Origin of the sequence: Bradyrhizobium sp. ARR65, from assembly GCF_000472385.1 — a bacterium.
Taxonomy (GTDB): Bacteria; Pseudomonadota; Alphaproteobacteria; order Rhizobiales; family Xanthobacteraceae; genus Bradyrhizobium.
This window is the reverse complement of the sequence record NZ_AWZU01000022.1, coordinates 57,672-114,003: the sequence shown is the minus strand read 5'-3', so window position 1 is coordinate 114,003 and position 56,332 is coordinate 57,672. Positions and strand designations below refer to the sequence as shown.

Genomic DNA, 56,332 nt, shown 5'->3' with positions numbered 1-56,332 from the left:
GACCTGGTTGAAGCGGCGTAAGACCGCCTCCGTCTGCCTGCTCTCAGCGTCGTTGAAGCTACCCCGTGCCATCACTATCTCCGTAGCCACACAGTCTTGCGACCGGCATATCGCGTTTTCCTGATTAATATGCGATTTGGTACAAAAACTTAGTCACATGCTCGTGTGCTGGAATTATCCGCCGCGGTGATATCGCGGCAGATCGGCGGTTGGCGTCGCCGCACATGAAGGTCAGACACCGTTGGCTGGCTTCAGCTCCATGCCGCAACACTGCTCCGACCCGCCAGGCGAGGGTAGCGCTCACGAAACTGCGATTTCGTGGCTGGCTTGCATGGACACGCGCAGCTTTATGGAGGCAAAATGCCAAGCCTGAGGCTGAGCTGACGCAGCATTGAGGACATCGAATAGCGGGGACATCCATGTGATTTGAGCGACCGATGAATGATCCCACACCAGGACAGGATCGAATTCGCGCGGCTGCTTCAGGCGACAATCCAGCCGATGAAGCGGCGCGTGCTGGTCGCCTCAACTTACTCACGGCTGGTCTCACCTTGCTCGCCGCCGGCGTCTGCCTGTTTCTGGCGTGGAAAGCGGTTTCCAGCCTGCTCGTCATTTTCGCGGGTGTGCTGTTCGCATCGTTCCTGGATGCCTGCGCCCTCGCGCTTGCTCCCGTCCTACCGGTCAATCGTCCCTGGCGGCTGACGCTGGTTGTCCTGCTGTTGACGGCGCTTCTTGCCTTCGCCCTCGTATGGGGTGCGGGCAAGCTGCCAGAGCAGACCCGTCTCCTCCTGAAAGTCATGGATACGCAGCTCGACGTGCTGCAGGCGCATCTGCTGTCGTTCGGCGTGGACCTGTTCGGCCCCGAGGGCGGCCGCGACTTCACGCGCTGGTTCTTTTCCGATCAGGGCAGGTTCTTCAGTCACGCACAAATGGTGATCGGGACCGCATCGAATTTTCTGACGGATGCTCTCGTCATCCTCTTCCTCGGCATCCTCTTCGCCTTCGATCCCGCAAGCTACCGCGAAAGCCTGGTCCTGCTCATACGGCGGCCCTACCGCGCCCGGGTGCGGGGCGTGATGAACGAGATGGGAAACGTCCTGCGCCTGTGGCTTGTCGGACAGGTGATCCGCATCGTCCTCATGACCCTGTGCGTGTGGCCGATCCTCTATCTGATCGGGCTGCCGGGTCCCTTCGTGCTCGGGCTGCAAGCGGGCCTTTCGAATTTCGTTCCCTATCTGGGGCCAATCGTCGCCGCGGTCCCGATTGGCCTTGTGGCGATGCCTCTCGGTCTTTCAGTGACGGTCTGGGCGGTCGGCATCTATACGGCGGTGCAGTCGCTCGAAGGCTATGTGATCGGCCCGCTGATCCAGCGCCAGGCGGTCGAGCTTCCTCCGGCCTGGACGCTGGTGGCCATCGTGCTGCTGGGTGCATTGTTCGGCGTCATGGGAATTGCGCTTGCCATGCCGCTGGTCGCGATCGGCCGCGTCGCCGTTCTTCGCTTCTATGTCGAGGACTGCCTCGGGGACAGGCTGAGCGCGCCCGTGGAGGACATGCGGGTGAAGTCAGGCGGTCTCGCATGGACCCTTTGGCCGCGCCGCCACCAGAGATAAGCGTCCGGGACGTGGAGCCTCTCAGCGTGGCGAAAGCGTCCGGTTTGAGATGTGATTGGGTGGCCCATGAGCGACCTTGATGCGCATCAGAATGAGAGCGCGTCCTCGACCCATTCGGGATTGATGAGCCTGCTGTGGCGGCAGCTTCCCTTCGTCGTCGCGCTGGTGCTTGCGATCGCGGGCGTCGCCTACACGAATATCTCGCACCAGCCGCTCGTCGGCTATTGGGAGTTTCTGGCGCTTGCCATCGGCGTGGTCTGCGTCGTGACCAAATGGCCGGAGCTCCACAGTAGAGACGCGCGCTTGCGCCTGATCTGGACCCAGGCCGTTCATTGGGTTGCGGTCCTCATCGCCATGAACATCGTGCTGGTGTCGCGCGTTCAGCAATTGCTGCCGACCCCCGCAACCAGCCTGGTGCTTCTGACCCTGCTTGCGCTCGGCACGTTCCTGGCGGGGGTCAGCCTGCTGTCGCTTCGAATCTGCTTTCTCGGCATTGCCATGGCGGTCACGGTACCGGCCATTTCGTGGCTGCAGCAGTCCGTCATCTTCTTCGTGCTGGCGGCGGTCTTGCTGATCGGCCTTGGCCTTGCCTTTTGGCTGCGCCAGGGCGACGACCGCGCTTCGGCGCCGCCGAACTGATGGCAACGGATCATCTCAGAACGACCCAAAGACTGAGCCGAGAACCATCACCGCGACAAGGCCGATGATCGGTCCGACAATGCCGACGATGACAATATCGCGGTAAGCCTCGCGATGGGTCGATCCGCAGACGGCAAGCAATGTGATCACCGCGCCATTGTGCGGGAGGCTGTCGAGCGTTCCGGCGCCGATCACGGCCACGCGGTGCAACAGCGCAGGCGACATGCCGATGTCCGCCGCGCGCTCGAGATAGGTTCGCGCCAGCGCATCGAGCGCGATGGTCAGCCCGCCGGACGCCGAGCCGGTCAGTGCTGCCAGCACGTTGGTCGCGATCGCGAGCGACACCAGGGGGCCACCTTCGATCCCCAGCACCGCGTCGCGCACGACCCCAAAGGCCGGCACCGCCGCCACAACGGCGCCGAACCCGACCAGGCTCGCCACGCTCATGGCGGGAAGCACTGATGCATTCGCGCCTGCGTCGATCGACTCGCGGATCGTGGGCAGGCGGCGATAGTTGATCACGAGCACCGCCAGAATCGCACACGCCAGCGCCGTCACCACCGACCAGACGCCCCCGACGGCCGCAACCGACGTCTCGCCCCAGCGGGCCTCGGCAAGAAAGGACGTATCGAGCCACGGGAGCACCAGTGTCGACATCAGGAGATTGACCGACACCACCACGACGATCGGCAATGCCGCGGGGAGAATGCTCAGCGATGCCTCACTCGGCTTGCCGCGCGTGATCTCCGGCGGGTCAAATTCGCGCGCTGTCGTGGCGCGCTCGCGGAGCTGCAGGTCGGTCGCCAGCCGTTCGCCTGAAGGCGGTTCGCCATCCCCGAATCCCTCGCCTCCGTGAGCGCGCGTTTCTTCCCGACCAAGCCACCAGACTCCAAAGCCGAGCATGATCAGCGAGGCAATAACGCCGAGCCCGGGCGCCGCGAACGGCGTGGTCCCGAAGAACGGCATCGGGATCGCGTTCTGGATCGACGGCGTTCCCGGAAGCGCGGACATGGTGAAGGTGGATGTGCCCAGTACGATGGCTGCGGGCATCAGGCGCCTCGGAATGCCGGCGGAACGAAACAGCTCTTGCGCCATCGGGGCGAGCACGAAGAAGGCGACGAACAGGCTGACGCCGCCGTAGGTCACGAATGCGCCGGCAAGCACCACCGCAAGCACGGTGCGCCGCGTACCGAGCCGTTCCGTGACATACCGCCCGATCACCGCGACCGAGCCGCTGTCCTCCATCAGCTTGCCAAACAGCGCGCCGAGCAGGAACAGCGGAAAGAACTGGGCGACGAAGCCGGCGGCGCTGGCCATGAAGGTCTGCGTCAGGTGCGCGAGCAGCGGCTCTCCGGAGAACAGCGCGGCGATCATGGCCGCCAGCGGCGCCAGGATCAGCACACTCCAGCCGCGATAGGAGAGCCAGATCAGAAGGCCGAGACCGATCAGGATGCCAATCAGGCCAAGGGCGATCATGGGTTCAGCACTCTTGCAGGAGAATATCGAGATCGGCGGTCGATCGCGTTCCGATGTCCGCGGCGTGACGCTTGAGGAATTGATCGGCGCTGCGGCGTCCGACGTCCTTGAGCATGGAAACAAAGGCCCATTCCGCATTCAGCTTCGAGGACGAACCGAACACGGCGAGCTTGTCGGTCCAGATCCGATGGATGCGCATCTCTGCCCAGCGTGCGCCTTCGCCGTGACCGGGATCGGAGACCTGCCGAAGCAGCGCGATCATCCGCAGTTCCTTCATGAGCGGCGAATTGAACGAGATCTCGTTGAGCCGATTGAGCACGTCGTGCGCGGTGCGCGGGACGTCGGTCCGCTCGCGCGGATTGATCTGCACCAGGATGGTGTCAGGAGCCTCGCTTTCGCGCACGAGCGGCGTGATGGTCGGATTGCCGGCATAGCCGCCATCCCAATAACACTCGCCGTCGATCTCGACGGCCTGGAACATGGTCGGCAAGCACGCCGACGCCAGAAGTACGTCGGCGGAGATCTCGGCGTTGCGGAAAACGCGTCCGCGGCCCGTTCGCACGCTGGTGGCGGTGACGAAGAGTTTTATCGGCGAGCGGACCAGGCGATCAAAATCGATGCTCTCCGCGAGAATGCCGCGCAGCGGGTTGAGATCGAGCGGATTGAGATGATAGGGCGAGAACAGCCGCGTCATCAAATCGAACGCGAGATAGGCCGGAGAGTTTTCGAGCGACCATCGGCCGAACAGCCGATCCAGCGGCGAACGCTGCAACGGGCTGAATGCCGCCGCGCGCGAGACCCTGCGCCAATATGCGTCAAGCGCTGCCCTTGCGCCCGCCGCGCCGCCAGCAGTCCAGCCATCGGCGAGCACGGCGGCATTCATCGCGCCGGCCGATGTCCCCGAAATGGCTTCGATGCGAAGCCAGGGCTCCTCGAGCAGGCGGTCGAGCACGCCCCAGGTGAAGGCGCCGTGTGAGCCGCCGCCCTGCAGCGCAAGATCGATCAGAGCCGGAGGCCGTGTCGTGGCATGGCCACTCTCCTGCGACATCGCAATTCTCCGCGGGGCCCTTGTCGGCCATCTTTGCGCGCCCGGCTTGTTCCTTTTGCGCGGGCCGTCCGCCATCGATCGGAAGTCGTAAGTGTAACCGGATTTGCCAGGGCGGCGAGATGCGCAGCGGCAGTTCCTCCTGATCCCGGTGGCGAGCTTGCCGGCGTATCGTTCGCCATCGCATGCGGCGCGCGGATGATGTCGGCGCTGGTGAGCGACATCATAGGACAGCATTACTCACTGATTGAATCGAATAAGTGTACTCATCTCCTAATTGTGAATGTGCGCGGCGGCAATTCGCGAAGTCGCTGCCGTGGCCCGTGCTAACTTGGCCGGGCGAAGGGCACGGAGGTTGTTGTTCGGGGGCAGCAAATCAGGGGAAGCAAATCGAAATCGTCACGGGAGCGTAGACATGTCAGACCTTGTTGCGATTGTGTACCCGTCCGAAGCCAAGGCCGAAGAAGTTCGGCAGAAATTACTCAAGCTGCAGCGCGAATATCTGATCTCGATCGGTGACGCCGTCATCGCAGTGAAGACGGATGCAGATTCCGTCAAGCTCAATCAGATGGTCAACACGACCGCCATGGGCGCCGCCACGGGAAGCTTCTGGGGCCTGTTGGTCGGATTGTTGTTCATGAATCCGCTCATTGGCGTTGCTCTTGGCGCTGCGGGTGGCGCAATCGGCGGCGCGCTCACCGATTTCGGCATCCAGGATCAATTTATGAAAGAACTTGCATCCAGCGTGAAGCCGGGGGATGCGGTTCTGTTCGTGCTGATCAAGCAAATGACCGCGGACAAGGTGTTGAACGAAATCAAGGGTGACGGGGGCGTGGTGCTGAAGACGTCGCTCGACGAAAAGAAAGAGCAGATGCTCCGCGACACGCTTGCGAAAGCGGCTGAAGCCGGCGCTTCCGCCTCGGCGGCGGCCTGACGACGGCATTCGCGACGTTTTTCGCTTTGCGCCGCCCGGCGAGCTTGAGCCTTGGGCTCAAGCTCGTGGCTCGGCACGGGGCAGCCGTCGTGCGGCCGCCCCGTGACGCGCGGGCGGCCGCACGTGTCCTGGCTCACGCGCTCTGCGGCACCTGATCCAAAAAGCCGGTGATGCTGTGGATGCGACCGTCCTTCAGCACGGCGAAATCCGTCCCCTTGATCGGGCTATCGACGCCGTCGGGTCCGAGCCCCCAACAAAAGCGCAAGCGGTCGCCATAGCCGTTCGGCTCGCCGATCAGCTTGAACCTGAAATCCGGAAAGCGCTGTTGCACGCCCGCGATCAGCGCGTCGACGCCCTCATGCCCTTCGCCGCTCATCAAGGGATCGACGTAAGTGGCGTCAGCCGTCCAACTGGTCGCCAGCATTTCCCGCCTGCGGCTCGGCGTCCGCTCGTTCCAAAGCTCGATATAGCTGCGCGCGATGTTGTTGATGTCGGTCATTTGGTCCTCCTTCTGACATAGCCGATGCAACGGCGAGACCGACTATCGAAGCTTGAGCCCGGCAAATCGATTACCCCGGAGGTCATGCGCTTGGATCGAATGGCTTGGCCTCTCATGAGCCTGGTTCCATGCCCTGCCAGCGGCTGTCTCTGCAACGGATCACGGAACTGGCGTCCGGCGCCTCGAATTATCGCGCGGGCAGTTACTGGAGGATCAGAAATGAGATTGGCAGTTGCATTGGCCGCGACCGCCTGCATCGCGCTTGCAGTCCCAGCGGCAAAGTCAGACGACGCGCAGGTCGGCATCGGCGTGGCACCCCCGGATCCCGGCGTGACGGTCGGGGAGTCGCATGATCGCGACCGCACCACCGTAATTAAACGGGAAGACGAGCCGGGCGAGCGGACGACCATCATCAAGAAGGAGCATGAGGAGCCCGACCGGAAGGTGATCATTCACGAGCACGATCACGATTAAGGCGCAGGCAAGCGGCCGCACCGTTTGTTTCTTCGACTCAAAGAAAAAGCCTTGGAGCGAGACTCCGGGGCTTTTTTTTGCCGTGTTGTTCTGCACAACCTCCCGCTGTCCTGGAAATGGTCGCACCGGAATGTTCCGGCGAACGTGGTTGCGATCCCTGCGCTGGCGCAGCGCCTTGGGGAACCGTTAACTCGTTCCTTTTTTCGGGACGTTGAGTGGCTGAGTGCAGCGCGCGTGCAACACCCAATTTGAATTTCCTTTGGCGAGATGTGCCCGCCTAGACAAAGCCGCGAACTCGCATGACGCTAGCCTCAATTTTGCATCACTGAAGACGAAAAGATTCGGCTTCAACTCAAAACTGGAACCGGGGCAGGGACATGAAAATTGTGAAGGGGTTGCTTGCGGCCGTTCTCTTGCTGGCGGCCATGGGGGCAAGCCACGCGGCGGTGCGCATCGCTGATGACCGCGGGGGTCGCATTGGAACTTACGTCGACAGGTATCAGGACCTGAGGTCCTCGGGCGAGACCGTGGTCATTGACGGTCTCTGCGCCTCCGCTTGCACCATCGTGCTGGGCGCCATTCCCCACGACAGGATCTGCGTCACGTCCCACGCGACGCTGGGCTTCCACGCAGCCTGGGATTTCGGTTCCGGCGGCCGGGCGATCACCAACCCCGAAGCCACCCAGATGCTCTACTCCATGTATCCGACGCAGATCCGGCGCTGGATTGCCCGCCGAGGCGGGCTGACGCCGCGGATGATTTTCCTGCGCGGTCGCGAACTGCAGACCATGTACCGGCCCTGCTACATGGATGCGCAGGCAGCGTCGAGCAGGGCGGTACCCGCGCCGGCACCGGCGATGCCTGCAGCGCTGCGCTCGAACTCCCTGTCTCGCTACTAACCCCTGCTCGCGACCAGATCATGATCCGATCGGACGAAATCGGATCATGATCTCATCCCCTTGCTTGAGGATGATCTCCGCGCAAACGCTTCGCGTTCGTTAGCCAACAGAAACCGTTTCCACGCTACGTTGACGCGGCCCTCCGGGTCCGGAGCATGCCCTGAAGTGATCGGCGTCGCTTCAGGCAGCGCTTGCCGGATCGCTGGGCGAGGCCTATGTCCTCGCCATGGCCCTGCCACTTTCCAGCCCCGATGAGCTCCCCGCCGCCCTGTCCGCCCGCCGAACCGGGCGCCTTGTGGTGGTTGCGGGCGGCGCGATTGCCGTCCTCGTTCTCGTTGCCGCGCTGGCGCTGTGGTTCCGCTATGGGACCGCGGTGTTCTTCGAGACAATCGCGGCCGGTGTCGCCGGCTGTTTCTGAGCGGGGTTCAGGGGAAAATTCAAGATGGATCGGACAAAGCGCCCGCTGGTGATTGCCTCCGCTTTCGGCGGAAGCCTCGTGATCGGACTTCTTTTGATGTTCTGGGCCCTTGGCGGCGTACGCGGCGTGGCCACGCCGGTTGCGATCGGCGGCCCGTTCCAGTTAACCGACCAGAGCGGCGCGACCGTGACCGAAAAGAGTCTGCAGGGCCGCCCCTCCCTGATCTTCTTCGGTTTCACCCATTGCCCCGACGTCTGCCCGACCTCGCTGTTCGAGATTTCCGAGGTGCTGCGCGCCATGGGCAAGGACGCCGATCGGGTTAACGCCTTGTTCATCTCGGTCGATCCCGAGCGCGACAACGTCCAGGCCATGAAGGACTACCTGTCGAGCTTCGATCCGCACCTCAAGGGCCTGACCGGTGAGCCGCAGGCCGTGGCGAAGGTCACCTCCGAATACCGCGTCTACGCCAAAAAGGTCCCGCTGAAGGACGGCGACTACACCATGGATCACACCGCGCTGGTCTATCTGATGGACCGCGACGGCAAGTTCGTCGGCCCCTTCAACCTGAAGCGGACGCCGGAAGAGGCGGCTGCCGACCTGAAGCGCTATCTTTAGCAATCTTTTCGCGACTTGCCCGGGCGCAGACGGCGCTCGAATTAGCCGCAAGGCAGGTCTATAAGGCCACCCCAATTGCAATGTTCTTGGCCGATCCTGGTGCAGACCGCTCCTTTATCCCCTCGAGGATTAGCTGCCAGCCGGCTCAGCCGGTGGGCGGCACTGACCGTATTGGCGCTGTTCCTGTCGGGCGTGGCCAATGCCGCCCAGCCGGCGCCGGCCACGACAGCGCCCAAGCCTGGAACCGCGGCCGCGCCGCAGGCCGTGCCCGGCTTCTGGGACCCGCGGCGTCGCCCGGAGCGGCCCGACCTGTCCCGCATCTCGGTGATCCGCTTTCTGACCGAAACCGACTATCCGCCGTTCAACTTCACCGGGGCTGACGGCAACCCCGCCGGCTTCAATGTCGATCTCGCCCGCTCGCTGTGCGAGGAGATCAAGGTCACCTGCACCATCCAGATGCGGCGGTTCGACACCCTGCTTGACGCGCTCGCCAGCAACCGGGGTGACGCCATTATCGCCTCCATGGCAGTCACGCCGGAAACCCGCGCCCGGGTCGACTTCACCGATCCCTATTACCGCGCGCCGGCGCGCTTCGTCTCGCGCAAGGATCAGGTGCTGTCGGAAATCCGCCCCGAATATCTCGAGGGGCGGAAGGTTGGCGTCGTCGCCGGCACGGCGCACGAAGCCTATCTGAAGGCCATGTTCACTGACGCCGAACTGCACACCTATCCGAACGACGAGGCGCTGCGCGCAAGCTTGCGGCGCGGCGAGGTCGATTTCATCTTCGGCGACGCCATCTCGCTCGCCTTCTGGATCAACGGCACCGATTCCGCCGATTGCTGCGCGTTTTCGGGCGGTCCCTTCGTCGAAAGCCGCTATTTCGGCGAGGGCATCGGCATCGCCGTGCGCAAGGGCAACGATCTGCTCAGGCAGGCGTTGAACTGGGCGCTGTTCCGGGTCTGGGAGAAAGGCCGCTACACCGACCTGTGGCTGCGCTATTTTTCGATCAGCCCGTTTTAGATGTTTCTCTGTCATTCCGGGACGCGTCGAAGACGCGAACCCGGAATCTCGATATTCCGGGTTCGCAGCCGCCATTTTGCATTTTGGCGCGGAACGGCTAATTTCCGCGGCCTTTGGAGAACCGTACTCAAAATGTCCACGATCGATCTTGCCGCCCCAATCAGCGCGAGTGACCTGCGCGCGGTTGCCGAACAATCCACCGCCTGGCCGTTCGAACAGGCGAAAGCGATTGTCGCGCGGCTGAAAAAGACGCCGAAGGACGAGGTGCTGTTCGAGACTGGCTATGGTCCCTCCGGCCTGCCGCATATCGGGACGTTCGGCGAGGTTGCGCGCACCACCATGGTTCGCCACGCCTTCCGCGTGCTCACCGAGGACAAGATCAAGACGCGCCTGCTCGCGTTCTCCGATGACATGGACGGCCTGCGCAAGGTGCCGGACAATGTGCCGAACAAGGAGATGCTGGAGAAGAACCTTGGCAAGCCCTTGACGCGCGTGCCCGATCCGTTCGGCACCCATGGCAGCTTCGGCGCGCACAACAATGCGCGGCTGCGCGCATTCCTCGATCAGTTCGGCTTCGACTACGAGTTCGCGAGCTCGACCGATTATTACACCACGGGCCGCTTCGACGCGGCGCTGCTGCGCATGCTGGAACGGATCGAGAAGGTGATGGCGATCATGCTGCCGTCATTGCGCGAGGAGCGCGCGGCGAGCTATTCGCCGTTCCTGCCGATCTGCCCGCGCACCGGCACCGTGCTCTACGTGCCCATCATCGCGCATGATGCCAGGGCAGGCACTATCTCCTACGACGATCCGGAGACCAAGGAGCGCGTTACGCTGCCGGTGACCGGCGGGCATTGCAAGCTGCAATGGAAGCCGGATTGGGCGATGCGCTGGTACGCGCTCGGTGTCGATTATGAAATGGCCGGCAAGGACCTGATCGACTCGGTCAAGCTGTCGGGCAAGATCTGCGGCGCGCTCGGCGGCACGCCGCCGGAGGGGTTCAACTACGAGCTATTCCTGGACGAGAAGGGCCAGAAGATCTCGAAGTCCAAGGGCAATGGCCTGACGATCGAGGAATGGCTGCGCTACGCGCCGCCGGAATCCTTGTCGCTGTTCATGTATCGCGAGCCGAAGGCGGCGAAGCGGCTCTATTTCGACGTCATCCCGCGCAATGTCGATGAGTATTACCAGTTCCTGGAGGCCTTTCCCAAGCAGGAGGTGAAGCAACAGCTCGGCAATCCGGTCTGGCACATCCATGCCGGTCATCCGCCCAAGGCGGATATGCCCGTCACCTTCCAGCTCCTGCTGACGCTGGTGTCGTCCTCTAATGCGGAGAATGCGGAAACGCTGTGGGGCTTCATCGGCCGTTATCGCCCGGGCGTGACGCCGCAGACGCATCCAAGGCTCGATGCCATGGTGGGCTATGCCATCAACTACTATCGGGACTTCGTCGCACCCGCGAAGAAGTTCCGCGAGCCGACCGAGAGCGAGCGCGCGGCATTGCAAGACCTGCGCGACGCGCTCTCGAACCTGCCGGCCGACTCCTCCGCGGAAGACATCCAGAACGTCGTCTACGAAATCGGCCGCCGCGAGCCATTCCTCGACCCCGTGAAAAAGGGCAAGGACGGCCGGCCCGGCGTGTCGCTCGACTGGTTCAACATGCTCTACCAGGTGCTACTCGGCCAGGAGAAGGGCCCGCGCTTCGGCTCCTTCGTCGCGGTCTACGGGATTCAGAACGCCGTCAACATGATCGACGGGGCGCTGGCAAGATCGGCGTAATGACATCAGTCCAGACGGACGCAAGGCACGCATCTCTAACCGTCATCCTAAGGCGCGAGCGCAGCGAGCCTCGAAGGATGAACGGCCCGTGTGCCGACAGCGGGGCCGTCGCCCTTCGAGGCTCGCGCAGCCTGTCATCGGGCCGCGCTTCGCGCGCCCGTTCCCTCGCTCGCCGCGCGCGTCAGCGTGAGCAGCATGCGCAATAGCGGCGTCGGCACGCCGTGCCGCTCGCCGAGCGCGACAACGGCGCCCGTGAGCGCTTCCACCTCCAGCGGTCGTCCCGCGACGCGATCGAAATACATCGAGGAGCCGGCGTCGGGCGGAATGGCGAGCAAGCGCGCGATCGATTGCGCCGGCTCGTCGGCGGCGAGTTGCGCGCCATCGGCCCGTCCGACGGCGGCGGCCTCTTCAAGCAGCGCCAGGCACAGCGATTGCACGTCCTCGCGCCGAAACACCGCATTGCGCTGCAGGGCGAGCGCGGAGACGGGGTTGGCCACCGCGTTCACCAGGAGCTTCCGCCAGGCCAGCGTTTTGAAGTCGCCGCTGCAGAGCACTCGCATCGACGTACCGTCCAGGAGCGCTGCGAAGGATTGGCCGGCGGCATCGTCGCTGACCGCGAAATCGTAATCGCCGCCCCGCCGGTAGCGGACACGGTCAGGCGCGAGCCGCTCGCCATTGTAATGGACGATGGTCGGAACGACGGTCGCATCGCCGACAAAGGGCGCGAGACGCTCGGCATGGTCAATGCCGTTCTGCAACGCCGCAACCCGTGTCCTCTCGCCGCAGAGCCGCGTCAGCCACGCGCCGCTCGCTGCCGTGTCCTGCGTCTTGGTGCACAAGAGAACCCAGTCCACCGGTCTCGCCAGGGCCGGATCGGTCAGGGTGGAGATGGGTACCTCGATGCCGCCCTCTGGTCGCTCGACAGTCAAGCGCTCGATCGGATGCCTGACGCAGGCGATGATGTCATAGCGACCGACCACGCTGAGCACGCCGGCGATGACACCACCGATGCTGCCGAGGCCCACGATGGCGATGCTCTTACGCTCGATATTGGCAACGTTTGGCGGCATGAAACCATCCTCGCTGGAACATTAATCGAACTCGCGCCGCAGACTGAAACTGCAAAGCGAGATGGGCGATCTGCGGCAATTTCAACGGCCCGCTGTTCGGACTGAGCTACAATATCGCGACAGGGATAGTCGTCCACGGGCTCATTTGAGCCGGCAAAGGACGCGACAGCCATATCAACAGGAGAGGACGCCATGCAGTTCAGGGTTTCGCCGCAGACGCTTGCCGATTGCAGCGCCGAGGAGTGGCAGGCGCGGGTCGATCTGGCGGCGGCGCATCGGCTCGCCTTCGTCCACGGCTTCAGTGAGGGGATCTTCAATCATCTCACACTGGTCGTGCCCGGCCGCAGCGACCGCTATTATCAGATCCCGTTCGGCATGCACTGGTCGGAGGTCACGGCGTCCTCCTTTATGGAGGTCGGCATCGGGGACGGCCAGGTCAAGCGCGGCGAGGGCGATGTCGAGCGCTCCTGCTATTGCATTCATGCGCCGATCCACAAGGCCCTGCCGCAGGCCAAGGCCGTGTTCCACACCCACATGCCCTTTGCGAGCGCGCTGACGCGGCTGGAGGACCCGCGCATCAAGGAGATCGGGCAGACCGAAGTCGGGATGATGGGTCAGATCGCGTATGACGACGCCTATACCGGCCCCGCCTTCGAGCCCGAAGAAGGCGAGCGTCTGGCGAAAGTGATCGGCGACAAGACCGTGCTGTTCATGGCCAATCACGGCATCACCACCGTCGGCGAGACGGTCGCCGAAGCCTATGACCGGCTCTATTACATCGAGCGCGCGGCGCAGGTTCAGATCTACGCGATGTGGACGGGCGAGAAGCTGAAAAAGCTTCCTGAGCAGGTGATCGAGAAGACCAGGCGGACTTTTGCGGGCGAGAGGCGATACAATCCAGGACCGGCGCAGCGGCATTTCGACGCCTTAAAGCGCATGCTGGACCGCAAGGAGCCGGACTATGCGTCTTGAATACCGGCGGCGCCATCAGGGCTCGCAATAGACGTTTTGCCTCTCAAGCTGGGCTCGTGTCTTAGTGGGCTCGTGTTTTGATGTGTGGACCCGCTCGCTTGGCGCGCCGGTCCACAACCCTCCAGGTCCCCATCCATCGAGATTAAACTCGCCAGATTGACTTGCGCGTGCGGCCGCCGCGCGCAAGCGGGGCCGACGAGACCCGTCACTCCCTCCACAGACACCGCCATTCCGGTTTCGCGGGAGCGTCGCGAACGCCGCCCCTTGAGTTGTGCCGAGGCCGTCGATACGGTCGAAAATCACCAACAGATTCAGGCAAGAGGCTCCGGCAGAGCTCGTGGTCAAGATTTATAAGATTTGTTCCGTTTCGGCCTGGCGCGAGGCCGAGGCAAGCGGCGTGTACCGGGGAAGCGCCGACGATGCGCGTGACGGCTTCATTCATTTCTCCACCGCCGCCCAGGTCGCCGAGACCGCGCGAAAACACTTTGCCGGGCAGAAGGACCTATTGCTGGTCGAAGTCGATGGCGATGCTCTGGGTGCTGCGCTGCGCTGGGAGCGTTCGCGCAATGACGAGCTGTTTCCGCATCTCTATGGCGAGCTCCGGCTCGGCGCGGTCAGGGGTGTCCATGAGATGCCCGCGCGGCCGGACGGCTCTCACGCAATACCGGGGCTCGAGCCGTGATCCGCGCCTTCGACGCCCTCTCACTGCCGCTGCTGCGCTGGTTCGATCCGGAAGATGCCCATCGCCTGGCGATCCAGGGCTTGAAACTGCTGCCGCCGACGCGGCCGCGCACTGATGATCCGAAGCTCGCCGTGCGCGCTTTCGGCCTCAATTTCCCCAATCCGATCGGGATGGCCGCGGGCTTCGACAAGAACGCCGAGGCGCCGGATGCGCTGTTGCGTCTTGGTTTCGGTTTCGTCGAGGTCGGCACGGTGACGCCGAAGCCGCAGGACGGCAACCCGCGGCCGCGGCTGTTTCGGCTCGATCGCGACGAAGCGGTGATCAACCGCATGGGCTTCAACAATGACGGCGCGCCAGCGGTGCTGCGCCGGCTTGCTTCGCGCGCCCATCACGGAGGCATTGTCGGGGTCAACGTCGGGGCCAACAAGGATTCACCCGATCGTGTCGCCGATTATGTGCGGCTGATCGAGACCTTCGCGCCGGTCGCAAGCTATTTCACCGTCAACGTCTCTTCGCCCAACACGCCGGGCCTGCGCAATCTGCAGCAGGCGGCGATCCTTGACGACCTGCTCGCCCGGGTGATCGACGCGCGCGAGCGCGTGCGGCAGAAGGCAGGCGACACCCCGGTGCTCTTGAAGATCGCGCCGGATTTGAGCCTCGCCCAGCTTGACGAGGTGGTTCAGGTCGCGCGCTCGCGCCGCGTCGACGGCATGATCGTGGCCAACACCACGGTGGCGCGGCCGAAGAGCCTGCGCGACAAGGCGCGCGGGGAGGAGATCGGCGGCTTGTCCGGCCGGCCGCTGTTCCGCCTTTCGACGCGCATGGTCGCGGAAACCTATGTGCGGGCGGAAGGCGCGTTTCCGCTGATCGGGGTGGGCGGCATCGATTCCGGCGGCGCCGCGCTGACCAAGATCCGCGCCGGCGCCAGCCTCATCCAGCTTTATTCCTCACTCATCTACAAGGGCCTCGGCCTGATCGACGACATCAAGAACGATCTCGCCGCGACGCTGCTGCGCACCGGGCGCGACTCGCTCGCCGAAATCGTCGGCGCCGACGCCGCGACCATCACGGCCGAGGACTGGCCGGTGTAGCTTTCTCCCTCTCTCCGCATCCGCCTTCGCCAAGGCTTCGGCGGACAAGAGCGGAGCGAGGTGAAGCGGCGAGCCCTTCTTGCGCAGCGAAACCCATCAACAACGCGCGCGGAATGCTTGGTGGGCTTCGCTTGCGCTCAGCCCACCCTACGACGTCTTGAACGACGTTTTCAGCAGCGCCGGATAGCGCAGCGCTTCCAGGCCGCCGCGTGCGGCGTAAAACGCGAGCAGCGCGCACCATAGGCCGGCATTGCCGTAACCGCGCAGTGCGAGCCACGTGCCAAGGAAGATCACCAGCGAGGCCAGCATCAAATTGCGCATGTCGCGTGCCCAGGTCGCGCCGATATAGACTCCGTCAAATGCGAAGGCGAGAACGGCGAGCAGCGGCGAGGCGATGACGAAGACGAGATAGTCGCGCGCCATGCTGCGGACATCCGGGCTCGCGCTCATCATGTCGATCAGCGCCGGGCCGAACAGCAGGAATACGACCATCACGACCAGCGCAAACGCAAATCCCCACGACACCACCAGCCGGGTTGCGGTGGAGAAGGCCCCCTTGTCGCGCGCGCCAAACGCCTGTCCGCAGAGTTGTTCGGCGGCATTGGCAAGGCCGTCGAGGAAGAAGGCGCTCATCAAGAGAAAATTGTTCAACACCGAATTGGCCGCGAGCGTGACGTCGCCGGCACGGGCGCCTTGGGCGGTGAAGAACAGGAAGGCGGTGATCAGCGACGCAGTGCGCAGCATGATGTCGCGGTTGACGGCGAGCATACGCATCAGCTTGTCGCGATCGAACAGCATCTTGCGCGGCACGGTGAGCCGCCCACGCATCAGGCGCCGCGCAACCAGAATCCCGAGCAGCAGGCCGGAGCCTTCCGCGATCACCGCGGCCAGCGCAGCGCCCGCGATGCCGAAATTGAATCCGAGAACCAAGATCGCCGTCGCCGCCATGTTGACCAGGTTGATCACGATCTGCACCACCAGCGCCAGCCTGGCGCGGGCCTGTCCGACCAGCCAGCCGAGCACGACGTAATTGCCGAGCGCCAGCGGCGAGGACCAGATGCGAACGCTGAAATAGGTTCTTGCGGCATCCGTCACGTCGGGGCTGCCGCCCATGGCATCCAGCAGCAGGGCCGCGAGCGGGACCTGCAGCGCGATCAATGCCGACCCGATCAAACCCGCCAGAACAAGACCGCGCGCGAACAGCGCCGGCAATTCCTCGATTTCGCCCGACCCCAGCGACTGCGCTGTGAAGGCGACGGTAGACAGGCGCAGGAATGCGAATAGCCAGAACATGCAGTCGAAGATGACCGAGGCCATCGCCACCCCGCCGAGCAGTGCGGGCTCGCCAAGCCTGCCGATCGCGGTGGTCGAGACGATGCCGATCAGCGGCGTCGTCAAATTGGCCAGCATCGAGGGTCCCGCGATGGCAAAGACCCGCGCGGTGGTGACCTTGGTCGACAGATGTAGCTGACGCAGTTCCACCGTCCCGCGCGCCTCTACAGCTCGACGGTCAAGCCGTCATGGGCGGCCGCGTGAGTGAGCGCATCGAGACGGGTGAGCGTGTCGTCGCCCATGTGTGTGAGGATCAGCCGCTTCGGCCTGATCTCTTGGAGATGCGCCTCCAGGGCCTTGAGGCTGAGATGGTTCTTGACGGCCTTCTCGTAAGTATAGGCTTCCGCGATGAACAGGTCGGCATCGCGCGCCAGCGGGATCAGCGTGTCAGTCCATTCGGTGTCCGCGCTATAGGCGATCACACGTCCCTCCGCCTCGATCCTGTAGCCGAGAAACGGCCCGCCGGATTCGCCGTGTACCACGGGAAATGGCGTCACGGTGACCCCGCCGAAGGCACGCGTTTGTCCGGGCTCAAGGCGACAATTGAAAGCTCGAACTTCTGCTTTGTCTTCGAGGAGTTTTCGAACAGCGCTTCCATCACCTGTATCAGGCGCATATCGAGGCCTTGCGGACCCGCGATCACAAGTGGACGCGTCCGCCGCGAGAACTGCGCATCGAGCAGGAAGAACGGCAGCCCGGCAAAATGATCGCCGTGAAAATGGGTGATCAGGATCAGATCGATGGCCTGGCGCGCGACGCCCGCGCGCTTTAGGGCCGGCAGCGACGAGGCGCCGCAATCGATCAGGAAGTTGACTTCCTCGCCCGTGACATGAAAGCAGGTGTTGTTGCGGCCGCCCGAGCCAAATGCGTCGCCGGAGCCGATGAATTGCAGTTGCACGGGCTTGTCCGCCTAGTAGCGACGGCGCGGCGGTGAGGAGAAGATGCGCGACAGCAGCCAGATCGGGACCACGACCACGGCGCCGAGCAGGAAATAGCGCCACAGCCAATTGACGGCATCAAAGCCGAGGTCCCACAGGCGCCGGAACAGGAGGCGAATGCTCTCGATGATGTTCCAGGGATCGAAGCCGACCGCGGCCAGGACCACGCCGACCAGGATCGACAACAGGATCAACCGGAACGCGACGTTGAGCGGCGAGCCGCCGAGAAAACGGCTCAGGCCGTCAGGGGCTGCCGGCAATTCCCTGCTGTCGTGTGACATCTTCATCTCCCGCGGATTCGCACCGCGCATTTTACTATGGCGACAGGCAGATGGGGAACCCTTAAAGCCTCGTCAACTGTTTTCGGATGTTACCAAAACTTTATTTGTCTCGTCGGCTTTGAGCATGCGCTCCAGCGTTTCCAGCCGATCGGCCTCGCGCGGCGGCTTGTCCCAGCGCAGGCGGTTGATGCGGGGAAACCGCATGGCAACACCCGATTTGTGCCGCGAGGACCGCTGCAGACCCTCGAAGGCGACTTCCAGCACCAGGCCTTGGTCGGGTTCATGAACGACGTGGCGCACGGGGCCGAATTTTTCTTTGGTGTTGCGGCGGACAAAGCGGTCGATCTGCAAGAGCTCCTCGTCAGTGAAGCCGAAATAGGCCTTGCCGACCGGCACCAGCTCGTCGCCGCTTTCGCCTGCGGTCCAGACACCAAAGGTGTAGTCCGAATAATAGGAGGAGCGCTTGCCGTGGCCGCGCTGGGCATACATCAGCACGGCGTCGATGATGTGCGGGTCGCGCTTCCATTTCCACCATTGCCCCCTGGGGCGACCGGGCAAATAGGGTGCATCGCGCCGCTTGAGCATCACGCCTTCGACGGCGCCCGCGTCCTCGCCCGCGCCGGCCGACATGGGATGGGCGCGCGCGAGGCGAAGCGCGTACCAGCTATCGAAGGCGATGGTCGGCGACAAATCGACGCGAGCATCGTTCAGCCGCCGGACGAAACTCTCCAGCCGCTCGCGCCGTTCGGCGAACGGCAATTCGCGCAAATCGTTCTCGTCATCGCCGAGCAGATCGTAGGCCCGCAGATGGATCGGATAATCCTTGGTCAGTTTGGGCGAGACCACTTTGCGGTTGAGCCGCTGCTGCAGCACATTGAAGCTCTGCACGCGGCCATCGCGCATCACCAGGAGCTCACCGTCGATGGCACCCGGCAGATGCAGCGAGGGCAACAGATCGGGAAAGCTCTTGGTGATGTCTTCGCCGGTGCGTGAATAGAGCCGCGCCACGCAGTGGCCGTGCGTGTCGCGGCCGGTGACCGCCTGCACGCGGATGCCATCCCATTTCCATTCCGCGATGTAGTCGGCGGGATCGAGGCCGGCGAAATCCTCATCCTCGATCGCATGCGCCAGCATTACCGGGCGGAACGGCGCGGGATCGCGGTTGACCGGCTTTTCGCCGCGATCCTCCAGCCAGGCGAACAGGTCGAGATAGGGCGGCGACAGCCCCGGCCAGATCAGCTCGATCTCATGCGGATCCTTGTGGCCAAGATTGGCGGCCGCGGTCTTGGCAAGCCGCGCCGAGATGCCGATGCGCATCGCGCCGGTGACGAGTTTCAACAGGGCCCAGCGGCCGGTCTCGTCCAGCTCGTCGAGCCAGCGCGCGAGCTGCGCCGGTAGCTCCAGCTTGCCAAGCGTACGCAAGGTGGTGACGACGTCGGTGAGCGTTGGCGGCGGCGGATTGTTGTGGCCGGCGTTCGCGGACAAGAGCGCCGATTTCGGCCACATCAGCGCCACCGTCTCGGAGAGGTCGCCGACGTAATCGTAAGATAGGCCGAACAGCGCGGGATCGGTGCGCGCGGCGATCAGGTCGCGGATCAGGCCGGGCTTGGCATGCTTGAACGACAGGGCGCCCGTCAGCGCCGCCAGCGCATAGCCGCGATCGGGATCGCCGACCTCGCGGAAATAGGCGGTGATGAGCCGCAGCTTGTTGTTGCGCCCGGGCTCATAGGCGAGGCGGTCGAGCAGTTCGGCGAAGCGATTCATGCCTCGACATCCTGGGCTTCGGTCAACGTCTCGCTCTCTTCCTCATCGCCATAGCCGACGAGATCGAGCGGTCGAGCCGCGAGTCCCTTCGTCCTGCACCAATGCACCAGCGCGTCTTCCTGGCCGTGGGTGACCCAGACCTCGCCGGCGCCGGTCGCGGCAATGGTCGCGGTCAGTCCGTCCCAATCGGCGTGATCGGAAATCACCAGCGGCAGCTCGACGCCGCGCTGGCGTGCGCGGGCGCGCACCCGCATCCAGCCGGAGGCAAAGGCGGTGACCGGATCGGGAAAGCGCCGCGTCCAGATGTCGGAGGTCGCGGTCGGCGGCGCCAGCGTGATGGTGCCGGCAAGCTCGGCCTTCTTCGTGCCGCGCACCGGGCGCAGCTCGCCGAGGCGCACGCCCCGGCTTTCATAGTAGCGCGTGATCTTGTCCATCGCGCCATGCAGATAGATCGGCGCGTCGTAACCGGCCTCGCGCAACAGTGCGATCACGCGCTGCGCCTTGCCGAGCGAATAGGCGCCGACCAGATGGGCGCGCTCGGGAAACAGCGCGACCGAAGCCAGGAGCTTCTTCACCTCTTCCGCCGCATCGCCATGACGAAACACCGGCAGGCCGAAGGTTGCTTCGGTGATGAAGACGTCGCAAGGCACCAGCTCGAACGGCGCGCAGGTCGGATCGCGGGCGTCCTTGTAATCGCCGGATGCGACGATGCAGAGCTCCCCACAGGAGACGGCGATCTGCGCCGAGCCCAGCACATGGCCGGCGGGATGGAATTTGATCCTTACATCGCCGAGGGTGATCTCTTCGCCATAGGCTATGGCCTGTGTCGAACGAGCAAAATTATCGCCATAGCGCAGCCGCATCATGTCGAGCGTTTCCCGCGTCGCCAGCACCGCGCCATGGCCGGCGCGGGCGTGGTCTGAATGGCCGTGGGTGACCACGGCCCGCTCCACGGGACGCACGGGATCGATGTAAAAGCCTCCGGGCCTGCAGCAAAGGCCGGCGGGAGTTGGCAGCAGGATGTCATGCGGACGCATGCTCTCCATATGGGCCCGGGTGCGACCTATTATCAGGTGTCACGCGCGGGCTTGACCCGCGCATCCATCTTTCTAGAAAAGTCTCTTTTGATCGATGGATTTGCCGGATTAAGCCCGGCAATGACGAGCTTGGTTCCCGAGATATGCCCCTGCGCCTGTTCCTGTCCTCCGGCGATCTGATTGCCGACCGCCGCTTCGAATTCGCGCGCGACCTGCAATTGAAGGGCGATCTGCTGGCCGCTGCCGATCTGCTCGAACAGGCAATCGAGCTCGCGCCGAACTTCGCCACTGCCTGGTTCACGCTGGGCGAAATCCGCCAGCAGCTTGGCGAGCATGACAAAGCGATTACGGCGTTCCGCAAAGTGCGCGAGTCCGATCCGGACGACCGTCACGGTGCCTCCGTCCGGCTGATGCGGCTGGGCGCGGAAGAACTATCGACGATGCCGCGCGGCTACGTGCAGGCGCTGTTCGATCAATATGCAGCGCGCTTCGAGGCGGCGCTGCTCGGCGATCTCAACTACCGCGCCCCGCAGCTCCTGTTCAAGGCGGTGGTCGCGGTGCGCGCGGCCGCGCGCAAACCCGCCTTCTTCAAGTACGCCATCGATCTCGGCTGCGGCACCGGCCTTGCTGCGGAGGCCTTTGCCGAGCAGGTCGACCATTTCATCGGCATCGATCTGTCGCCCGGCATGATCGAGCAGGCCCGCGCCACTGCCCTCTACGAACAGCTCGAGGTCGAGGACATGGTCGCGGGCCTGCGCAGCAAGGCGGACGCCAGCGCCGATCTCGTGCTGGCTGCGGACGCTTTTGTTTATGTGGCGGATCTCGCGCCGGTGCTGAGCGAGATTCAGCGCGTCCTGGCCTCGGGCGGTCTGCTTGCCTTCACCGTCGAGACCCATGGCGGCGAGGGCGTCGTGATTGGCGAGGGCCTGCGTTATGCCCATGCCGCGGATTATGTGCGGACCGCGATCGTGGCCGCGGGCCTCGAAGTTGCCCATCTCGAAGAAGCGAGTCCGCGCACCGAGAAAAATAAGCCGGTGCGTGGCTTGGCCGTGGTTGCGGCGAAGATGTGAACCCATCTCGATCTTCAACGGCAAGGAGGGGTATATCTCTCGGGCAAGTCGGCGACGGAGTGAGGCCTCCCTCTCGCCGCAAGTGCGCCATCACCCTCGACGAAACGGCGCGGACTGCATACGTTCTCCCTCGTGCCGCCCCGCGTCCAACCAGCCGTCGTTGACCCAGCGGCCGCGCTATTGCCCGACCGTTTCCAAGAATGGTTTGCGGCGCGCGGCTGGTCGCCGCGCGCGCATCAGCTCGCGCTGTTGGAAAAGGCGCGCGAGAACCGCTCGGCCCTCTTGATCGCGCCGACCGGTGCCGGCAAGACGCTGGCCGGATTTTTGCCGACATTGGTGGAATTGAGCGCACACGTGCCGCCTGCTCGATCACCTCTCCCCCTGCGGGAGAGGTCGACGCCTGGAGGGCAGCGGGTGCGGGGTGAGCCCCAAGCACCGGAGCCTGTGGCTCATCCCTCTCCTCAGCCCTTCCTCGCAAGCGGGGAGGGAGCTACGGAGCGTGCGGCCCCAACCCTCGTCTCCACCGGCCGCGGCGTGAAGCGCACGGGCGGTCTCCACACCCTCTACATCTCGCCGCTGAAAGCGCTCGCGGTCGACATCGCGCGCAACCTGGAAACACCGATCGCCGAGATGAGCCTGCCGGTGAAAGTGGAAACCCGCACCGGCGATACCCCGGTGTCGCGGCGCCAGCGTCAGCGTCGCTATCCGCCGGACATTCTGCTTACCACGCCCGAGCAGGTGGCGCTGCTGCTGGCCTCCGACGATGCGCCCTATCTCTTTGGCTCGCTCAAGCGCATCGTGCTTGACGAATTGCACGCGCTCGTCACCTCCAAGCGCGGCGATCTGTTGTCGCTCGGCCTGTCGCGGCTGTGGCAGCTTGCGCCTGATGTGCGCGCGATTGGCCTGTCGGCGACGGTCGCAGAGCCTGAGGAGCTCGCGCGCTTTCTGGTGCCGCAGCCCGACGGCACAAGCGCAGCGGCGGATATCGTTGTCGCTGGTGGCGCGGCACCCCCGGTCGTCGAGATGCTCGATACAAACGAACGCCTGCCCTGGGCCGGCCACAGCGCACGCCACGCGCTCGGCGAAGTCTACGAACTGGTCAAGGCCAACACCACGACGCTTATTTTCGTCAACACGCGCAGCCAGGCCGAGATGCTGTTCCAGGAGCTGTGGCGCATGAACGATGATGGGCTCGCGATCGCGCTGCATCACGGCTCGCTCGATGTCGCACAGCGCCGCAAGGTCGAGGATGCGATGTCGGCGGGGAAATTGCGCGCCGTGGTCTGCACCTCCTCGCTCGATCTCGGCGTCGACTGGGGCGATGTCGATCTCGTCATCAATATCGGCGCGCCCAAGGGGGCTTCCCGGCTGATGCAGCGGATCGGCCGCGCCAATCACCGTCTCGATGAGCCCTCCCGCGCGGTGCTGGTGCCGGCCAACCGGTTCGAGGTGTTGGAATGCAGCGTGGCGATCGATGCGATCGCGGAGAATGCGCAGGATACGCCGCCCTTGCGAACCGGCGCGCTGGACGTGCTGGCACAGCATGTGTTGGGCCGCGCCTGCGGCGAGCCGTTCTTCTCCGATGAGCTCTATGACGAGGTGCGCATGGCGGCGCCTTACACAGGCCTCTCGCGCGCCGATTTCGACGACGTCGTCGACTTCGTCGCCACCGGCGGTTACGCCCTCAAGACCTATGAGCGCTTTGCCCGCATCAAGCAGGACAAGCAAGGGCGCTTTCGCGTCGCCAATCCGGCGGTACGGCAAGCCTATCGTCTCAACGTCGGCACCATCGTCCAGGACCCCATGCTGAAGGTGCGCCTGGTGCGCTCGCGCGGCACGGGCTCGGGATTGACCGGCGCGATCGCGCGCGGCGGGCGCATGCTCGGCGAAATCGAGGAAGATTTTATCGACGGTCTAGTCGTCGGCGACACCTTCGTGTTCGCGGGTGAAGTGGTGCGCTACGAGGCTTTGACCGAGGACCAGGTCTATGTGTCGCGCGCCCATGACAAGGACGCCAAGGTGCCTTCCTACATGGGAGGCAAATTCCCACTCTCGACCTATCTTGCCGAACGCGTGCGCAAGTTGCTGGATAACGGGCGCGCCTGGAGCGCCTTACCCGAGCAGGTGCGTGACTGGCTCGTCCTGCAGCGGGAATTTTCGCGCGTGCCCGCGTTGCGAGAGCTCCTGGTCGAAACATTCCCGCGTGCGAACAAGCACTATCTCGTCTGCTATCCCTTCGAAGGCCGGCTCGCGCACCAGACGCTCGGCATGCTCTTGACGCGCCGGCTCGAGCGCGCCCGCGCCCGCCCGCTCGGCTTCGTCGCCAATGAATATGCGGTCGCGATCTGGGGCCTCGGCGATCTCTCCTTCATGGTGCGTCAGGGCATGCTCGATCTCGACGCTCTGTTCGATCCGGACATGCTGGGCGATGACCTTGAGGCGTGGCTTGCCGAGTCAGCGTTGATGAAGCGCACATTTCGCAATTGCGCCATCATTTCCGGCCTGATCGCGCGCCGGCATACCGGCGAAGAGAAGAAGAAACGGCAGGTCCTGTTCTCCACCGACCTCGTCTATGACGTGCTGCGCAAGCACCAGCCCGACCACGTGCTGCTGCGCGCCGCCCGCGCCGATGCCGCGACCGGCCTGCTCGACCTGCGCCGTCTGTCCGACATGCTCGCGCGCATCCATGGGCGCATCACCCACCGGGAACTCGATCATGTCTCGCCGCTCGCGGTGCCCGTGCTGCTGGAAATCGGCCGCGAGTCAGTTTATGGCGAGGCATCGGATGAGCTGTTGGCGGAAGCCGCCGACGATCTCATCAGGGAAGCGATGTCTCACTGACATCTGTTGCCAATTTGGATCAAGGAACTTGTCGGACTCCGTCCTCTCCATATCATCATGCCCGGGCTCGTCCCGCTCGCGGGGCCAAAGCCCCTCCGGCGAGGCGAAGGCCCGGGCATCCACGCCCCTCTTTCCCTGGCCAAGACGTGGATGGCCGGGACGAGCCCGGCCATGACGGAGCGCTTGGTTCTCACCGTCAATTTGGAACGAGCGTTAAAAGTCGCCGGAACTACGCTCCACGCCGATCTCTCCGGCGCGCTGTTCTGGGAGGAGCAGCGGCTGCTCGTCGTCTCCGACCTGCATCTGGAAAAAGGCTCGAGCTTCGCCGCTCGCGGCACACTGTTGCCGCCTTACGACACCCCGGCGACGCTCAGCCGGCTGTCGTCGGTGATCGCGCGGCACAATCCGCGGATGGTGATCGCGCTCGGCGACAGCTTTCATGATCGCAACGCCCATCAGCGCCTTGCCGGCAGCGACCGTGACTCGATCGGCGCGCTCCAGGCGGGACGCGACTGGATCTGGATTTCCGGCAACCACGATCCGGCCATCCCGTCCGAACTCGGCGGCGAGGTCGCGAGCGAAATCGCAATCGGGCCGATCACGTTCCGCCATGAGCCGACCGGCGCTTTCGGTGAAATCGCCGGTCATCTGCATCCCAAGGCCCGCGTTTCAACCCGCGGCCGCTCGATGGAGCGGCGCTGCTTCGCCTCGGATGGCGAGCGTGCGGTCATGCCGGCCTTCGGCGCCTATGCCGGCGGCTTGAGCATCCGCGATCAGGCTTTTGCAAAAATATTTGTGTCGAGCTTCACGGCGCACCTGCTCGGCGACCGTCGCGTCCACAGCATCGCCGCCACGCGATGCTGCTGAGAGAGGAAGGTCAGTGCCGCAATCTCCGCCTCGCCCCGCTTGCGGCGAGAGGGAGAAGAGAACGCTACGCCGCTTTCGCCTGCACCTCGTCGCAGAATTCGGCCAGCCGGTCCGCAAGCCGCAGCGTGGCGGGGCTGGCGTTGGGCGAGGCCATCAGCGCGACCTCGGTCTTCTCGATCGGCTTGAAGCCTTCCCTTCCCGTGAGCACACGGTGATCGGTCTGGATCGCCATCTCCGACATGATGCTCAGCCCCATGCCGGCGGCAACGGCGGCTTGAATGCCGGCAAGACTTGAGGACGTATAAGCCATGTGCCAGGAGCGCCCGGCGCTTTCCAGCGCATGGATCGCGCGGGCCCGGTAAAGGCAACCGGCGGGAAAGCCGATCAGCGGCACCGAGCCTGAGCCAATATCGCAGGGATGGTGCTTGCTCGTCACCCAGTGCACGCGCTCCGGCCACACGGCGATGCCGCCCTTTTCGCCGGCGACGCGCTTGAACAGTGCGAGGTCAAGCTCGCCACGGTCGAGATCGCGCTTCAAACAGATACTCTGGTCGGCACGGACGTCGAGCCGCAGCGTCGGGTGGCTGCGTGCAAACGCCGCCAGCAATTTCGCCAGCCGATAGGCAGCAAAATCCTCGGGGATGCCGAGTCTGATCGCGCCTTCCTCGGCTGGCCGCGCCACGACATCGCGTGCCTCTTCGGCGAGCGACAGCAGCCGCCGCGCATAGGAGAGCAGCTTCTCGCCGGCTTCCGTCGGCGTAACGTCCTTGCCGTTGCGGTGAAGCAGCGGCTGACCAATGTCCTCCTCCAGCCGCTTGATCTGCTGGCTGACCGTGGACTGGGTGCGGTGAACGCGCTCGCCGGCCCGGGTGAAGCCGCCGGCTTCGACCACCGACACGAAACTGCGCAGCAATTCGAGATCGAGCATTTCGGACCCCATTAAGAAATCCACTTAACGCCAGTTAATGATTTAATTTCCAAATGGCAAGGGACGCCCTAGATGAATGGCGCGAAAGGAGAGTTTCCATGCTCGCGCCGTCCGTTCCCGCCCAGACCACCGCCACCCGAAGCCGCCTCAACACGCTTCCGCTAGCTATTGGCCTGTTCTGCCTGCTGTGGAGCTTCGCCTTCGTCGCCGGCAAGATCGGCGTCACCGATTGCCCGCCGCTGATCCTCTTGACCGCGCGCTTCTCGCTCGCGGGCATCCTGATCCTCGGCTTTTTTGCCCTGCGCGGCGAGGCGTGGCAGCTTGGCTGGCGCGAGGCCGCCATGTTTGCCGTGCTCGGCATTGCCAACAACGCGCTTTATCTCGGCCTCGGCTATACCGGGCTGAAATATATCTCGGCCGGGCTCGGGGGCCTGATCGTCTCGGCCAATCCGGTATTCACGGCGGCGCTCGCGGCGCTGTTCCTGGGCGAAGCGCTGACATGGCGCAAGATCGCCGGCCTCCTGCTTGGTATCGCCGGCGTCGCGCTGATCGTCTGGCATCGCATGTCGATCGGCACCGACAGCCCGCACGGCATCCTGTTCACGTTGGCATCGCTCGCGTCCATCGTTGCCGGCACCATCCTGTTCAAGGTGTTCGCGCCGAAGGGAAGCCTTTGGATCGGCAATGGCATCCAGAACCTCGCTGCCGGCATCGTGCTCGCCCCGTTTGCGCTCGCTTTCGCCGACGTCCATGAGATCGTGCCGAGCGCGCGGCTTGTCGGCGCCTTTGCCTTCCTGGTGCTGGGCGGGTCGATCCTGGCCTATGTGCTGTGGTTTCACCTTTTGAAGGTTTGCGGCGCCACCGCCGCGAGTGCCTATCACTTCCTGATGCCGCCGCTCGGCATGCTGTTCGCGTGGATCGTACTCGGCGAGCACGTCGCGTTCCAGGACCTGCTCGGCATTGTCCCGGTCGCACTCGGTATCTATCTCGTGACCCGTCCGGCTGCGGCGGCTAGCGTTCAAGCAAAGAGGAGCTGATCATGAGCTTGTCCATTACCCTGGTCGGCGGTCCGACCGCGCTGCTCGACATCGACGGGTTCCGGATCGTGACGGATCCCACCTTCGATGGCCCCGGGGCCTATCAATTGCCGCATGTGAAGCTGGAGAAGCTGTCAGGCCCTGCGCTGAGTGCCGAATCCATCGGCGAGGTCGATGCCGTGCTGCTCAGTCACGATCAGCATTCGGACAATCTCGATCATTCCGGCAGGGATTTTCTGGCCAAGGCGCGTCGCGTGCTGACCACCGAAGCCGGAGCAAAACGGCTCGGCAATCACGCCGAGGGGCTGGCGCCGTGGGCGAACACCGAACTGACCGCCAAGAACGGCGTGTCGCTGACGGTGACCGCGACGCCGGCGCGTCACGGCCCCGCGGGGATCGAGCCGCTGTCCGGCGACGTGATCGGCTTCGTCGTCAGCCGCCGGGGCGGCCGCCCGATCTATATCAGCGGCGATACCGTCTGGTTCGACGGCGTGGCCGAAGTGGCGCGGCGCTTCAATGCTTCGGTGGTGCTGCCGTTTGCGGGCGCGGCGCAAACCCGCGGTCCGTTCCATCTTACCATGGACACCAACGATACGATCGAGACCGCCCGCGCTTTTCCCGACGCGCTGATCGTGCCTGTGCATACCGACGGCTGGGCCCACTTCCGACAAAGCGCCGCGGATTTGCGCGCGACGTTTGATGCACTGGGTTTTGGGAAGCGGTTGAAGCTGCTGGAGCCGGGGGTGAGGACGGTGATTGAGGAGTAGTCTTCGCTCTCAACCCGTCATCCCCGCGCAAACGGCTTCGCCGTTTGTCGCTGGAGGCGCGAGCCACCGGGTCCGCGCCAACCGCGGCCCGATGACAGGCTCCACGAGCCATCAAGGATGAACGGCCACCGCTGCTGCATCGGGGTCGTCGCCCTTCGAGACGGCCGCGTTGCGGCCTCCTCAGGGCGACGGCGATTGCTTGGTTTTTGCGGCTCTCACTCCTTCGCGAACACGAGCGAGGCGATCCACCCCGTCATCAGCGCCATTGCCGCGGTGACCAGGCCGTAGATGAAACCGTTCTGCCGCGCGCTGGTGGCGACGAACTGTTCGAAGCCGACCTTGACGATCTCGAACGCCGTCTCGGTATGCGTCACCAGCGCGCCGTCGGAGAACAGTTTTATTTCGACGTCGTAGGTCCCGATCGGCACCTGCGCAGGCAGCGGAATGCCGGTGCGGAACAAGGTCGGTGTAATGAAGGTGACCGCGGATGTATCCTCGCGATAAAGCCCGCGCTGGCGCTGCAGCCGCACGAAGGCGCGGCGGAACGGATCGTTCGGCACCACGTCGGCAAAGTCGGGGCCGATGCGTTGGGTCAGCAGCACGTTGGTGAGCCCGAGCTGCTGGCGCCGCTGCACGTCCGTTGAGGCGATGTCGTCGAACGGGCGGTTGGCGAACAGCGCGAGATAGGCCGGCACTTTGACGAATTGACGATAGTCGGTGTTCATCCAGATGCCGAAGCGCCGCTCCTTGCGGCGCGTCATCATGTCGGCGCGCGGACCGCTGACGGTCACCACCAGGTCGTAATTGATAGGGCCTGCGGGTGTCGCGGCATCCTTTTCCACCGCGCCGAACAGCACGAGCTCTTCGCCGGAATAGTTCGGCGTCACGGTGACGCGATGGTTGGAGACCGAGACAATCAGCCGCTCGGCGCGCGCCTGCGCCGGGGCGAACATCGCCGTGCAAATCGCGCCAACTGCAATGAGACGGCGCGCGCTCATTCCGTCACCCCGATTTCCCTGATGGTGTAGAGCTCGCCGGGCCGGATCACGAGCTCCACCGCAAAGCGGATGCCGACCGCGAGGATCAGCAGTCCGAGCAAGAGGCGCAGTTGCTCGCTGCGGATTTTCTGCCCCGCGCGCGCGCCGAATTGCGCGCCGGTGACGCCGCCGACCATGAGGATCAGCGCCAGCACCGCATCGACCAGATGATTGGTCATCGCGTGCAGCATGGTCGCAAACAGCATGGTGACGAGCGTGAGCACCATCGAGGTGCCGATCACGGTCGTGGTCGGCACCCGCAACAGATAGATCATGATCGGCACCAGGATGAAGCCGCCGCCGATCCCCATCACCGCGCCGAGGAAGCCGATGATGATTCCGATCACGACGACGGGAATCGCCGACAGATAGATCTTGGAGCGCTTGAAGCGCAGCTTCAGCGGCAGCGCGTGGACCCAATTGTGACTGCGGCGTGGCGCGATCACGCCGCGGCGCACGCGCATGATCGCGCGCATGCCTTCCCAGAACATCAAGGCGCCGACGGTGGTGAGCAGCGCGACGTAGGACAGCGCGATGGTGAGGTCGAGCTGGCCGAGCGAGCGCAGGTAAGTGAAAGTGAGGACGCCGAGTGTCGTACCGATGCTGCCGCCGACGAGCAGCACGGCCGCCAGCATGGGATCGATGGCGCGGCGGCGCCAATAGGCGATCGCGCCGGAAAAGGACGATGCGGCGATGTGGCTGGCGACGGAAGCGACAGCCACCGCCGGCGTGATGCCGATGAAGATGAGCAGCGGCGTCATCAGGAAGCCGCCGCCGATGCCGAACATGCCCGAGACGAAGCCGACCGCCGCACCCATCGCCAGGATGAGGAAGACGTTGACCGGGATGTCGGCAATCGGCAGGTAAAGCTGCATCGCGCGGTCGCCTGGTGACTGCGCCGCAAGGCGAGCCTTCCGCCGCTTGCGGCACTGATTCCTGATCGGGCTTCGCCGGCCCCAAGGTCCGCAATCCCCGCGCGCAAGGAGGCGGGCGGTGCATCTTGAGGCCGCACTCTTGCATAGCCGAAATCGCTTCCAAGCGGGACAGGAGAATCCTCCGGCCGCGGCGTTTTTCCGGCGCAGGCGGAACGGATAGAATTAGCGCGAGGCGCGCTTGATCACGGCCGGCTTGGCGGTTGCGGTGGACTTCGCGGCGGCAGGAGCCGGCGCGGCATCCCAGCCGCCCGGCGGGGTCGGCACATTCACCGCATCGTCCGGCTGCGGCTCGGCGACAAACGTCTGGACCGCGAGTTTGGCGGCCGCGAGCGACTGTGCATCCAGCCGCTTGGCGACGTCATCGCGCTTGTGGCCGGCGTCGGCGTCGCCCTGCGCCGCCGCCAGGCTGAACCACTTGAAGGATTCCGCAAGGTTCTGGTCGACGCCAATGCCGCGGGCATAGAGAATGCCGAGGTTGAACTGGCTGTCGGCCACGCCGTGCTCGGCCGCCTTGCGGAACCATTGCGCCGCGCTCTTGTAATTGGGGCCTTTGCCGCCGCCGTCGGCGTCCAGCACTGAGAGGTTATGCATCGCCTTGGCGTTGCCGCGCTCGGCGGCCTGCACGTAATAGCGCCGCGCGATGTCGGCGTCCTTGGTCACGCCGAGCCCTTTTTCGTAGAGCGTGCCGAGCCTGAAAACCGCTGGAATGAGACCGGCCTGCGCGGCCCGATCGTACCATTTGGCGGCCTCCTGGTAGTTCGAGGCGACGCCTTTGCCCTCGGCGAACCGCACGGCCACCTCGTAGGCCGCGGTCGGATCGCCCTTGAGCGCGGCTTGCCGCAGCACGGGGCCGCCGATCGTATCCGGCAGCTGCTCGCTCGGCGGGATCGCGATCATGCCAAGCTTGCGGCCTGTTGCCGGGGGCTGCGCCGTAGGAATGCTCCCGGTGACATCGGAGTCCGGCGCCGATGCGGCGCTGGCGGCCGGACCTCGCGGAATCTCGACCGACGCGGCGGGCCCGCTTGCGGGCGGCGCAGTAGTGTTGAAGGACTGCCGGCCGATCGGCGTCGGCGATGTCATTTGCGGGGTGACCTGCTCCGGCGCGGACGCGGCCGGCTTGGCGGCGTTCTCCGCAGGGATCTGTGCAGGCGCCGCCTGCTCGCTTGCGCTCTCGCTGGCAGGCAATTGCGACTGCAGCACGCTGCCGCCGTCGAGCAGCGTCATGCCCATCCTGAAAGTGCCGAGCACGATCACCACGACGCTCGCGGCCACCAGCAGCGAGCGGATCTTCGAGGTGATGCTCGAGGGTTCTTTCTTCACGGCATCGCCGTTTGCGGGCTTGGCGGCCTTGCCGTTCGACCGCCCCTTCTCGGGAGCGGCCTGCGCCGCCGCGGCGGCTTGGGCGGCGCGACGCGCGGCCGCGATAAAGCTCGACGATGACACGGGCTGTTTTGGCGGCGCCGGAATCTCGCTGATCGCATTCTCGGATGCGGCAATGCGCTCGGAGGGCGAGGCGGCGCGGCCGCTCGGCCGGGTGCCAGGTTCAAGCGGATGGTCGGGCGGCAGGTCCGGCGCAATCGGCACGCGGGCCGGCGCCTGGGTGTGCGGCAGCAGGATCTCACTGATCGCAAGCGGCGTCGCCGGTGGGACGGCGGCAGGCGGCGGCGACGGCACATCGGGCGTTGCGGCGTGAAAATCGCGCGGCGCGGCAACGAAGGCGGCCTGCGCCGCGGCGGGATTGGGCAATTCGGGCTTTGGCTGCGGCGGCATGGCCGCGCGCGTCGGCGGCGCCTCGGGCGCGATCGGCGGAGCGACAGACGGTGCAACCGGCGGCGGCGCGCTGCGCGCGATGCGCAGATCGCTTTCGATCGTGGTGAGACGGTCGACCACATGGCCGAGCGCGTTGTGCACGGCGTCCAGCGAGTCCTGGGTGTGACGGCTGGTTTCGTTCTGGTTGAAGCGGATATCGAACAGTTCGCGCTTCACGATGTCCGCGAGCCCGGAGTCCTGCGGCTCGGCGGTGCGTTGCGTGCTGTCGGCCAGCCGCACGAAGGCTGCATGCTGGCGTTCGAGATGGCCCAGTATGTCCTGCAGCGCATCCTCGACGCGCGACAGATTGGCGCCGCCGCGTTGATCGCTGGACGCCTCGATGCGCTCCAGCAGATACGACACGCGCTGTTCGAGGTGGGCGAAAGTGGCGGCGCTGTCGGTGCCGACCTGCAGGCGGTCGATGCGGTCGGACAGCGCGCGCAGCGCATCTTCCAGCTGCGCGGAGCGATCATCGAAGGCGGGCCGCTCGCGCTCGCGGCTCTCCAGCGCGGAGGTGAGCGCGGCGATGCGCTGCTCGAGCGCGGCAAAGGAATCGCCGTAGTTGGCGCCGCGGGTGATCTGGTCGACCTTGACGGACAATAGCCGCACGTCCTCGGCAAGCCGCGCCAGCGCGTCGGTGGAGGCGACGTTGGAGACGATGCCGCGCAGCGCCGCGATCGCGCTTTCGAGCTGCTGCACCGTGGTCGGATCGTCATTGGCGCGCAGGATCGTATCGAGCTTGGCGCCGAGATTGTGGATCGCCTCGTCGTAGCCGCGGAGCTGCTCGGCCGGCATCAGCGAGCGCACGACCTCGCGGATTTCGGCGAGCGCGCGCTCGATATTGTTAAGCGCGTTTGTGTCGGCCGTGCTTTGGCGGTTGTCGTCAATGCGGCGGGACAGCGAGCGGATCTCGCCTTCCAGCTTGTCGATCGCGCGGCGCGGCATCGCTTCCAGAATGGCGTTGCGGATCTCCGCAAGCTCGCTGCGGAAGGCGGCGATCGATTGTTCGATTCCGCTTGGACGCTGCAGCGCTTCGATCTGGCTCGTGATCTGGATCAGGTGCCGCTCGAGCGACGAAAAATCCGGCCCGCTTGGCGCAGGCGCTTGCGGTGCCGGTGCTTGCGGCGGGAGCGGTGCCTGCTGCGCCGGCTTGACGCGTGCTGCAGGCGGCGGTGCATCGAGCTCGCTCTGGCGCGCGGCGATTTCCGCGATCGCTGAATCGAAAGAGGAGGGCGAGAGCGGCGGGGAGTTGCGATAGACCTGCGCTGCGGCACGCTCGACGGCTTCGGTCTGGCGCTCGCGGTCCTCGCGACCGTGCCTTGGGGCCTGCGTGCCGGAAATCTGCGCGAGCCGCGCATCCAGCCGCGAGATGGCGTCATTGAGCTGGCGGGCGACGCCGCCTGGTTCGCGCGCTGGATCGCTGCGGCGCGGAGCCTGCGAAATCTGCTCGATCTGCCGGGTGATGGAATCGAGCCTTTGATGGATGTCGGCGACGTCCCGGTTCAACTGTGGCCGTGGCTCGGGCGCGCTACGGAAATTCGGCGCGGTGGTCTCGCCAAGGGTCGAACTGAGCCACTCGTTGAGCGTGATGCCGGCACGCCGCGCCGCGGCTTCGGCCCTCTCGCGGACGGATGGATCGATGCCGTCAACACTCCACACGCGCGAATTCATGCTACCGTCCGGTTTCGACTCCGGCGCTCCCACCCGGCGCCTCCAGCCTCCCCACGCGTCCCAGAAGAAAGACAATCGAATTCCGCGCGGGTCGTCTGCCTCAGCAGCCCACTTTTTCCCGTTACGGTAAATAACGGGTTAAGGAATGCGCCTATCGCGCAAAACTTAGATGTTGCAGGCCAATTTGCGTTCTGGCGGGCCGAGAGCGAATTGGGGCACGGTGCTCAACCCCCATCGTCATTGCAATGACGGGTCTTGCTTGAAGGCGCTCGTCCGGCTCTACAAGGTGATTGACGGTTCCCCCTAGCCCTTGCCCTCGCGCTGGACCTCGCCGATCGGCGTGACATTACCGGCCCCGGAAGGCTGCAGCGTTTGCAGCGCCTCTTCGCACCATTCCACCACCGCCCGTTCATGGCGCAGGCCCAAATGGAGCGCGAGCAGCTTGCCGGTGTCGTCAAGCGACTCCGCACCGTTGGGAAAGCGTTTCTTCAGCACGCGCTCGTAGCGGGAGAGGCGATCGCGGTGATGCTCCAGCCGCGCCATCAGGTCGGCGCGCATCGGCTCCATGTCGACGGCATCGAGCGCGCAAAGCCGCACCAGCATGTCATCCTTGATCGACGGCGGGCTCGAGGGGCGCGCCGCCCAGTGCCGCAGCGCAGCCCGCCCCTCCGTGGTCAGGGTGTAGACCAGCTTGTTGGGCTTGCCCGACTGCACGACTTCGCGAGCCTGAACGTGGCCGCGTTCGCGCAAGCGCGTCAGCTCGCGATAGATCTGCTGGTGGTCGGCCTTCCAGAAGAACCCGATCGAGGAATCGAAGGTCTTGGCGAGCTCGTAGCCCGTCATCGGACGTTCCGTCAGGCAGACTAGGATTGCATCGCCGAGCGCCACCAGAGCCTTCCTTCATTTTCCAGCCATCCTCAGCCGTATTGACTTTATGCATAGAGTTGCATATGCGTCAATGTGCATACGATAGACCCGCGAGGGCAGCGCCAAGCTGGTGCGCCTCCACGGTCCGCATTTTGTACCGCCAGCGCAACCTTGCGAAGCTCAGGAGACGTCCAGTGACGATGACCGCGCTCGAGAAGTGGTACGCCTTCACCAAGTCGCATGATCGCGCGGCGTTGTGGGATTTGCTTCATCCGGACGTGGTGTTCGAAAGCCCCGTCGTCCACACGCCACAGCGCGGGCGCGACATCACCTTCAAATATCTATCGAGCGCAATGCAGGTACTGGGCGGCCCCAGCTTCGCTTACGTCGGCGAATGGCGCAACGCGAGCGGGGTGGTGCTTGAATTCGAGACTGATATCGACGGCATCAAGATTGATGGCGTCGACATCATCAGCTTCGCCGATGATGGCCGGATCATCCATTTCAAGGTGATGGCGCGACCGCTCAAGGCCATCAACCTGCTCCACCAGCTCATGGGGGAGCAATTGGCCAAACCGTGAGACGACAAGCCGCGAGACGATTTGACCCGCGTGGTCGCAAAGCCGTGTCTTGATCCTGTATCTTGCTCCTTCGCGACAGGTTAAGGTCCAATGGGCACAATGAGCGAGCGCCGCGCCGCGAGATAGTCCTTAAACACAGGGCCGAGAGGCCTGCCGGGAGATCAAGAAATGCCCATCTACAAAGCCCCCGTGGAAGACGTGAGCTTTCTGCTCAACGATGTCTTCCAGATCGACCGCTACGACAATCTGCCCGGCTTCTCCGATGCCTCCGCCGACGTGCGCGAGGCGATCCTCTCCGAGGCCGCCAAGCTCTCGGAGGAGGTGCTGCAGCCGCTGAACCGTGTCGGCGATCTCGAAGGCTGCAAACGCCATGACGACGGCAGCGTCACCACGCCGAAGGGATTCAAGGATGCCTATAAGCAGGTCGCCGAAGGCGGCTGGCTCGGACTTTCCGCGCCGCCCGAATATGGCGGACAAGGCCTGCCAGTGACGCTCTCCCAGGCCGTCAACGAATTCCAGATCTCCGCCAACATGGCCTTCTCCATGTATGGCGGCCTGACCATGGGCGCGACCGCCGCGCTCCTGGTGCACGGTTCGCCCGAGCAGAAGCAGACCTATGTGCCGAAGATGATCGCTGGGCAGTGGACCGGCACCATGAACCTGACCGAGCCGCATTGTGGCACCGATCTTGGCATGTTGCGCACCAAGGCGGTGCCGCAAGCGGATGGCAGCTACAAGATCACCGGCACAAAGATCTTCATCTCGGCCGGCGAACACGACCTGACCGAGAACATCATCCATCTCGTGCTCGCTCGCATCGAGGGCGCGCCCGCCGGCATCAAGGGGATCTCGCTGTTCGTGGTGCCGAAGTTCCTGGTCAATGCCGACGGATCGCTCGGCGCGCGCAACGGCGTTGTCTGCGGCTCGATCGAGCACAAGATGGGCATCCATGGCAATTCCACCTGCGTGATGAATTACGACAACGCCACCGGCTGGCTGGTCGGGGCGGAGAACAAGGGCATGCAGGCCATGTTCGTGATGATGAATGAGGCCCGGCTCGGCGTCGGCGTGCAGGGGCTGGCGCAGTCCGAAGTCGCCTACCAGAACGCGGTGGCCTATGCCCGCGAGCGGTTGCAGGGCCGCGCGCTGACGGGCGCGAAGGCACCCGACAAGCCGGCCGATCCGATCATCGTGCATCCGGACGTCCGCCGTACGCTGCTCACCATCCGCGCCTTCAACGAGGCGGCGCGCGCCATGGTGGTGTGGACCGCGCTCAAGAGCGACGTTGCGCATCGCTCGGAGGACGCTGGGGATCGCCAGGCGGCCGACGATCACATGGGCCTGATGACGCCGGTGCTGAAAGGCTTTCTCACCGATACCGGCTTCGCCAACACCGTGATGGCGCAGCAGATGTATGGCGGCCATGGCTATATCGCCGAGCAGGGCATGGAGCAGTTCGTGCGCGATGCACGCATTGCCATGATCTATGAGGGCGCCAACGGCATCCAGGCGCTCGATCTGATCGGCCGCAAGCTGCCACGCGACGGCGGCCGCGCGGTGATGGCGTTCTTTGCGGAGGTCGGCGCCTTTGCCAGAGAGCACAGTGCGGATGAGAGCATGAAGTCCTACGTCGCGCCGCTGAGCACCGCGCTTACCCATCTGCAGCAGGCCACCACCTGGCTGATGCAGAATGCGCTGATGAAGCCGGACAATGCGGGTGCCGCCGCCACCGATTACCTGCATCTGTTCGGCCTCGTAACGCTCGGCTACATGTGGGCGCGGATGGCGAAGGTGGCGCTGGACAAGATTGCCGCCTCCGGCTCCACGCCCTATCTCTCGACCAAGCTGGTGACCGGCCGCTTCTTCATGGAGCGGATGCTGCCGGAAACCGCAACCCACCTCGCGCGCATCGAAAGCGGCTGTACGACGGTCATGGAACTGCCGGCGGAAGCGTTCTGATGGAAGGTCATCTTTCGCCGCTTGGCTCAATCCGCTATTATATGATGAACATCATTTCGGGAGAGCGTCATGCCTGAGGCCTATATCTACGATCACGTTCGCACCCCGCGCGGCCGCGGCAAGCCGGATGGCGCGCTGCACGAGGTCACCGCGCTGCGGCTCGCCACCGTGCCGCTGGAGGCGCTGAAGGAGCGCAACAATCTGCCCGAAGACGCGGTCGATGACGTCGTCCTCGGCGTGGTCGATCCGGTCGGCGAAGCCGGTTCGGACATCGCGCGCTTTGCCGCGTTGAAGGCGGGCCTGGGCGAGGCGGTGCCGGGCGTGCAGATCAGCCGCTTCTGCGCTTCGGGCCTGGATGCAGTGAACTTCGCCGCGGCCCAGATCATGAGCGGCCAGCACGAGCTTGTGATCGGCGGCGGCGCCGAATCCATGAGCCGCGTCGGCATCGGCGCCTCCGGTGGCGCCTGGCCGATGGACCCTTCCATCGCCGTGCCCGCTTATTTTATGCCGCAGGGCGTCTCCGCAGATCTGATCGCCACAAAGTACGGCTTCTCGCGCGATGATGTCGATGCCTATGCGGTGCAGAGCCAGCAACGCGCAGCCAAGGCCTGGGACGAAGGTCGCTTCAGCAAGTCCGTGGTGCCGGTGAAGGACATCAATGGGCTGACCATCCTGGCCAAGGACGAGCATATGCGGCCCGGTACGACCATGCAGTCGCTGGCGCAACTCAAGCCTTCGTTCGTGGAAGTCGGACAGATGGGCGGTTTTGATGCGGTCGCGATCCAGTCGCACCCGGAGGTCGAGCGCATCAACTATGTGCACCATGCCGGCAACTCGTCAGGGATCGTCGACGGTGCAGGCGCCGTGCTGCTCGGCAGCAAGGAAGCGGGCGCGAAATACGGTTTGAAAGCGCGCGCAAAGATCCGCGCCTTCGCCAATATCGGCTCGGAGCCCGCGATGATGCTGACCGGTCCGGTCGACGTCACCAACAAGCTGTTCGAACGCTCCGGCATGAAGAAGTCGGACATCGATCTGTTCGAACTCAACGAGGCCTTCGCTTCGGTGGTGCTGCGCTACATCCAGGCGTTCGAGATCGACAATGACAAGATCAACGTCAATGGCGGCGCGATCGCACTCGGCCATCCGTTGGGGGCCACCGGCGCGATGATTCTGGGCACCGCGCTTGACGAGCTCGAGCGCGCCAACAAGGCCACTGCGCTGGTAACGCTCTGCATCGGCGGCGGCATGGGTACCGCCACGATCATCGAGCGAGTCTAACTGCCGTAGGGCGGGTTAGCGACTTGTCCGCCGTAGCTCAAAGAGCGAATGCGGAAGCGTAACCCACCACTTCTTTCGCGTGACATGGTGGGTTACACCTTCGGCTAACCCACCCCACGAGATCACCGATCAAACCGCCGCGCCGTTCCTGGCCGCCGGCACCGAGGGAGCAACACATGGCCTTCAAGAATTTCAAAGTCGAAACCGATGCCGACGGCATTGCGCTGGTCACCTGGGACATCCCGGGACGGTCGATGAACGTGCTCGACGAGACCACGGTGGGCGAGCTCGAGCAGATCGTGAAAGAGACCTCCGCCGACGCTGCCGTGAAGGGCGTCGTCATCACCTCCGGCAAGGAGGCGCTCTCCGCCGGGGCCGATCTCTCGATGCTGGAAGGCATGAGCCGGGCTTACGCGCAAGTGCTGAAAGAGAAGGGCGAGGTCGCGGCCAACCAAGTCCTGTTCGATCAGAGTCGCCGCTTCTCGCTGGTGTTCCGCTCAATCGAAACTTCGGGCAAGCCGTGGGTCGCCGCAATCAACGGCCTCGCGCTCGGCGGCGGCTTCGAGCTGACGCTTGCCTGCCACTATCGGGTCGCGGCCGAGAACCCGAGGACACGGCTCGGCCTGCCGGAGATCAAGGTCGGCCTGTTCCCCGGCGCCGGCGGCACCCAGCGCGTGCCGCGCATCGTCTCGCCGCAAGACGCGATGACGATCCTGCTCAAGGGTGAGGCCATGGATCTTGCGCGCGCCAAGGCCTTGAGGCTGGTCGATGCCATCGTGCCGCCGGGTGATCTCATCAAGGCGGCGAAGGACTGGATCAAGGGCGGCGGCAAGGCGGTCGCGCCCTGGGACGAGAAGGGGTTCAAGCTGCCCGGCGGCCCCGTGTTTTCGAAGATGGGCATGATGATGTTCCCGGCCGGCAACGCCATCTACCGCCGCGAGACCTACGACAACTATCCCGCCGCCCGCGCGGTGATGAGCTGCGTCTATGAGGGCCTGCAGCTACCGATGGACGCCGCGCTGCGGGTGGAGTCGCGCTATTTCGTGAACATCCTGCGCTCCAAGGAAGCGCAGGCCATGATCCGCAGCCTGTTCCTGTCGATGCAGGAACTGAACAAGGGTGCGCGACGTCCGCAAGACGTGCCGCCGACGAAAGTGAAAAAGCTCGCCGTCATCGGCGCCGGCTTCATGGGCGCGAGTGTCGGCTACGTCTCGGCGCGCGCCGGCATCGAGGTCGTGCTGATCGACCGCGACCAGGAGAGCGCCGACAAGGGCAAGGCGCACGCAAGGAGCGTGCTCGATGATCTCATCAAGAAGGGCCGCGCCAAGGAAAGCGATCGCGATGCGACGCTCTCGCGTATCACCGCAACGGCGGATTATGCGGCGATCAAAGATTGCGACCTCGTCATCGAGGCGGTGTTCGAGGACCGCAAGGTCAAGTCGGACACCTATGCCAAGGCGCAGCCGCTGTTGAAGCAGGGCGCGATCTTCGCCTCCAACACCTCGACCTTGCCGATCAATTCGCTCGCCGAGGAGTTCAAGGAGCAGGGCAAGTTCATCGGCATCCATTTCTTCTCGCCGGTCGAGAAGATGATGCTGGTGGAGATCATCCTCGGCAAGAACACCGGCGATCTCGCGCTCGCGACCGCGCTCGACTATGTCAGGCAGATCGGCAAGACGCCGATTGTCGTCAACGACTCCCGCGGCTTCTTCGCCAACCGCTGCGTGCTGCGCTACATTTCGGAAGGAAACGAGATGTTCCTCGAGGGTGTGCCGCCGGCGATGATCGAGAATTGCGCCAAGATGGCGGGCATGCCGGTCGGTCCCCTGTCGCTGTCGGATGAAGTCGCGCTCGATCTCGGTCTCAAGATCATGAAGGCCACGGAGGCCGATCTCGGTCCCAATGCCATCGACCAGGCGCACAAGAAACTGATGGTCGAGCTGGTGGAGAAGCAGGGCCGCCTGGGACGCAAGAACGGCAAGGGCTTTTACGATTATCCTGAAAAGGGCAAGGGCCAGAAGAGCCTCTGGCCCGGGCTTTCAGAGTTGCAGCCGAAGCGTCTCGACCCCGACGCGCTCGATGTCGAGGAACTGAAGCAGCGCTTCTTGGTGGTGCAGGCGGTGGAGGCCGCGCGCACGGTCGAGGATCACGTGATCGTCGATCCGCGCGAAGCCGACGTCGGATCGATCCTCGGCTTCGGCTTTGCCCCGTTCACCGGCGGCACGCTGTCCTATATCGATTTCATGGGTACCAAAAAATTCGTCGAGCTCTGCCACAGGTTCGCTGCCAAATACGGCCCGCGCTTCACCCCGCCGAAGCTTCTCGAGGAGATGGCGGCGAAGGGCGAAACTTTTTATGGCCGTTTCCCGCCGAAGAAGCAGGCGGCATAGCCCGGTGTCGTCCTGGCGAAAGGCCAGGACACACAAACCGAGGCAGTGGTGAGTTGGGACATCGCAAAGCCGGGACGTCATGGCCGGGCTTGTCCCGGCCATCCACGCGCAACGACTCCTGCCTGTGGTTATGGATCCTGGCTTTCGCCAGGACGACCTTGGGGAGGCATCCTGCCCCAAAAGAAAAGGCCGGACGCTGGTCCGGCCTTTGTTGTTTCCCGCGGAACTTCTCATGCCGCCTTGGAGAGCCCTTCCTTCGTCAATGCCTCCTGCACCTTCGGGCGAGCGGCGAGGCGCGCCTTATAGGCCATCAGGTTCGGCAGGCCCGAGAGATCGACGTTCAGCCGCTCGGCCCAGGCCAGCATCACGAACAGATAGCCGTCGGCGACGGTGAACTCTTTGCCCATCAGGTAGTCGCGACCGGCGAGCTGGCTCTCGATATATTTGAACTTGGTCATCAGCCGGTCCTTGAAGAAGGCCTTGGTATCGTCGGGCAAGACCGGTGAGAACAGCGGGCTGAAATTCTTGTGCAGCTCTGTCGTAATGAAATTCAGCCATTCCTGCAGCTTATAGCGCTCGGCGGTACCGCGGGCGGGCGCCAGGTTCTTGTCCTTGGCCTGATCGGCGATCATCTGCACGATGACCGGCCCTTCGGTCACAATCTCGCCGGAGGAGAGCGCCAGGGCAGGGACCTGGCCCTTGGGGTTGATCTTCAAATAATCGTCGCCGTTTTCCAGCTTCTTGGCGCGGATGTCGACCTTCACCAGATCGTAAGGCAGACCTGCTTCCAGGAGTGCGATATGGGGCGAAAGCGAGCAGGCACCGGGTGAGTAGTAGAGCTTCATGGCGGGTTTCCTCCTGTTAAAACCTTTGGAGTGCCGGGACGATGACTACATGCATTTGCATGGAATAGTCAAGATTGATGCAGATGCATCAAGTGCTGTACACTGCGCGAAAGGATACGAACGAACCGATGAAGCGCAAACCATCAACTGAGGCGACTGCCGCCTGGATCCGCCTGATGCGGGTGCCGAGCCGCGTGCTGGACGCCGTCGAGCAGGATTTGAAGAGGGCGGGTTTCCCGCCGCTCGCCTGGTATGATGCGTTGCTCGAATTGTCGCGTGCGCCCTCGGGCGAGCTGCGCCCGGTCGAATTGGAGCGGCAGATGCTGATCCCGCAATATTCGACCTCGCGGCTGATCGACCGGCTGGTGGAGGAGGGGCTCGCCGTGAGGCGTGAGTGCAAGGTCGACAAGCGCGGCCAGTTCGTGGAGATTACCGAGGCCGGGCGCGAGCTGCAAAAACGGATGTGGGGCGCCTATTCGGCCGCGATCGAGAAACATGTCGGTTCGAAACTGTCGGATGCGGATGCCATGAAGCTTTGCGCTCTGCTCGACCGGCTCGGTTGCTCCTGCGGAGAGATGGCCTTGCCCGCGATAGGCGAGGGCGCGTCCGCGCGATGAGTTTGATTGCAAAGATTGTCGTCCGCGAAGACAAGCCTTCGCGGACATTCCCGACACCGTGCGCATCGATCGAAGCGCCCTTGACCCGGACATAGCATGGCGCGAGACCAGATCGACATGACGCCGCTGCACTCACGCGACGAACTCGTCGCGTGGCTGGAGGCTGGCGTGAAATCTCCTTCCGAATTCAGGATCGGCACCGAGCACGAGAAGACGCCGTTCACGCTCGAAGGCCACCGTCCCGTGCCTTACGATGGCGCGCGCGGCATCGGCGCGCTGCTCGAGGGCATGCAGCTCCTGCTCGGCTGGGAGCCGATCATGGAGCAGGGCAACATCATCGGGCTCTATGATGTGACCGGCGGCGGCGCGATTTCGCTGGAGCCGGGCGGGCAATTCGAACTGTCGGGTGCGCCGGTCGAAACCGTGCACCAGACGCAGGCGGAGCTGATGGCGCATCTGGCGCAGGTGCGCGAGATCGCAACGCCCCTGGGCATCGGCTTTCTCGGTCTCGGCATGACCCCGTCCTGGGCGCGCTCGGAGATCCCGGTCATGCCCAAGGGCCGCTACAAGATCATGACCGGGTACATGCCCAAGGTCGGCCAATACGGCATCGACATGATGTACCGGACCTGCACGGTGCAGACCAATCTCGATTTTTCTTCCGAAGCCGACATGGTCAAGAAGCTGCGGGTGTCGCTGGCCTTGCAGCCGGTCGCGACCGCGCTGTTTGCCAATTCGCCCTTCACCGAAGGCCGGCCCAACGGCTTTCTCTCCTTCCGCTCCGAGATCTGGCGTCATACCGACAGTGCGCGCTCCGGCATGCTGCCTTGGGCGTTCGAGGACGGCATGGGCTTCGAGCGCTGGGTCGACTACGCGCTGGACGTGCCGATGTATTTCGTCAAGCGCGGCGAGGCCTATATCGACGTCTCCGGCACTTCGTTCCGCGATTTCTTCGCGGGCAAGAATGCAGCGCTGCCCGGCGAGCGGCCGACGCTGTCGGACTGGGCCAATCACCTCTCGACGATTTTCCCGGAAGTGCGGCTGAAGCGCTATCTGGAAATGCGCGGCGCCGACGGTGCGCCCTGGGGCCGGCTGCCGGCCCTGCCGGCCTTCTGGGTCGGGCTGCTCTACGACGACACCAGCCTTGATGCGGCCTGGGACGTCGCCAAGGGCTGGAGCGCGGAGGAGCGTCAATCCTTGCGCGACCAGGTGCCGCGGCTCGGCTTCAAGGCGAAGATCGGGGATCGCTATCTATTCGAAATCGCCAAGGAATGCCTTGTGATCGCGCATGCGGGCTTGCGCCGTCGCAATCGCGTGGACCATGTCGGCCGCGATGAGAGCCGTCATCTCGAACCGCTCGACCGCATCGTCGATTGCGGCCGCACGCCGGCCGAAGAGCTGCTCGACAAGTTCAACGGTCCCTGGCGCGGCTCGGTCAAGCCGGCTTATGAGGAGTGTGCGTTTTAGCTGAAGGCGGCCCGCGATCCGCGATTGACGCCAGCATTTCCGGGGCACCTCGCAGAGGCGAACCTCAGATGCGCAATTTGCGCATCGGGGAATCGCGAGATTCTCAGGTGCGCAATTGCGCACAATAGTTGGATGCGGAGCCTGTTCATCCGGCCCCCTTGGCGCGGACCGGGTGGCATCGCCCCGGAATGACCGTGCACATACAGGTCGGTTGTGTTGGCGCTTCTTTTGCCCCGTTCATGCCCCGTACAGGTTCATGGCGATCAAATGGCGGATCGATTGAATTTGAGGCGAGGGCCCATCTCGACCCGTCATCCGGAGGCGCGAGCGGAGCGAGCCTCGAAGGATGAACGGCCCGCCTGCTTGCAGCGGGGCTGTCGCCCTTCGAGGCTCGCGGAGCCTGTCATCGGGCGCTTTGCGCGGACCCGGCGGCGAGCACCTCAGGGGAGGGTGAGAGTGAGGAACGGGCTTCGGTCCAAGGCGATCATGGTCTAAAAGACGCTAGCGCGTTCAATAACTCGGAAGTAAGTCGCGTATGGGGATCCGCCATTGGCTCGGGGCGTGGGTGGTGACGCTCGCCTGTTTGGCGGCGACGGTCGAGGCGTGGCCCGTGGTCGCGCAGACCAATTTCGATCGGCCGGGTGGCGACTACATCAGCCTGCCGATTCCTTCCGGCGATCCCGCCGATTGCGCACTGCTCTGCGAGCGCGATCGGCGCTGCCGGGCCTGGAGCTTCAATTATCCCAACGATGTCACGCCCGGCGCGGTGTGCTGGCTGAAAAACACCGTGCCGCCGCGGGTGGCCGATGATTGCTGCGTGTCGGGCGTGCGCGGCGCCGGCGTGGTCGAGCCGCGCAACCGTTCGATGGAGACGTCGATCGATCGCGCCGGCGGGGACTATCGCACCTTCGAAATGAAGAGCGGCGATGGCGAGGAGGCCTGCCATGCCGCCTGCACCGCCGACAAGCAATGCCGCGCCTGGACCTTTGCAAGGCCCGGCTATGTCGGCAAGCAAGCCCATTGCTTCCTGAAAAAAGAAATCAAGCCGCCGCGGCGCAAGGCGGGATTTTATTCGGGGGTGGTGAGGTAGAAATCCCCGCTGTCGTCCGGGCGCTTGTTGTGGCGGCGATCGCGAGCGCCTCAGGATAACGGTTCAGCAGGCGCTGCCGACCTCCACCACCGCCAGCTCCGGCCATTGCGCCTTCCAGCGCTGTGCCTTCGCCGCATAGTTGGCGGCGGAAAAATTTGGCGTGTGGTTGGGCCGCACGATGAGACCCGCGATCTCATCAAAGCCGTTGGGCGCATACACCTCATAGCCATGTGCGGTGTGCCGGATGCCGATTTGCGTGTTCTTGGTGAGAAAGCGATCGATGCCCTCGCACGAACAGGCGAGCGGCGGGTAGGGCCGGCCGTGCTTTTGCGGATACCACAGGTGCACCCGCCCCTGGTTGCGCACCTCGATCGCGACGTTCGCAGAGGCAAGGCGATGCTGGACGTTCCGGATCACCGCGTCCTCGGCTTCCCAGGACGTATCCGGGTCGAAATAAAAGACGTCGTAGTCGAGAATGCCCTGATCGATCGGCCGTCCCGTCAGCACATTCCACACCGTCTGCGTCAGGCAGCCCGACACCAGCCAGGCATCGGGCAGCGCGAGCGCAGCGAGCTCGCGCAGGATGTGCTCGTTGATGCGATTGCGCAGCGCCGCGGCGAGGCACTCGTCTTTATCCATCCTCGTGCACTGCTCTCTCCCTCATCCTGAGCAGCGCGCCTTTTGCGCGCCTTAAAGGATGAAGCCCCGGCGGCGGGGCCTCATGGTTCTCCCGGCGATGTTCGCATCGTCCAGAGACGGCGCTGCCGCGCCTCCTCATCATGAGGATCGCGCTCAATTGATCGAGGTGAAAAACCGCGCCAGGCGGAAGCCGGAGAGCCAGGTCCACATCGGCTGATGGCGGATGCCGAGATCCCAGGAGCCGACCACCGCGTCGGCGCGGCCGACCAGATTGTCCACCGGCAACAGCCCGACGCCGCCGTCGCGCACCGGCACGCGGCTGTCGGCCGAATTGTCGCGGTTGTCGCCGAGCACGAACAGATGTCCGGCCGGTACGGTGACTTCGGGCGTGTTGTCGAGGCGGCCATTGTCGCGCAGCTTGAAGATCTCGTGGCTGACGCCATTCGGCAGCGTCTCGACATAGCGGTAGGCGGGCTCCTTGCCGCCATCATCATCTTCCGCTTCGCCGATGCCATCCGGCTTCAGCGAGGCCGGGTGGTCGTTGATGAAGAGCTGGCCCTGGCGCATCTGAATGCGGTCGCCGGGCAGGCCGACGACGCGCTTGACCCAGGCCTGCGAGGTATCGCCGGGCCAGCGGAACACCACGACGTCGCCGCGCTTGGGCATTTCGCCGAACAGCCGCTTGCTCTCGGGCAGGTTGATCTGCATCGGCAGCGAGGCGGTGCCGTAGCCATAGGGGAATTTCGAGGCGAGCAGCGCATCGCCGATCATCAGCGTCGGCTCCATCGAGCCCGACGGCACGTAGAACGGCTCGGCAATGGCGCCCTTGGCCAGGAACACCGCGAGCACGATGCCTACAAGTTGCACCGCCTGGCCGCGCCAAGTGTTGCCCTTGGACGTGTTGCCCTTGGACGTGCTGTTCTTCGATCCGTTGCCTTTTGTGCTGTCCTCGGCGTCGGTGGACAGTTTTTCCACGCTCATCGGCCGGTACCTCCAACTGTAATACGATCCATCCTCAGCGTCGGCTGGCCGACGCCGACCGGCACGCCCTGGCCGTTCTTGCCGCAGGTGCCGATCCCGGTGTCGAGCGACAGATCGTTGCCGATCATCGAGATGCGGTGCAGATCCGTCGGCCCGTTGCCGATCAGCATCGCGCCTTTCAACGGCGCGCCGATCTTGCCGTTCTCGATCTTGTAGGCCTCGGTGCACTGGAACACATACTTGCCCGAGGTGATGTCGACCTGGCCGCCGCCGAAATTGGCGGCATAGACGCCGTTCTTGACCGAGGCGATGATCTCCGCCGGATCGCGCTCGCCCGCCAGCATGTAAGTGTTGGTCATGCGCGGCATCGGCACATGGGCATAGCCCTGGCGACGGCCATTGCCGGTCGGCTTCATGTTCATCAGCCGCGCGTTCTGCCGGTCCTGCATGTAGCCGACCAGAATGCCGTCCTCGATCAGTACGGTGCGGTTAGTCGGCGTGCCCTCGTCGTCGATCGACAGCGAACCGCGGCGCGAGGCGATGGTGCCGTCGTCGACCACGGTCACGCCCTTGGCCGCGACCTGACGGCCCATGAGGCCTGCGAAGGCCGAGGTCTTCTTGCGGTTGAAGTCGCCTTCGAGCCCATGGCCGACCGCCTCGTGCAGCATGACGCCGGGCCAGCCCGCACCGAGCACGACGTCCATCTCGCCCGCGGGCGCCGGCACGGATTCCAGATTGATCAGGGCCTCGCGGAGCGCGCCGTCGGCGGCCTCGCGCCAGGATTTGGTTTCGATGAAGCGCGCATAGGGTTCGCGGCCGCCATAGCCCTTGCTGCCGCTCTCCTGCCGGTCGCCTTGACCGGCCACCACGGAAATGTTGACCCGCACCAGCGGTCGGATGTCGCGATAGCTCTCGCCATCGGGCCGCAGGATTTCCAGCACCTGCCAGGTCGCACCCAGGCTCACGGTCACCTGGCGGACCCGCGGATCCCTATCGCGGATATAGGCGTCGATCTCGCCGAGCAGCTTCACCTTGGTCTCGAAGCTCGGCGCATCCAGCGGGTTATCGTCGCCATAGAGCCGTACATTGGTGTGCGCCGGCGCCGCCGCGAAGCTGCCCGAATAGCCGCCGCGGACCGCGGCGACCGCGTCGGCAGCGCGAATCAGCGCAGGGATCGAGACGTCGGAAGAATGCGCATAACCGACCGCATCGTCCTTCACAGCGCGCAGGCCGAAACCCTGGCTGGTGTCGTAGGTGGCCTGCTTCAGCCGGCCATTGTCGAACATCAAGGCTTCGGTCTGGCTGTATTCCAGGAACAGCTCGCCGTCGTCGGACCCGGCAAGCCCGCGCGCGACCTCATGGCGGACGGCGTCGCGGTCGAGGTTGGCGCGGTCGATCAGGGAAGTTGTGGCGGGGCTGCTCATGCGGACTCCGGCGGGGTTATTCGTACAATCGTCATTCGTACAATCGTCCCGGCGAAAGCCGGGACCCATAACCACAGGACCGCATTCTAGACGGCAACTCGCGGACCCGTCGTCTTACAACGGCGTAATCCTGGGGTTGTGGGTTCCGGCTCAGCGCCGGAACGACCAGAGTAAACATAGGCATTGCCGGACAAAAAGGGAGATGATCTCCCTAGGGCAACTTGTCGTACCCCTCGGCGAGCCCATTCAGGCTGAGCGGGAAGCCAATGCCCTCTTCCGGGGTCTCGAAGATAATGAATGTCGCCGTTTTCGCCGTTTTGAGCTGATTGAGCAGCTTGTCGTCCATCACGACCTCGGCAACGCAGCCATTCGGCAGGCAGCGGACGAAGCCGGCGCGGCCGACATCGACATTGTCGAGTTTCAAACCCAGCCCTGAGGGCAACAGCACCCCGAGCGGCGCCACCACCCGCATCAGCCGGCTCTTCTGGTCGGCGGTCTTCAGCACGATCACGGTCAAACCGGCATTGGAGCGGTCTTCGGCCACGACGCTTTGGATCAACGCGCATTGTTCGTTCTGCGCGCCGGGCGGGGTATCGCAGCGGATCTGCCAGTCGCCATGCACCGAGCGCACCGCGCCTTGCGCATTCGCGCTGGCGGTCAAGCCAAGCAGCGAGAGTGCGGCGAGGGCCGCGCAGGCAAGCCAGCGGATGCTTGCGATGCCGCCTTTGAAAAAGTGTTGCGAAGGCCCCATCCGGGTCGATCCCTTCAGATTTTAATGGCTTTGTTGCCCCGCGCCGCCGACAGATACAGCAATAACGGCGCCTTGAAGGCGCTGGCCACCGGCCGATTCCCATGCCCCTTGCGCGAATCAGCGCGTCATGGAGGAGCAACTGATTGTGGGTACAACGAGTGAAACATCTGTCAAGCGCAGAAGCTGCAGCAACGCGCGTTTTCGCCCCGTTTTCACGCTGAAATGTGGCTGGGCGCTGCGAGCCGCAGGGCCGGATCGGCAAATCGGGGCGCGCTGGCATATGCCCCCTACGACTGCATTGCGATGCCTCAAAAATTATGATTTGAAATGATTGATTTCGGCGTTCTAACGATCTGGCCTGGGTATCCCTTGCAGGTGCGACCCTCGGCCGTTTGTCAGAGGGCGGATCGTTAAGCACCCTGCGGCAGACGGGGTGATTTTGGGGATGATTTCGAAGGAGCGGAGCGACATGAAGATGTCGAAGGGCCGGGTGGGCCGGGGCTTGCTCGCGTTGGCGGTGGCGGGTGCGGCGTTGGTCGCCAGTGGGGCGGCGTTCGCCGAGTTGGGGCAACCATCGCCGTGGGAGTGGTCCCTGCAGCCTGCGGGCTCGCCGGTGATGGACCAGATCCACTGGTTCCATGGCGTGCTTCTGACCATCATCACCTGCATTACGCTGTTCGTGCTGGCGCTCCTGATCACCGTCATGGTGAAGTTCAATGCCAGGTCCAATCCGGTCCCCTCACGAACCACGCACAATACCTTGATCGAGGTGGCCTGGACGCTGATTCCGGTCCTGATCCTGGTCAGCATCGCGGTGCCGTCGTTCCGCCTGCTATTCCTGCAACTCGACATCCCGAAGGCTGATTTGACGGTGAAGGCGACCGGCAAGCAGTGGTATTGGAGCTATGCCTATCCTGATAACGGCAAGTTCGAATTCGATTCGCTGTTGGCGCAGGACAAGCAGCCGCGTCTGCTCGGCGTCGACAATGAGATGGTGGTGCCGGTCAACAAGGTGATCCGGGTGCAGACCACCGGCGCCGACGTCATCCATTCCTTCGCGGTGCCCGCCTTCGGCATCAAGATCGACGCCATTCCCGGCCGCCTGAACGAGACCTGGTTCAAGGCCGAGAAGACCGGCATGTATTACGGGCAGTGTTCCGAGCTCTGCGGCAAGGATCACGCCTTCATGCCGATCGCGGTGAGGGTGGTGAGCGACCAGGAATTCGCGGCCTGGGTCGAGGACGCGAAGAAGAAGTTTGCGAGCGCAAAGACCAACACCTACGCTTCGGCGGCGGACGCGGCGCAGTAGAGCGCCGCGATCGAACTTTAGGGCGACAAGGGCCTGACAAAGGTCCGATCAGGGGACTGCAAGGCTAGGATTTCAAGATGGCAACGAACGTAGCGACGCATGACGATCACGCCCATGACCATCCGACGGGATGGCGGCGCTGGCTGTTCTCGACCAACCACAAGGACATCGGCACGATGTACCTCGTGTTCGCGGTCATCGCGGGCATCATCGGCGCGGCCATGTCGATCGCGATCCGCGCCGAGCTGATGTATCCGGGCGTGCAGATCTTCCATGAGACCCACACCTATAACGTGTTCGTGACCTCGCACGGCCTGATCATGATCTTCTTCATGGTCATGCCGGCGATGATCGGCGGCTTCGGCAACTGGTTCGTGCCGCTGATGATCGGCGCGCCCGACATGGCGTTCCCGCGCATGAACAACATCTCGTTCTGGCTGCTGCCGGCCTCCTTCTCGCTGCTGCTCATCTCGGGCTTTGTCGAGGGCGAGCCCGGCGCCAACGGCGTCGGTGCGGGCTGGACCATGTATGCGCCGCTGTCGACCTCGGGCCATCCGGGACCGGCGGTCGACTTCGCGATCCTGTCGCTGCACCTTGCCGGCGCGTCCTCGATTCTGGGCGCCATCAACTTCATCACCACGATCTTCAATATGCGCGCTCCTGGCATGACGCTGCACAAGATGCCGCTGTTCGTGTGGTCGATCCTGGTGACGGTGTTCCTGCTGCTCTTGTCGCTGCCGGTGCTGGCGGGCGCCATCACCATGCTGCTCACCGACCGCAATTTCGGCACCACCTTCTTCTCGGCTGACGGCGGCGGCGATCCCGTGCTGTTCCAGCACCTGTTCTGGTTCTTTGGTCATCCCGAAGTGTACATCCTGATCCTGCCGGGCTTCGGCATGATCAGCCAGATCGTCTCGACCTTTTCGCGCAAGCCGGTGTTCGGCTATCTCGGCATGGCCTATGCGATGGTCGCGATCGGCGGCATCGGCTTCGTGGTGTGGGCGCACCACATGTACACCGTCGGCATGAGCTCGGCGACGCAGGCCTATTTCGTCGCGGCCACGATGGTCATCGCGGTCCCCACCGGCGTGAAGATCTTCTCCTGGATCGCCACGATGTGGGGCGGCTCGATCGAGTTCCGGGCGCCGATGCTGTGGGCCATCGGTTTCATCTTCCTGTTCACGGTCGGCGGCGTGACCGGCGTGGTGCTCGCCAATGCCGGCGTCGACCGCGTGCTGCAGGACACCTATTACGTGGTGGCGCACTTCCACTACGTGCTCTCGCTCGGCGCCGTGTTTGCGATCTTCGCCGGCTGGTACTACTGGTTCCCGAAAATGTCGGGCTACATGTACAACGAGACCATCGCGAAGGCGCACTTCTGGGTCACCTTCATCGGCGTCAACATGGTGTTCTTCCCGCAGCACTTCCTCGGGCTGTCAGGCATGCCGCGCCGCTATGTCGATTATCCGGATGCGTTCGCCGGCTGGAATTTCATTTCTTCGATCGGCTCCTACATCTCCGGCTTCGGCGTTCTGATCTTCATCTACGGCGTGATCGATGCCTTCCTGCGCAAGCAGCAGGCCGCCAACAACCCGTGGGGCGCCGGCGCCACCACGCTGGAATGGACGCTGTCGTCGCCGCCTCCGTTCCACCAGTTCGAAGTGCTGCCGCGCGTGCAGTAAGGTCAAGGCTTAGCGCGGCGCCGTCAAACGGCGCCGTGCCGTTTAAAGGAAGCGAGTTCTCTCTTGTCCGTTGTCGATCAGAACACGATCGCTCTCGCGCCCCGGATCTCCGAGGCCGAGGTTTCCGATTACATCGCGCTGCTCAAGCCGCGCGTGATGTCGCTCGTGATCTTCACGGCGCTGGTGGGGCTCGTGATGGCGCCCGGCCATTTCCACCCCGTGCTGGCCTTCACCTCGTTGCTCTGCATCGCGGTCGGAGCCGGCGCCTCGGGCGCGCTCAACATGGCGTTTGAGGGCGATCTCGACGCCAAGATGACACGGACCGCCAACCGGCCGATCCCGCGCGGGCGCATCACGCGCGCGGAAGCGACCGCCTTCGGCATGACGCTGGCCTTCTTCTCGGTGCTGACGCTTGGCATCCTGGTGAACTGGTACGCAGGCGCCCTGCTTGCCTTCACCATCTTCTTCTATGTCGTGATCTACACGCTGGGCCTGAAACGGCGCACCGCGCAGAACATCGTGATCGGCGGTGCCGCCGGCTCGCTGCCGCCGGTGGTGGCCTGGGTCGCGGCGACCGGCTCGCTCTCGGTCGAGCCGCTGCTGCTGTTCCTGATCATCTTCTTCTGGACGCCCCCGCATTTCTGGGCGCTTGCGCTGTTCCGCTCCGACGATTACGCGCGCGCCGGCGTGCCGATGCTTCCCGTCGTCGCCGGTCCCGACGTGACGCGGCTGCAGATCCTGCTCTACACTGTCGTGCTGGTCGTGGTCGCCGCTGCGCCCTGGCCGCTCGGCTATTTCGACGCAATCTACGGCGTGACCTCGCTCGTGCTGGGCGCCGTGATGCTGGCGCTGGCGATCAATGTCTATCGCCGCCGCGAGCGCGGCGAATCGCTGCGCGCGACGCGAAAGCTGTTTGCGTTCTCGATCCTTTACCTGTTTGCGCTGTTCGCGACTCTGCTTCTCGAGGTCGTCGTTCGCGCCGTGCTGCCTGTCGTCTGGTAGGGAGCGCATGCCACAATGTCCGACGAGCGGCCGCCAGATGGTATCATCCTCACCGAGGCGCAGAAGCGCAGCCGTCGGAATCGATCGATTGCGACCGCGCTCGCGCTCGGCGTCCTGGTGCTGTTGTTTTTCGCGGTCACTCTCGTCAAGGGGCCGGCCGTGCTGAACAGGCCGTTGTGACCGACATGGAGAGCCAGCCCACCAAGCAGATCAAACCAGGCCCCGGGCTCAGCCGGGACGCGCTGGTCGCGTCGATCGCGGGCTTTGTGGTGGTGCTGATGGTCGGCGCGTCCTATGCGGCGGTGCCGTTCTACAACTGGTTCTGCCGCACCACGGGCTTCAACGGCACCACGCAGGTCGCCAAATCAGCGCCGCTCTCAAAGCCGCTGGCGCGGACCGTCGCGGTGCGCTTCGATTCCAACGTGGCGGGTGGATTGCCCTGGAAATTCGAGCCGGAAAAGACCGAGATCGACGTCCACATCGGCGAGGTCGTGACCGTCTATTACACCGTCACCAACCAGTCCGCACGGACCACGACCGGGCAGGCGGCCTATAATGTGACCCCGCTGACGGTCGGTGCCTATTTCCAGAAGATCAACTGCTTCTGCTTCACCGAGCAGACGTTTGCCCCGGGCGAGAAGCGTGAGATGCCGGTGGTGTTCTATGTCGATCCGTCGATCGCCGAGGACCACGAAAACGACGGCCTGAACACCATCACGCTGTCCTACACCTTCTATCCCGTGCGCGAGCCGGCCGACCAGCCGATCGCTGCCGGAGAGCCGGACAAGCGCACGCGACCGCCGGGATAGGCAGTGCAGAGGATTTGATTTTTGAAGTGAATATGTGCCGAATGAAACGGCATCGTTAAGGGAGAAAGACGGCAAAATGGCTACGGCGCAACTCAAGCATCACGACTACCACTTGGTGAATCCGAGCCCGTGGCCTGTGGTCGGCTCGCTCTCCGCTTTCGTCATGGCGGTCGGCGCGATCGCCTGGATGCATCACATGTTCTCCGCGGCGCCGATCGTGTTCGGCGTCGGCACCATCGGCGTGCTCTACACGATGGCGAGCTGGTGGGGCGACGTCATCAACGAGGCCGAGCACAGGGGTGATCACACCCGCGTCGTGCAGATCAGCCACCGCTACGGCATGATCCTGTTCATCGCCTCGGAGGTGATGTTCTTCGTCGCCTGGTTCTGGGCGTTCTTCAACTCGGCGCTGTTTCCGGCCGATGCCGTGCATGCCACGCGCGACGCCATCTTCGGCTGCGGCCCGGGCACCGAGCCCGGCGCCTGCGCGGTGCCCGGCACCTGGCCGCCCAAGGGCATCGAGGCCTTCAATCCCTGGCACCTGCCGCTTTTGAACACGCTGATCCTGCTCACCTCGGGCACTACCGTCACCTGGGCGCATCACGCGCTGCTCGAGAACGATCGGCGGGGCCTGAAATACGGACTGATCCTGACCATCCTGCTGGGCGCGAGCTTCACCTGCGTGCAGGCCTGGGAATACGCCCATGCCGCCTTCGGCTTCTCAGGCAACGTCTATGGCGCCACCTTCTTCATGGCGACCGGTTTCCACGGCTTCCATGTGCTGATCGGCACCATCTTCCTGATCGTCTGCCTGGTCCGCGCCTATCTCGGCCACTTCAACCCGAAGCAGCACCTCGGCTTCGAATTCGCCGCCTGGTACTGGCATTTCGTCGACGTGGTCTGGCTCTTCCTGTTCGTCTGCATCTACGTCTGGGGCACCGGCGGCGGCCGGGTCGGCGTGGCCGGCGAGTAGATCAGGCTCGGATGTGCTACAAGGGGGCGGCAGCGCGGCCGCCCCTTTTTCTTTTTCTGACTGACGAAGAGCGTCCATTTTGTTCCGTCATCCTGGTGTGCGAGCGCAAGCGAGCCGCGAATGATGAACGGCCCCGCCGTGAGAGACGGGCCGTCGCCCTTCGAGACGGCCGCGTTGCGGCCTCCTCAAGCGTGACGGTTCTAGTTCGGAGCCGGTAAGGCCTCGTGCTAAACTATTCTCATGACCAATCTCAGCGCCCCCCACGAACAACCCACCGTCTGGCAAAGCGCGCTGCGCGGCATCGCCTGCCGCTGCCCGCGTTGCGGCAGGGGCAAGCTGTTCGCAGGGTTCCTCACGCTGCGCCCGCATTGCGAGAATTGCGGGCTCGACTACGCCTTCATCGACAGCGGCGACGGCCCTGCCGTCTTCATCATCATGCTCGCGGGCGCCATTGTGGTGGCTTGCGCGCTGATCGTGGAGGTGAAATACCAGCCGCCGTTCTGGGTGCATGCGGCGCTCTGGCTGCCGCTGATCCTCGTCACCACCCTGCTGCCGTTGCGCTCCATGAAATCGCTTCTGATCGCGCTGCAATTCCATCACAAGGCGGCCGAAGGCCGGCTGATCGAACGCGCGCCGAAATGACCGCGCTTTCCTGGCGGCGGCAGGGTACCGGCTTTGCCATCTTCACGCTGGTCATGGTGGCCGTGTTCGTCGGCCTCGGGATCTGGCAGTTGCAGCGCCGCGTCGAAAAGCATGCGCTGATCGCAGCCCTCACCGAGCGTGTCGCGGCGCCGCCAGTGTCATTGCCGCAAGCGTCGCAATGGCACGCACTGAGTGCGGATAACGACGAATTCCGCCGCGTCACGTTCACTGCCGCTTACGCGCGTGCGCCTGACGCCATGGTCTATTCCTCCGGCTCTGCCGTGCGCGAGGACATTTCCGGTCCCGGCACGTGGGCGTTCCTGCCGGCGCGCCTGCCATCCGGCGAAACGGTGGTAGTCAATGCCGGCTTCGTGCCGAATACGATGCAGGATCGCGACGTGCAGGACCGCGCGGTGACAAAACTGATCACGGGCCAGCCGGTGACGCTCTCGGGCTATTTGCGTTTTCCTGAAGCTCCCGGCCTGTTCACGCCGGCGGAAAACCGCGACAAGCGCCTGTGGTTCGTCCGCGACCATCTCGCCATGGCAAGCCGGCTCGGCTGGGGCACGGTGGCGCCGTTCTACATTGACCTGGAAGCGCCGGTGCCGGCGAACGGCATCCCGAAGCCTGGCCCGCTCACGCCGCAGCTGCGTGACGACCACATGCAATACGCCATCACCTGGTTTTCGCTCGCGGCGATGGTGCTGATCGCATTCGCGGTCTGGCTGCGCGGAAGGCGGGGCGTCGAGAATCGATAGGGCGGATCAGCGAGCCTGATCGCCCGGTGAGAGCCGACCGCGGACGAATCGCTATTTGCGCGCTCACGGGCCTGTCACCGACATGCTGCCGGGCGGCCTCATTGCGTCTCGAAACGAGGGAAAAACGGCGTTTGGTGACCTCGCGCCGTCATCGCATACTCGGTCCTTAAATCGCTTCCGGAATTTTTGCCCATGGACAATCTGCAACTCCGCACGGCCCTCATTGTTGTCGATGTCCAGTGCGCGTTCGACGAATGGGAAGCGGCGGGTCAGCGGCGCAATAATCCTGCCGCCGTCGCGCGGATCGCCGACCTCTTGCGAGCCTTCAGGAATCGCGCTGCGCCGATCTTCCACATTCGCCACGAAGGCACGCACCCGAGATCGTCGTTCCTGCCTGGCAGCCCCGGCTATGCTGTCAAGGATGAGGCGCGCGAACTTCCCGGCGAGCCCGTCATTGTGAAGTGCGTGAACAGCGCTTTCATCGGCACGGACCTCGAGAGCCGGCTCCGCGCGGCTGATATCACGACACTGGTCATCTGCGGCGCCACCACCAATCATTGCGTCGAGACCACGACGCGGATGGCGGATAATCTCGGTTTCGACGCAAGACTCGTGCGTGATGCGACCTGGACCTTCGACCGCGTCGGCCCCGATGGCGACGCGCATTCGGCGGAGGACATCCATGCAATGACTCTGGCCAACCTCAATGGCGAGTTCGCGCAGGTCGTAAC

General features: G+C 64.3%; 52 protein-coding genes and 1 pseudogene (2 of these 53 only partly in view). 33 read left to right on the top strand and 20 right to left on the bottom strand.

The genetic code is table 11. The features are described 5' to 3' along the window. Positions 1-72, bottom strand: partial view of a nuclear transport factor 2 family protein gene (locus F758_RS0123405; RefSeq protein WP_024510148.1) — the 5' portion only. The gene continues 312 nt to the left of window position 1, outside the view; 72 of the gene's 384 nt are visible here — the first part of the coding sequence; its start codon is at positions 70-72; the stop codon falls past the left edge of the window. A 365-nt stretch (positions 73-437) separates the two neighbouring features. On the opposite strand from F758_RS0123405, the gene F758_RS0123400 reads away from it, so the two are divergent. Together F758_RS0123400 and F758_RS0123395 are read left to right on the top strand one after the other, a co-directional pair. Next, positions 438-1,610, top strand: a complete 1,173-nt coding sequence (locus F758_RS0123400) for an AI-2E family transporter (protein ID WP_024510147.1) — start codon at positions 438-440, stop codon at positions 1,608-1,610. 66 nt (positions 1,611-1,676) lie between these two features. After that, the gene (locus F758_RS0123395; RefSeq protein WP_024510146.1) at positions 1,677-2,249 is read left to right on the top strand and encodes a hypothetical protein; all 573 of its coding nucleotides are present in this window, start codon (positions 1,677-1,679) and stop codon (positions 2,247-2,249) included. A 15-nt stretch (positions 2,250-2,264) separates the two neighbouring features. Here the strand turns inward: F758_RS0123395 and F758_RS0123390 are convergent, their stop codons facing one another. Beyond that, positions 2,265-3,725 (bottom strand): GntP family permease, encoded by a 1,461-nt coding sequence (locus F758_RS0123390; protein ID WP_024510145.1) that lies wholly within the window; start codon positions 3,723-3,725, stop codon positions 2,265-2,267. Between the two features lie 4 nt (positions 3,726-3,729). Continuing rightward, positions 3,730-4,773, bottom strand: a complete 1,044-nt coding sequence (locus tag F758_RS0123385) for a patatin-like phospholipase family protein (protein ID WP_024510144.1) — start codon at positions 4,771-4,773, stop codon at positions 3,730-3,732. A gap of 412 nt (positions 4,774-5,185) precedes the next feature. Between F758_RS0123385 and F758_RS0123380 the strand changes: the two genes are divergently transcribed. Beyond that, positions 5,186-5,704 carry a DUF1269 domain-containing protein gene (locus F758_RS0123380; RefSeq protein WP_024510143.1) on the top strand — a complete coding sequence of 173 codons (519 nt, stop codon included), beginning with the start codon at positions 5,186-5,188 and terminating at the stop codon, positions 5,702-5,704. 133 nt (positions 5,705-5,837) lie between these two features. Here F758_RS0123380 and F758_RS0123375 read toward each other — a convergent pair whose 3' ends face one another. After that, complete coding sequence (locus F758_RS0123375) at positions 5,838-6,203, bottom strand: nuclear transport factor 2 family protein (protein WP_024510142.1); 366 nt, start codon at positions 6,201-6,203, stop codon at positions 5,838-5,840. Between the two features lie 219 nt (positions 6,204-6,422). On the opposite strand from F758_RS0123375, the gene F758_RS0123370 reads away from it, so the two are divergent. The 6 genes from F758_RS0123370 to F758_RS0123345 all read left to right on the top strand — a co-directional run bounded on the left by F758_RS0123370 (position 6,423) and on the right by F758_RS0123345 (position 11,408). Beyond that, positions 6,423-6,677, top strand: coding sequence for a hypothetical protein (locus F758_RS0123370; protein ID WP_024510141.1), 255 nt, complete (start codon positions 6,423-6,425; stop codon positions 6,675-6,677). Positions 6,678-7,054: 377 nt separating this feature from the next. After that, complete coding sequence (locus F758_RS0123365) at positions 7,055-7,576, top strand: Clp protease/crotonase-like domain-containing protein (RefSeq protein WP_024510140.1); 522 nt, start codon at positions 7,055-7,057, stop codon at positions 7,574-7,576. Positions 7,577-7,802: 226 nt separating this feature from the next. Further along, positions 7,803-7,994: a hypothetical protein gene (locus F758_RS0123360; protein WP_024510139.1), complete on the top strand. Its 192-nt coding sequence runs from the start codon at positions 7,803-7,805 to the stop codon at positions 7,992-7,994. 24 nt (positions 7,995-8,018) lie between these two features. After that, complete coding sequence (locus F758_RS0123355) at positions 8,019-8,609, top strand: SCO family protein (protein WP_024510138.1); 591 nt, start codon at positions 8,019-8,021, stop codon at positions 8,607-8,609. A 162-nt stretch (positions 8,610-8,771) separates the two neighbouring features. Then, positions 8,772-9,629, top strand: coding sequence for an ABC transporter substrate-binding protein (locus tag F758_RS0123350; protein ID WP_502689171.1), 858 nt, complete (start codon positions 8,772-8,774; stop codon positions 9,627-9,629). A 132-nt stretch (positions 9,630-9,761) separates the two neighbouring features. Next, on the top strand, positions 9,762-11,408 hold the full coding sequence (locus F758_RS0123345) for a lysine--tRNA ligase (protein ID WP_024510136.1): 1,647 nt from the start codon (positions 9,762-9,764) through the stop codon (positions 11,406-11,408). A 134-nt stretch (positions 11,409-11,542) separates the two neighbouring features. Here the strand turns inward: F758_RS0123345 and F758_RS0123340 are convergent, their stop codons facing one another. Further along, the gene (locus F758_RS0123340; RefSeq protein WP_024510135.1) at positions 11,543-12,478 is read right to left on the bottom strand and encodes a 2-dehydropantoate 2-reductase; all 936 of its coding nucleotides are present in this window, start codon (positions 12,476-12,478) and stop codon (positions 11,543-11,545) included. A 192-nt stretch (positions 12,479-12,670) separates the two neighbouring features. Between F758_RS0123340 and F758_RS0123335 the strand changes: the two genes are divergently transcribed. The 3 genes from F758_RS0123335 (at position 12,671) to F758_RS0123325 (ending at position 15,223) form a co-directional block, all read left to right on the top strand. After that, complete coding sequence (locus F758_RS0123335) at positions 12,671-13,450, top strand: class II aldolase/adducin family protein (protein ID WP_024510134.1); 780 nt, start codon at positions 12,671-12,673, stop codon at positions 13,448-13,450. 337 nt (positions 13,451-13,787) lie between these two features. Beyond that, a complete protein-coding gene (locus tag F758_RS0123330) occupies positions 13,788-14,132 on the top strand; it encodes a DUF952 domain-containing protein (RefSeq protein WP_024510133.1) in 345 nt (114 codons plus the stop codon). After that, positions 14,129-15,223: a quinone-dependent dihydroorotate dehydrogenase gene (locus tag F758_RS0123325; RefSeq protein WP_024510132.1), complete on the top strand. Its 1,095-nt coding sequence runs from the start codon at positions 14,129-14,131 to the stop codon at positions 15,221-15,223. The genes F758_RS0123330 and F758_RS0123325 overlap by 4 nt, the downstream gene beginning before the upstream one ends. A 147-nt stretch (positions 15,224-15,370) precedes the next feature. Here the strand turns inward: F758_RS0123325 and F758_RS0123320 are convergent, their stop codons facing one another. From F758_RS0123320 to F758_RS0123300, 5 genes and pseudogenes are all read right to left on the bottom strand, one after another. Continuing rightward, positions 15,371-16,633, bottom strand: a complete 1,263-nt coding sequence (locus tag F758_RS0123320) for an MATE family efflux transporter (protein ID WP_051387023.1) — start codon at positions 16,631-16,633, stop codon at positions 15,371-15,373. An 86-nt stretch (positions 16,634-16,719) separates the two neighbouring features. Further along, positions 16,720-17,453 (bottom strand): annotated as a pseudogene (locus tag F758_RS44410) (MBL fold metallo-hydrolase). A gap of 12 nt (positions 17,454-17,465) precedes the next feature. Beyond that, positions 17,466-17,774 carry a DUF6460 domain-containing protein gene (locus F758_RS0123310; protein ID WP_024510130.1) on the bottom strand — a complete coding sequence of 103 codons (309 nt, stop codon included), beginning with the start codon at positions 17,772-17,774 and terminating at the stop codon, positions 17,466-17,468. Positions 17,775-17,846: 72 nt separating this feature from the next. Next, positions 17,847-19,538: an ATP-dependent DNA ligase gene (locus tag F758_RS0123305; RefSeq protein ID WP_024510129.1), complete on the bottom strand. Its 1,692-nt coding sequence runs from the start codon at positions 19,536-19,538 to the stop codon at positions 17,847-17,849. Next, entirely contained in the window at positions 19,535-20,575 is a 1,041-nt protein-coding gene (locus F758_RS0123300) for a ligase-associated DNA damage response exonuclease (protein WP_035722853.1), read from the bottom strand. Before F758_RS0123300 ends, F758_RS0123305 begins: the two co-directional genes overlap by 4 nt. 143 nt (positions 20,576-20,718) lie before the next feature. On the opposite strand from F758_RS0123300, the gene F758_RS0123295 reads away from it, so the two are divergent. The 3 genes from F758_RS0123295 to pdeM all read left to right on the top strand — a co-directional run bounded on the left by F758_RS0123295 (position 20,719) and on the right by pdeM (position 25,353). Next, positions 20,719-21,645, top strand: coding sequence for a class I SAM-dependent DNA methyltransferase (locus F758_RS0123295; protein ID WP_024510127.1), 927 nt, complete (start codon positions 20,719-20,721; stop codon positions 21,643-21,645). Positions 21,646-21,825: 180 nt separating this feature from the next. Then, on the top strand, positions 21,826-24,486 hold the full coding sequence (locus tag F758_RS0123290) for a ligase-associated DNA damage response DEXH box helicase (protein ID WP_245286566.1): 2,661 nt from the start codon (positions 21,826-21,828) through the stop codon (positions 24,484-24,486). A gap of 171 nt (positions 24,487-24,657) precedes the next feature. Beyond that, the gene (gene pdeM / locus F758_RS0123285) at positions 24,658-25,353 is read left to right on the top strand and encodes a ligase-associated DNA damage response endonuclease PdeM (protein WP_024510125.1); all 696 of its coding nucleotides are present in this window, start codon (positions 24,658-24,660) and stop codon (positions 25,351-25,353) included. Between the two features lie 64 nt (positions 25,354-25,417). On the opposite strand, the gene F758_RS0123280 is transcribed toward pdeM, so the two are convergent. Continuing rightward, a complete protein-coding gene (locus F758_RS0123280) occupies positions 25,418-26,281 on the bottom strand; it encodes a LysR family transcriptional regulator (RefSeq protein ID WP_024510124.1) in 864 nt (287 codons plus the stop codon). Positions 26,282-26,379: 98 nt separating this feature from the next. Here F758_RS0123280 and F758_RS0123275 point away from each other — a divergent pair, with 98 nt between their 5' ends. Together F758_RS0123275 and F758_RS0123270 are read left to right on the top strand one after the other, a co-directional pair. Continuing rightward, positions 26,380-27,318 carry a DMT family transporter gene (locus tag F758_RS0123275; protein ID WP_024510123.1) on the top strand — a complete coding sequence of 313 codons (939 nt, stop codon included), beginning with the start codon at positions 26,380-26,382 and terminating at the stop codon, positions 27,316-27,318. A gap of 2 nt (positions 27,319-27,320) precedes the next feature. After that, the gene (locus tag F758_RS0123270) at positions 27,321-28,085 is read left to right on the top strand and encodes an MBL fold metallo-hydrolase (RefSeq protein ID WP_024510122.1); all 765 of its coding nucleotides are present in this window, start codon (positions 27,321-27,323) and stop codon (positions 28,083-28,085) included. A gap of 215 nt (positions 28,086-28,300) precedes the next feature. Here the strand turns inward: F758_RS0123270 and F758_RS0123265 are convergent, their stop codons facing one another. The 4 genes from F758_RS0123265 to F758_RS0123250 all read right to left on the bottom strand — a co-directional run bounded on the left by F758_RS0123265 (position 28,301) and on the right by F758_RS0123250 (position 34,425). After that, positions 28,301-29,083, bottom strand: a complete 783-nt coding sequence (locus F758_RS0123265; RefSeq protein WP_024510121.1) for a TIGR02186 family protein — start codon at positions 29,081-29,083, stop codon at positions 28,301-28,303. Continuing rightward, complete coding sequence (locus F758_RS0123260) at positions 29,080-29,997, bottom strand: sulfite exporter TauE/SafE family protein (protein WP_024510120.1); 918 nt, start codon at positions 29,995-29,997, stop codon at positions 29,080-29,082. Before F758_RS0123260 ends, F758_RS0123265 begins: the two co-directional genes overlap by 4 nt. A 222-nt stretch (positions 29,998-30,219) precedes the next feature. Beyond that, positions 30,220-33,537: a tetratricopeptide repeat protein gene (locus F758_RS0123255; RefSeq protein ID WP_024510119.1), complete on the bottom strand. Its 3,318-nt coding sequence runs from the start codon at positions 33,535-33,537 to the stop codon at positions 30,220-30,222. Between the two features lie 303 nt (positions 33,538-33,840). Continuing rightward, positions 33,841-34,425 (bottom strand): PadR family transcriptional regulator, encoded by a 585-nt coding sequence (locus F758_RS0123250; protein ID WP_024510118.1) that lies wholly within the window; start codon positions 34,423-34,425, stop codon positions 33,841-33,843. 179 nt (positions 34,426-34,604) lie between these two features. On the opposite strand from F758_RS0123250, the gene F758_RS0123245 reads away from it, so the two are divergent. The 4 genes from F758_RS0123245 (at position 34,605) to F758_RS0123230 (ending at position 40,612) form a co-directional block, all read left to right on the top strand. After that, positions 34,605-34,985, top strand: coding sequence for a nuclear transport factor 2 family protein (locus F758_RS0123245; protein WP_035722830.1), 381 nt, complete (start codon positions 34,605-34,607; stop codon positions 34,983-34,985). Between the two features lie 168 nt (positions 34,986-35,153). Further along, a complete protein-coding gene (locus tag F758_RS0123240; RefSeq protein ID WP_024510116.1) occupies positions 35,154-36,944 on the top strand; it encodes an acyl-CoA dehydrogenase C-terminal domain-containing protein in 1,791 nt (596 codons plus the stop codon). A gap of 69 nt (positions 36,945-37,013) precedes the next feature. Further along, positions 37,014-38,222 (top strand): acetyl-CoA C-acetyltransferase, encoded by a 1,209-nt coding sequence (locus tag F758_RS0123235; protein WP_024510115.1) that lies wholly within the window; start codon positions 37,014-37,016, stop codon positions 38,220-38,222. A gap of 176 nt (positions 38,223-38,398) precedes the next feature. After that, a complete protein-coding gene (locus F758_RS0123230) occupies positions 38,399-40,612 on the top strand; it encodes a 3-hydroxyacyl-CoA dehydrogenase NAD-binding domain-containing protein (protein ID WP_024510114.1) in 2,214 nt (737 codons plus the stop codon). 230 nt (positions 40,613-40,842) lie between these two features. On the opposite strand, the gene gstA is transcribed toward F758_RS0123230, so the two are convergent. Next, positions 40,843-41,457 (bottom strand): glutathione transferase GstA, encoded by a 615-nt coding sequence (gene gstA, locus F758_RS0123225; protein WP_024510113.1) that lies wholly within the window; start codon positions 41,455-41,457, stop codon positions 40,843-40,845. Between the two features lie 128 nt (positions 41,458-41,585). On the opposite strand from gstA, the gene F758_RS0123220 reads away from it, so the two are divergent. The 3 genes from F758_RS0123220 to F758_RS0123210 all read left to right on the top strand — a co-directional run bounded on the left by F758_RS0123220 (position 41,586) and on the right by F758_RS0123210 (position 44,631). After that, on the top strand, positions 41,586-42,074 hold the full coding sequence (locus F758_RS0123220) for a MarR family winged helix-turn-helix transcriptional regulator (RefSeq protein ID WP_024510112.1): 489 nt from the start codon (positions 41,586-41,588) through the stop codon (positions 42,072-42,074). Between the two features lie 96 nt (positions 42,075-42,170). Further along, positions 42,171-43,541, top strand: a complete 1,371-nt coding sequence (locus F758_RS0123215; RefSeq protein WP_024510111.1) for a glutamate--cysteine ligase — start codon at positions 42,171-42,173, stop codon at positions 43,539-43,541. A gap of 535 nt (positions 43,542-44,076) precedes the next feature. Then, the gene (locus tag F758_RS0123210) at positions 44,077-44,631 is read left to right on the top strand and encodes a PAN domain-containing protein (protein ID WP_024510110.1); all 555 of its coding nucleotides are present in this window, start codon (positions 44,077-44,079) and stop codon (positions 44,629-44,631) included. A 63-nt stretch (positions 44,632-44,694) separates the two neighbouring features. Here the strand turns inward: F758_RS0123210 and F758_RS0123205 are convergent, their stop codons facing one another. The 4 genes from F758_RS0123205 to F758_RS0123190 form a co-directional block, all read right to left on the bottom strand. Continuing rightward, on the bottom strand, positions 44,695-45,270 hold the full coding sequence (locus F758_RS0123205) for a nucleotidyltransferase family protein (RefSeq protein ID WP_024510109.1): 576 nt from the start codon (positions 45,268-45,270) through the stop codon (positions 44,695-44,697). Between the two features lie 153 nt (positions 45,271-45,423). Next, complete coding sequence (gene lepB, locus F758_RS0123200; RefSeq protein ID WP_024510108.1) at positions 45,424-46,251, bottom strand: signal peptidase I; 828 nt, start codon at positions 46,249-46,251, stop codon at positions 45,424-45,426. Next, the gene (tldD, locus tag F758_RS0123195) at positions 46,248-47,675 is read right to left on the bottom strand and encodes a metalloprotease TldD (protein ID WP_024510107.1); all 1,428 of its coding nucleotides are present in this window, start codon (positions 47,673-47,675) and stop codon (positions 46,248-46,250) included. The genes lepB and tldD overlap by 4 nt, the downstream gene beginning before the upstream one ends. A 211-nt stretch (positions 47,676-47,886) precedes the next feature. Further along, positions 47,887-48,426: an invasion associated locus B family protein gene (locus F758_RS0123190; protein ID WP_024510106.1), complete on the bottom strand. Its 540-nt coding sequence runs from the start codon at positions 48,424-48,426 to the stop codon at positions 47,887-47,889. A gap of 469 nt (positions 48,427-48,895) precedes the next feature. Between F758_RS0123190 and coxB the strand changes: the two genes are divergently transcribed. From coxB to F758_RS0123145, 9 genes are all read left to right on the top strand, one after another. Then, positions 48,896-49,735, top strand: a complete 840-nt coding sequence (gene coxB / locus F758_RS0123185) for a cytochrome c oxidase subunit II (protein ID WP_024510105.1) — start codon at positions 48,896-48,898, stop codon at positions 49,733-49,735. 77 nt (positions 49,736-49,812) lie between these two features. Further along, the gene (gene ctaD, locus F758_RS0123180) at positions 49,813-51,417 is read left to right on the top strand and encodes a cytochrome c oxidase subunit I (RefSeq protein ID WP_024510104.1); all 1,605 of its coding nucleotides are present in this window, start codon (positions 49,813-49,815) and stop codon (positions 51,415-51,417) included. A 63-nt stretch (positions 51,418-51,480) separates the two neighbouring features. Further along, positions 51,481-52,419 (top strand): heme o synthase, encoded by a 939-nt coding sequence (locus tag F758_RS0123175; RefSeq protein ID WP_024510103.1) that lies wholly within the window; start codon positions 51,481-51,483, stop codon positions 52,417-52,419. Positions 52,420-52,434: 15 nt separating this feature from the next. Further along, positions 52,435-52,599 (top strand): cytochrome c oxidase system small membrane protein, encoded by a 165-nt coding sequence (locus F758_RS0123170; RefSeq protein ID WP_024510102.1) that lies wholly within the window; start codon positions 52,435-52,437, stop codon positions 52,597-52,599. A 5-nt stretch (positions 52,600-52,604) separates the two neighbouring features. After that, on the top strand, positions 52,605-53,228 hold the full coding sequence (locus F758_RS0123165; protein WP_024510101.1) for a cytochrome c oxidase assembly protein: 624 nt from the start codon (positions 52,605-52,607) through the stop codon (positions 53,226-53,228). Between the two features lie 76 nt (positions 53,229-53,304). Further along, entirely contained in the window at positions 53,305-54,201 is an 897-nt protein-coding gene (locus F758_RS0123160) for a cytochrome c oxidase subunit 3 (RefSeq protein ID WP_024510100.1), read from the top strand. Positions 54,202-54,441: 240 nt separating this feature from the next. Continuing rightward, a complete protein-coding gene (locus tag F758_RS0123155) occupies positions 54,442-54,843 on the top strand; it encodes a DUF983 domain-containing protein (RefSeq protein ID WP_024510099.1) in 402 nt (133 codons plus the stop codon). After that, positions 54,840-55,601: an SURF1 family protein gene (locus F758_RS0123150; protein ID WP_024510098.1), complete on the top strand. Its 762-nt coding sequence runs from the start codon at positions 54,840-54,842 to the stop codon at positions 55,599-55,601. The genes F758_RS0123155 and F758_RS0123150 overlap by 4 nt, the downstream gene beginning before the upstream one ends. A gap of 192 nt (positions 55,602-55,793) precedes the next feature. Beyond that, positions 55,794-56,332: the 5' portion of a cysteine hydrolase family protein gene (locus F758_RS0123145; protein ID WP_024510097.1), read on the top strand. 40 nt of this gene lie beyond the right edge of the window; the window shows 539 of its 579 coding nt (coding positions 1-539); the start codon lies at positions 55,794-55,796; its stop codon lies beyond the right edge, outside the window.

Excerpts from the sequence above, each read along its gene's own strand:
- F758_RS0123400 (WP_024510147.1), top strand. The coding sequence starts at position 438 with ATGAATGATCCCACACCAGGACAGGATCGAATTCGCGCGGCTGCTTCA.
- F758_RS0123395 (WP_024510146.1), top strand. The coding sequence starts at position 1,677 with ATGAGCGACCTTGATGCGCATCAGAATGAGAGCGCGTCCTCGACCCAT.
- F758_RS0123390 (WP_024510145.1), bottom strand. The coding sequence starts at position 3,725 with ATGATCGCCCTTGGCCTGATTGGCATCCTGATCGGTCTCGGCCTTCTG.
- F758_RS0123385 (WP_024510144.1), bottom strand. The coding sequence starts at position 4,773 with ATGTCGCAGGAGAGTGGCCATGCCACGACACGGCCTCCGGCTCTGATC.
- F758_RS0123380 (WP_024510143.1), top strand. The coding sequence starts at position 5,186 with ATGTCAGACCTTGTTGCGATTGTGTACCCGTCCGAAGCCAAGGCCGAA.
- F758_RS0123375 (WP_024510142.1), bottom strand. The coding sequence starts at position 6,203 with ATGACCGACATCAACAACATCGCGCGCAGCTATATCGAGCTTTGGAAC.
- F758_RS0123370 (WP_024510141.1), top strand. The coding sequence starts at position 6,423 with ATGAGATTGGCAGTTGCATTGGCCGCGACCGCCTGCATCGCGCTTGCA.
- F758_RS0123365 (WP_024510140.1), top strand. The coding sequence starts at position 7,055 with ATGAAAATTGTGAAGGGGTTGCTTGCGGCCGTTCTCTTGCTGGCGGCC.
- F758_RS0123360 (WP_024510139.1), top strand. The coding sequence starts at position 7,803 with ATGGCCCTGCCACTTTCCAGCCCCGATGAGCTCCCCGCCGCCCTGTCC.
- F758_RS0123355 (WP_024510138.1), top strand. The coding sequence starts at position 8,019 with ATGGATCGGACAAAGCGCCCGCTGGTGATTGCCTCCGCTTTCGGCGGA.
- F758_RS0123345 (WP_024510136.1), top strand. The coding sequence starts at position 9,762 with ATGTCCACGATCGATCTTGCCGCCCCAATCAGCGCGAGTGACCTGCGC.
- F758_RS0123340 (WP_024510135.1), bottom strand. The coding sequence starts at position 12,478 with ATGCCGCCAAACGTTGCCAATATCGAGCGTAAGAGCATCGCCATCGTG.
- F758_RS0123335 (WP_024510134.1), top strand. The coding sequence starts at position 12,671 with ATGCAGTTCAGGGTTTCGCCGCAGACGCTTGCCGATTGCAGCGCCGAG.
- F758_RS0123320 (WP_051387023.1), bottom strand. The coding sequence starts at position 16,633 with ATGCTGGCCAATTTGACGACGCCGCTGATCGGCATCGTCTCGACCACC.
- F758_RS0123310 (WP_024510130.1), bottom strand. The coding sequence starts at position 17,774 with ATGTCACACGACAGCAGGGAATTGCCGGCAGCCCCTGACGGCCTGAGC.
- F758_RS0123305 (WP_024510129.1), bottom strand. The coding sequence starts at position 19,538 with ATGAATCGCTTCGCCGAACTGCTCGACCGCCTCGCCTATGAGCCCGGG.
- F758_RS0123300 (WP_035722853.1), bottom strand. The coding sequence starts at position 20,575 with ATGCGTCCGCATGACATCCTGCTGCCAACTCCCGCCGGCCTTTGCTGC.
- F758_RS0123295 (WP_024510127.1), top strand. The coding sequence starts at position 20,719 with ATGCCCCTGCGCCTGTTCCTGTCCTCCGGCGATCTGATTGCCGACCGC.
- pdeM (WP_024510125.1), top strand. The coding sequence starts at position 24,658 with ATGACGGAGCGCTTGGTTCTCACCGTCAATTTGGAACGAGCGTTAAAA.
- F758_RS0123280 (WP_024510124.1), bottom strand. The coding sequence starts at position 26,281 with ATGCTCGATCTCGAATTGCTGCGCAGTTTCGTGTCGGTGGTCGAAGCC.
- F758_RS0123275 (WP_024510123.1), top strand. The coding sequence starts at position 26,380 with ATGCTCGCGCCGTCCGTTCCCGCCCAGACCACCGCCACCCGAAGCCGC.
- F758_RS0123270 (WP_024510122.1), top strand. The coding sequence starts at position 27,321 with ATGAGCTTGTCCATTACCCTGGTCGGCGGTCCGACCGCGCTGCTCGAC.
- F758_RS0123265 (WP_024510121.1), bottom strand. The coding sequence starts at position 29,083 with ATGAGCGCGCGCCGTCTCATTGCAGTTGGCGCGATTTGCACGGCGATG.
- F758_RS0123260 (WP_024510120.1), bottom strand. The coding sequence starts at position 29,997 with ATGCAGCTTTACCTGCCGATTGCCGACATCCCGGTCAACGTCTTCCTC.
- F758_RS0123255 (WP_024510119.1), bottom strand. The coding sequence starts at position 33,537 with ATGAATTCGCGCGTGTGGAGTGTTGACGGCATCGATCCATCCGTCCGC.
- F758_RS0123245 (WP_035722830.1), top strand. The coding sequence starts at position 34,605 with ATGACCGCGCTCGAGAAGTGGTACGCCTTCACCAAGTCGCATGATCGC.
- F758_RS0123240 (WP_024510116.1), top strand. The coding sequence starts at position 35,154 with ATGCCCATCTACAAAGCCCCCGTGGAAGACGTGAGCTTTCTGCTCAAC.
- F758_RS0123235 (WP_024510115.1), top strand. The coding sequence starts at position 37,014 with ATGCCTGAGGCCTATATCTACGATCACGTTCGCACCCCGCGCGGCCGC.
- F758_RS0123230 (WP_024510114.1), top strand. The coding sequence starts at position 38,399 with ATGGCCTTCAAGAATTTCAAAGTCGAAACCGATGCCGACGGCATTGCG.
- gstA (WP_024510113.1), bottom strand. The coding sequence starts at position 41,457 with ATGAAGCTCTACTACTCACCCGGTGCCTGCTCGCTTTCGCCCCATATC.
- F758_RS0123220 (WP_024510112.1), top strand. The coding sequence starts at position 41,586 with ATGAAGCGCAAACCATCAACTGAGGCGACTGCCGCCTGGATCCGCCTG.
- F758_RS0123215 (WP_024510111.1), top strand. The coding sequence starts at position 42,171 with ATGGCGCGAGACCAGATCGACATGACGCCGCTGCACTCACGCGACGAA.
- F758_RS0123210 (WP_024510110.1), top strand. The coding sequence starts at position 44,077 with ATGGGGATCCGCCATTGGCTCGGGGCGTGGGTGGTGACGCTCGCCTGT.
- F758_RS0123205 (WP_024510109.1), bottom strand. The coding sequence starts at position 45,270 with ATGGATAAAGACGAGTGCCTCGCCGCGGCGCTGCGCAATCGCATCAAC.
- lepB (WP_024510108.1), bottom strand. The coding sequence starts at position 46,251 with ATGAGCGTGGAAAAACTGTCCACCGACGCCGAGGACAGCACAAAAGGC.
- tldD (WP_024510107.1), bottom strand. The coding sequence starts at position 47,675 with ATGAGCAGCCCCGCCACAACTTCCCTGATCGACCGCGCCAACCTCGAC.
- F758_RS0123190 (WP_024510106.1), bottom strand. The coding sequence starts at position 48,426 with ATGGGGCCTTCGCAACACTTTTTCAAAGGCGGCATCGCAAGCATCCGC.
- coxB (WP_024510105.1), top strand. The coding sequence starts at position 48,896 with ATGAAGATGTCGAAGGGCCGGGTGGGCCGGGGCTTGCTCGCGTTGGCG.
- ctaD (WP_024510104.1), top strand. The coding sequence starts at position 49,813 with ATGGCAACGAACGTAGCGACGCATGACGATCACGCCCATGACCATCCG.
- F758_RS0123170 (WP_024510102.1), top strand. The coding sequence starts at position 52,435 with ATGTCCGACGAGCGGCCGCCAGATGGTATCATCCTCACCGAGGCGCAG.
- F758_RS0123165 (WP_024510101.1), top strand. The coding sequence starts at position 52,605 with ATGGAGAGCCAGCCCACCAAGCAGATCAAACCAGGCCCCGGGCTCAGC.
- F758_RS0123160 (WP_024510100.1), top strand. The coding sequence starts at position 53,305 with ATGGCTACGGCGCAACTCAAGCATCACGACTACCACTTGGTGAATCCG.
- F758_RS0123155 (WP_024510099.1), top strand. The coding sequence starts at position 54,442 with ATGACCAATCTCAGCGCCCCCCACGAACAACCCACCGTCTGGCAAAGC.
- F758_RS0123150 (WP_024510098.1), top strand. The coding sequence starts at position 54,840 with ATGACCGCGCTTTCCTGGCGGCGGCAGGGTACCGGCTTTGCCATCTTC.